This window comes from Streptomyces sp. LARHCF249 (assembly GCF_052871255.1).
Genome location: NZ_JBIXJQ010000018.1, coordinates 1 through 56,495, shown reverse-complemented (window position 1 = coordinate 56,495; position 56,495 = coordinate 1). Strand labels below are relative to the sequence as shown.

Genomic DNA, 56,495 nt, shown 5'->3' with positions numbered 1-56,495 from the left:
GCGCGTCTCCGCCTACGGCTGGCTGGACGACAGCCTGGCCTTCTGTCGGTCCTGGGGGTTCGATCCCGCATCGATCCCCGGCCGGGTCCTGCTCTGGCGCGGTGGCGAGGACGCCTTCTCACCCCTGGGACATTTCCGCTGGCTCAGCCGGCACATCCCGAACCGCACCGCCGTACTCAAGCCGGGGGCGGGCCACTTCGCGGCTCAGTACGCGCTGCCGGAAACCCTGGACTGGCTTCTGTGACCGGCGGCTCCTCTTCCACGGGCGCCACCACCGATTCCCGAGCGCCCTTGAGGCAGTCGATGATGCGCTCGTGCGTGTCCCCTACGCCGTCCGTGACCCGGATGCGCATGTAGAGGGCCCGCACCTCGCCGATGAACCGCTTCGAGAACACCCCCACCGGGATGACCTCGTGCGAGCCGGTCGACACCATCGGGTACCCCACCCCGAAGTACATGATCCGGAAGTCGACGGGGGCCCGTAGACCCGCGTCGGCCAACTGCTCACCGAGGGCGGTCAGGCCCGTCCACTCCACTCTGGAGCCCGGTACGTCGACCGGCCCCCCGGCCAGGACCAGGTGGTAGTCCACATGTTCCAGGACCGCGTTGTTCTGGCCGCCGTTGAGGATGCCCACCTGCCAGGCCTTTCCGGAGCCCGGGAGGAGCCCGGCCTCGAATTCGGACCGCCACCCGAGCACAGGGCGGACCGCCCGCGCGTACTGGGCCCGTGCCAGGACGGCCCCGGCCGCAACGGCCAGCAGGCTCGCCAGCGGTTCTGCGCTCATCAGCTGGAGCCGCCACGGCCAGTGGGTGCGGCCCGCCTCGGATATGTTCCCGCGCACGACCTCCCAGACCAGGACGGCGGCCAGGACGCACAGCAGCACCAGGGGTGCCGTGAAGAGCCAGCGGTTGCGCCGGATGCGCCGCTGGGTGTCGGAGAACGGGCCTCCCGGCCCGGAAGGTGCACTGGTCATGCGCGTCTGTCCCCCAAAAGCGAACCCCCGCCCGGCAGTTCGGGCGGGGGTTCACGATTGTGCCGCAGGCCGGGCGGGTCTCCTACCCGCCGGCGGGTCAGTACACGCTGACCCCGTAGGCGTTGAGGGCCTCGACCACGGGCTGGAAGAAGGTGGTGCCGCCCGAGGAGCAGTTGCCGCTGCCGCCGGAGGTGAGGCCGACCGCGCGGGTGCCCGAGTAGAGCGGGCCGCCGCTGTCGCCGGGCTCGGCGCAGACGTTGGTCCTGATCATGCCGTAGACGATGTCGCCGCCGCCGTAGTTGACGGTGGCGTTGAGACCGGTCACCGAACCGCTGTGGGTGCCGGTGGTCGAGCCGCGCCGCTTCACCGACATGCCGACGGTGGCATTGACGGCGCTGGTGATGTCCTGGCTGCCGACGGTGCCCGGCGGGACCGGCGAGTTGCTGGCGTACTTGATCAGGCCGTAGTCGTTGGTCGGGAAGCTGGAGCCGACGGTGGAGCCGACGACCGTGGTGCGGCCGGAGTTGCTCCACCAGGTGCCGGCGCCGTCGGTGCAGTGCCCGGCGGTCAGGGCGTAGTAGGTGCTGCCGCTGCGCACGTTGAAGCCGAGCGAGCAGCGCCAGCTCGACGCGTAGATCGCGTCGCCGCCGGAGACCAGCTTGGTGAGCTTGCCCGGGGTGCGCTCGATGCGCAGCGCCCCGGCGTCGGCCCCGGCCTCGCGCTTGATTCTCGCGAGGTCGGCGGCGGAGACGGTGGAGTCGGCGGTGACCACGAGGGTCCCGGTGGCGGTGTCGGTGTGCCAGGCGGTGCCCGCGACGTCGGCGCGCAGGACGGATGCGCCGGCCGAGGCCAGTCGCGCGGCGCTGAATCCGCCGTCCTGTGGGTCCGCGTTCGCCACGGTGGGGGCGGCGAGTGCTGCGACGGCGGCCAGGCCGGTGGCCACCGCGAGCAGCCTGGTACGGGTGATGCTCTTGATCCTCACTTCTCGTCCTCCGAGAGGGTCGGGGGCCCGGCGGTCGTGGGGGTGCCGGAGCCCGTGAGGCGCAGTCAGGACACGCGGAGCGCTTGGTTTTGTGCCGTGCCCCTGACAACACTGTCGGGAGTGTGGTGGCGTCGGTTACCGGTCGGCAAGGGCGCCTTTCAGCCGCCGCTCCCCCGCGGCCGTCCCGGTCCTCGCCGTACGGGCGACCTCACCGGTGAAGGGCTCGCCGTCGAGGTGAACGGAGTCCTCCGGAGCCGCGGCCGGCACCACTGAGGCCTCGGCCGTGCGCCAGAACCCCGGAACGGCCGGAATTCGACCTTCGGGTGACCGGCGAGCCGGTAAGCACCGGTTGGCGCGAGGGGCCCGTACGGGGCGGAGACGGCCGCCACCCGTCGCTCGTGCCCATTCCGCCAGTCGGCGGGCGCATCGTCTGCGTCATCGCTCATGCCGCTCAACCCTTCCACGCGGGTCCGGCCGGGAACCGCGGGGTACCCCGTCCGGACCTGCACGCCGCGAAAGGGCCTCAGCCCGACAAGGACTCAGCAGCCGTCGCAGGGACAGCAGCAGCAGTCGCCGCAGCCGCAGTCACAGTTGCAGTTGCCGCAGTCGCAGTTGTTGCACCAGGGCTCCTTCTTCTCCCTGGACCACGGCCCGTCGTGCTCGGTGCAGCAGAGCTGGCAGGTACAGAACAGCCCGAGGGCGACCGCGCACCCGGCGAGCAGCCCGCGCCGCGGCTTCTGCGGAGGCCGGCCGCCGCCACCGCCGCCGCCACCGGGCCCCATGGGCGGCGGGGGCATTCCCGGCCCGCCCGGGGCGTGGGGGGCGCCCGGGGCGTAGGGATTGCCGCCGTAGGGGTTCCCGTTCCCGTACGGGCTGCTCGCGTACGGGCCGTTCGCGTGCGGTGCGGCCGCGTACGGTCCGCCCGGGTACGGGTTGCCCGGGTACGGGTTGCCGCCCTGCCCGGTGGAGGCGGTCGCCGTGTGCCCGCAGCTGCTGGTTCCGAAGGCTCGGTCCACCGAGGTGCGCAGCTCGTGCACCAGCAGCCGGTGGGCGAGCCCGGCGTCCGCGAACTCGACCTCGCGCAGCGCGAGCCGGATGCCCTTCAGGGCGTCGTCGCACAGCCGCCGGGCCTCGGTCAGCGAGGTGCCGGTGGCGGTCAGCGGGTTCCAGGCGCCGGCCGAGGCGTCGGCCGCCTGGTCCTCCACGGCGTCCAGCAGGTGCGCGAGCCGCCCGAAGTACCGGCCGGCCTCGGCGAGCGCGGGGGCGTTGCCTGGCCGTCCGGCGAGCTGCGCGGTATGCGCGAAGGCGGCGGCCGTCGCGGTCTCCGTCGGCTCGGTCACCACGAGCACCGGCGTGCCGGGCCCGGCCAGCGTCTCGATGCCGGCCTGCCGGTCCACGGCGTCGACGAGCACCGCCGTGTCGAAGCCGAGCGAGGCGCCGGTGCGGGCGCCGGCCCGGTCCCAGCCGCGGGCCACCTTGCGGGCGGCCGCGGCTATGGGGGCGCGGGCCAACAGCCCGTCCCGGTCGGCCACGTGGTCCCGCACCTTCGCGGAGGCCAGTACGAGCGAGACGGCGGCGGCGAGCCGCGCGCCCTCGCCGTTGGCCACCGGGGCGGTGCGCATCCCCCGCAGCGGACAGGGTCCGGCGGTGCGCCGGGCGGCGGAAGCGGGCCCCGACTGAGCCTCCGTCAGAACGGAGACGAGCAGCCCGTCGTAGTTGGTGACGATCCTGGCGAACTGCCCGTGGTCACCGCGAAGTGCCAGGCAGAGCCCGCACAGATGAGCCATCCACTCCGCTTTGAACCGCTCGCCCAGCCTGTGGGTGCAAGGTCTGACGATGCCGAACAACTGCTTCCCCCGTGTGTCGTACGCGTGCCTGCCGGGCATCGTATCGACCCGCGTCCTTCACCCGTACGTCCGCACCGGCCACCCGTACGGAGGCACCGGTCGTATTTTCACTCAGTCAGCAGTGGTAGCTGCCAGGAACCTTGGCCGTGCAACGGATGTTCTGCACCAGTACCGTCACGAAACCCCTGCGCGGCGGCTATCCACTTGGCGCGTTGTCAGCATCATGGACGACCATAGGGGCAGCGGAGAGAAGACAGACTGACCACGGTGAAAGGAGGCGTCCATGGGTTCGGTGCGCAAGGCGAGTGCCTGGCTGGGTCTCGTGGAGGACAGCGACGACGAGCGTTACTACGACGACGACTACGCGGAGGCGGCCCAGGGTTCGGTGGCCGGTCCCGGCGAGCAGTGGGTCACCGACCCCCGCGTCAGAGTGGCCTCCGAGTCCGCCGTCGAGCAGGGCCGGCGCATCGCGACGGTCACCCCCGACGGGTTCCGTGACGCGCGGGGGATCGGCGAGCTGTTCCGCGAGGGCGTCCCGGTGATCGTGAACCTGTCGTCGATGGACCCGGGCGACGCGAAGCGCGTGGTCGACTTCGCGGCCGGCCTGACCTTCGGGCTGCGCGGTTCGATCGAGCGGGTGGCGACCAGGGTCTTCCTGCTGACCCCGGCCGACACCCAGATCGTGAGCGGCGAGCCCGGCGGCCGCTCGCGCGACTTCTTCAACCAGAGCTAGGCAGGGCCCTCACCGGAAGGCATCGAGCCCGGTGAGCGCCTTGCCCAGCACCAGTTGGTGCATCTCGACGGTGCCCTCGTAGGTGAGGACCGATTCGAGGTTGGTGGCGTGCCGCATGACGGGGTATTCGAGCGAGATCCCGTTGGCACCGAGGATGGTCCGCGCGGTGCGACAGATCTCGATGGCCTCGCGGACGTTGTTGAGCTTGCCGAAGCTGATCTGCTCCGGCCGCAGGGTGCCCGCGTCCATCCGCCGGCCCAGGTGGTGGGCGAGCAGGATGCCCTTGTGGAGTTCGAGGGCCATGTCCGCGAGTTTGGCCTGGGTGAGCTGGAAGCCGCCGATCGGCTTCCCGAACTGCTCCCGCGTCTTCGCGTAGTTCAGCGCCGACTCGAAGCTGGCGCGTGCCGCGCCCATCGAGCCCCAGATGATCCCGTACCGCGCGTGGCTGAGGCAGCCGAGCGGCCCCTTGAGACCGGTGACGCCCGGCAGCACCGCGTCCGCGGGCAGCCGCACCTCGTCCATGACCAGCTCACTGGTCACCGAGGCCCGCAGCGACCACTTGTGCTTGATCTCGGGTGCCGTGAACCCCGACGTGTCGGTGGGGACGGCGAAGCCCCTGATCCCCTCGTCGGTCTGCGCCCACACCACGGCGACCGCGGCGACGGACCCGTTGGTGATCCACATCTTGCGCCCGGTCAGCACCCAGTCGGTGCCGTCGCGCTTGGCGCGGGTCCGCATCGCGGCGGGGTCCGATCCCACATCGGGCTCGGTCAGCCCGAAGCAGCCGATCAGCTCACCGGCCGCCATACCGGGCAGCCAGCGCTGCTTCTGCTCCTCGGAGCCGTACTTCCAGATGGCGTACATGGCGAGCGAGCCCTGTACGGAGACCAGCGAGCGGATGCCCGAGTCGGCCGCCTCCAGCTCCAGGCAGGCGAGCCCGTACTGCACGGCGCTGGCCCCCGCGCACCCGTACCCCTCCAGCGACATCCCGAGCGCGCCGATCGATCCGAGCTCACGGGCCAGCTCGCGGATCCCGGGGAGCTCGCCGCTCTCGTACCAGCCGGCGATGTGGGGCAGCACCCGGTCGGCGGCCCAGTCACGGACGGTGTCCCGGACGGCGAGGTCCTCGGGCCCGAGGAGCTCGTCGATCCCGAGCGGATCAAGGGGCAGGAACGCGGACACTGGGCCTCCCGGCGGCCTGAGTACAGAACCTAGCAGCGCAAGTTTTACGCCGCGCCGCTGACGCTAGCCACCGCCGCCGGGCAAATCCAGCCCCGACCCCGTCACCCCCAGGGGCTCAGCCCGCGCGCCCCGACACGCGGCCCACCGCCGGGTCCGGCTCCGCAGGGGCCGGGATCTTCACGGCGGACGGCGCAGCCGGCTCCGCGGAGGCCTGCGCCGGCAACCGCACGACCTCGCCCCCGCCGGCCTCGGCACCGCAGTCCATCACTCGCGGCAGCTTCAGCGCCATCACTGCCCCGGCGATCAAGAACCCCGCGCTGACCAGCAGGGTCACGTGGAGGCCCTGCACGAACGAGTTGCGCGCCGCCGCGTGCAGCGCCTCCCCCGCCGGCCCGCCGAGCTGCGCGGCGATCTGGTAGGCCTCGCCCAGCGAGTGCGCGGCACCGGCCGAGTCCGCGGCCGAAACCCCCGGCACCCCCGCCAGCCCCGGCGCGTACGCGGCGTTCATCACGCTGCCCAGCAGCGCGATGCCCATGCCCGCGCCCAGCTGGTACGAGGTCTCGCCGATCGAGGCCGCGCCGCCCGCGGCGGCCGCCGGGGCCTCGTTCAGCATGGACTCGTACGCCGCGAACAGCGTGGTCTGGAGCCCGAACCCGAGCAGGATGAAGCCGACCGTCAGCAGGACGGGACGGTCGTGGTGTCCCATGAAGGTGAGCAGGACCACTGCGAACGCCGTGAGCAGGAAGCCGAGCGAGACCATGGTGCGCGGGCCGATCCGGGCCAGGGTGTAGGACCCGGTGGCCCCGGCGGCCATGGCGGCGAAGGTCAGCGGCAGCAGCCGCAGGCCGGTCTCCAGCGGGCTGAGGTGCAGCACCAGCTGGAGGTACTGGACGGCGATCAGCTCCAGGCCGACCAGGGCCAGCATGGCGAGCACGATGCAGCCCACGGAGGTCGAGAAGGCGGCGCGGGAGAACATCCGCATGTCGATCAGCGGGTGCGGGCGCCGCTTCTGCCGCCGCACGAACACGACGAGCAGCGCCACCCCGATCACCAGCGGTATCAGCGCCTCGAGGTCGAGGAGGTCGCGCTCCGCGCCGAACCGCTTGATGCCGAGCACCGAACCGAGCACGCCGGCGGCGGCCATCAGCGCGCCGGTCACGTCCCACGGCCCGTCGGAGGAGCCCTTCGACTCGGGGAGCAGCCAGCGCCCCAGCGGCAGGATCAGTGCCATCAGCGGGATGTTGATGAGGAAGACGGAGCCCCACCAGAAGTGCTCGACGAGGAAGCCGCCGAGTACGGGGCCGCTCGCGGCGCCGACCGCCGCGACGGCGGTCCAGATGCCGATGGCGAGGGCCCGCTCGCGCCGGTCGGGGAAGACCTGGCGCAGGATCGACAGCGTGGCGGGCATGATCATCGCGCCGCCGATGCCGAGCAGGGCGCGGGCGGCGATGAGGACCTGGGCGTTCTCGGCGAGGGCCGCCATGGCAGAGGCCACGCCGAAGAGCCCGTAGCCGAGCAGGAGTATGCGGCGGCGGCCGACCCGGTCGCCGAGGGTGCCGAAGAGGATCAGCAGCGCGGCGCAGACCAGCGGGTAGGCGTCGACGATCCACAGGAGCTCGATGGAGCCGGGGCGCAGGTCCTCGGTGAGGGAGGGGACGGCGACGTGCAGGATCGTCGCATCGAGGGCGACGAGGACCAGGCTGACGCACAGCACCGCCAGGACGACCCAGCGATTGCCCCCGCCGGAGGCCGCGCGGAGCCGCTGCCAGGAGCCAGTGGTCCGGACTCCGGCCGCGTTCGTCCCCGACATGCATGTACCTCCCAGGTGATCCCTCGCGCTCGGCGGACCAGCGTCTTGCGGAGCCACGGGGGGTGGTGCGCTGTGCGGCGTCCAACGGGGTCCGGCATCGACACGCGAGTGAACGGTCAGCGTACGCGAGTTCGCCTGTCCCACACGTGGTCAAGCTCTCATCCCGGCGGAGGCCGCGCTGTGGTGTGCGCCACTCCCCCGCCCCGCCCCTTCCGCCGCGTGCGCGCGCGCTCACGGCCCGTGGTCCCGGTCGGCGCCCGGATGCGCGCCACCGATAATCATGCCCGTGAAAGATCTTGGATTCCGCCGGCCCGCGCCCGCGCTCGCCGTCGCGGCGCCGGCGCTCGCGGTGTTCGCGGCGGTCCGCCTGCTGGGGCTCGCCGTGCTCGCGGTGTGGAGTGCGGCGGCCGGCAGCAGCCCGCACACGCTGCTGTCGGCGCGCTGGGACTCGCTCTGGTACGCCCGCATCGCCGCGGAGGGGTACGGGTACGAGGTGGTCCTGCCGAACGGGGACGTCCACTCGAACCTGGCATTCTTCCCGCTGCTGCCCTGGCTGGAGCGGCTGGTGTCGGCGGCGACCGGACTGGCGTACGGCTCCGCGGGCCTGGTGGTCTCGGCGCTGGCGGGGCTCGCCGCGGCCTGGGGGATCTTCGCGGTGGCGGACCTGCTGCACGGCCGACGGGCCGGGGTGCTCGCCGTCGCCGTCTGGGCGGCGCTGCCCGTCGGGGTCGTGCAGTCCATGGCGTACAGCGAGTCGCTGTTCACCGCGCTGGCCGCCTGGGCGCTGTACGGGGCCCTGCGCGGCCGGTGGCTCACGGCCGGCCTGCTCGCGGCGGGGGCGGGGCTGACCCGCCCGGTCGGCGCCGCGGTGGTCGCGGGGGTGTGGGTGGCCCTCGTACTGGCCTGGCGCGGCGGTGAGCGGTCCTGGCGGATGGCCGCAGGTGCGCTGCTGGCTCCGCTGGGTGCCGGGGCGTACGTGCTGTGGGTCGGCGCGCGCACCGGCGGGGGGCTGCTCGGGTACCTGGACGTACAGGGCGGCTGGGGCAACGGCTTCGACGGCGGCTGGGCCTTCGCCCGGTTCATCGGGGCGAAGCTCGCCTCGCCCGCCTTCGCGGCCGGGCTCGGGCTGATCGCGGGGGTCGTTCTGGTGCTCTGGCTGTACGGGCGGTGCGTGCGGCAGCGGCAGCCGCTGCCGCTGCTCGTGTACGGCGGGATCGTGGTGGCGCTCGCGCTGTGCGCGTCCGGGTACTTCGGCTCCAAGCCGCGGCTCCTGCTGCCGGCCTTCCCGCTGGTGCTGCCGGTGGCGGTGGCGGTGGCCCGGTGGCGGACCCGGCGGGCGGCCCTGGTCCTGGGTGCGGCGGCGCTGGCCTCGGCGGTCTACGGGGCGTTCTGGCTGAACGGCTCGGGCCCGCCATAACGGAATGGATCATTCCGTTCCATCGTTCGGCAAAGGAAACGCGTCGCTGCAATAGAGTCCGGGTAAGTGTGCGAAACAATTGCCAGGGCGGTTGATCAAGAACGCTCCAACCATTGCCGAAATACTGGGAATTAAGTCCCGCGTGAGACCAACTCCACATCACATGGTCATCACAAAGCCCGCGATTCGCCCGGGCCGACCAGCCGCGCGCGGTAACGTCGATTGAGTGCGTACCGATCAAATCCTGACCCGTCTGGAGCGGGTGTTCGCCCGCCTGGACCGGGAACCAGAGCGACCGGCTCATCTGCAAACCCCGCAGATGAGCCGGCACCGCGTCGTGCTCCTCGGATCGACCCTCGCCTTCTATCTCGCGATCGTGGTGGCCGTACTGACCACGTCCTGGCTCGTCCGCCTGGACTGGCAGGTCATGTTCTTCCGGCCGTACGAGCAGTGGCCGCAGCTGCACGCCTTCCTCGACTACCTCGTCGTACTCGGCCAGCGCGGACCCACCGCGGTCATGGTCGCCGCATGGCTCGGCTGGCGCTCCTGGCGCCAGCACACCCTCCGCCCGCTGATCACGCTCGGCGTGGCGCTGCTCCTGCTGAACGTCACCGTCGGGTCGGTCAAGCTCGGCCTCGGCCGGCTCGGCCCGCACTACGCCACCGAGATCGGTTCGGCCGAACTCTTCGCGGGCGGCGATATATTCCCTTCCGGCCACACCGCCAACGCCGTCGTGACCTGGGGGATCCTCGCCTACCTGGCGTCGACCGTGGTCACCCGGCGGGTGCTGTCCGTGGTGTCCGCCGTCGTCTCGCTGAGCGTCGGCGCCACCACCGTCTACCTCGGCACGCACTGGGTCAGCGACGTGCTGCTCGGCTGGTCCGCGGGACTGCTGATCCTGCTGGCCCTGCCCTGGTTCGAGCCGCTCATCGCCCGGACCGAGGCCTACGTCTTCGAGCTGCGCGAGCTGCTGCGCCGCCGCGCGGAGACCGGCCGGATGCCCGCCCCGGTCGTGTCCGCGCTCACCCCGCTGCTCTCCGCGGGCGGCAAGTGGCGGCTCCAGCCCGCCGTCGCCGCGGAGACCGCCGGGGAGCCCGCCACGACGGCCCCGGCGCACGCCGCCGCGGCCGTGCACACCCCGGCGGCCCGGCCGGCGCCCCTGCTCACCGCCCGGCCGCACCTGATCCGCTCCGAGCGGACCCCGGTCACCCCGGTCGGCAGCCGCCGGCCGGCCCACGGCGAGCGGGCCGCCGCCCGGAGCACCGCGGCCCGCCCGGTCGCCGGGGGCTGAACCACCGCGGGGCCGGTACGCACCACCGCACCCCGCGATATGAAGGCGGGCCGGGTCTCTGACCCGGCCCGCCTTCGTCGTTCGTCAGCGCCACGCCGACACGTTCGTCCGTCCCGGGTCACGCTTGTGTCACAGAATATCGACAACTGCCAATTGCTTTCCGGCCCGCGACACGCCCGCCGTTCAGGTGCATTGGAATTTCTTCCGAAACCCCCTGCCGAACCTCTGGAATTCCGGTAGGAGATTGTCACTGGACCGGTGGACCAGACCAGGTGAATCCCCCTCAGGTCCGCCACATTTCCTTCACCTCGGCGGCTCCACCGCCCGCCCCAGCAGATCCCTCGCCGCCCTGATCCGATCCGTCAGCTCCGGCGGCTCGACCACTTCGAACTCACAGCCGAGCAGCATGATGTGAATCACCAGGACGTCCAGGCTGACCGCCCCGGTGCGCAGCAGGCAGCTCTGCCCGTCGACCGGTTCCAGGGCCCCGTCGCTCGGCCCGATGATCCGGGCCGCCTCCTCGGCGGAAACCTTCAGCCGCACCACCGCCCGGGCCGCGTACGCCCGCTGCGACACGCCCTGGGAGACGTACGCGGCGAGGTCCGCGGCGGGCGGCTCGCGCGGCGTGAACCGCGGTCCGTGGGGCGGTGCCGGCTCGATCCGGTCCGCCCGGAACGTCCGCCAGTCCCCGCGTTCCAGGTCCCAGGCGACCAGGTACCAGCGCCGCTCGGTGCACACCAGCCGGTGCGGCTCGACGGTGCGGCGGGTGACGTTGCCCCCGTGGTCGCGGTACCCGAAGCGCAGCCGCTCGGTGTCGCGGCACACCGCGGCCAGCTCGGTCAGCACCGAGGGGTCCACGCTGGACCGCTCGGCCCCGCGCAGCATCGGCACGGTGAACTCGTTGAGCGCGGACACCCTGCGCCGCAGCCGCGCCGGCAGCACCTGCTCCAGCTTGGCGAGGGCCCGTACGGATGCCTCCCCGATCCCCTCGACCCCGTTCCCGGCGGCCGTCCGCAGCCCGACCGCGACGGCCACGGCCTCGTCGTCGTCCAGCAGCAGCGGCGGCAGCTCGGCCCCGGCCCCGAGTTGGTAGCCGCCGCCGGTCCCGGGACTGGCGTTGACCGGATAGCCCAGCTCCCGCAGCCGGTCCACGTCCCGCCGTACCGTCCGCGGCGTCACCCCGAGCCGGTCGGCGAGGTCCGCCCCGGTCCATTCGCGGTGGGCCTGCAACAGGGACAACAGGCGCAGCAGCCGTGCGGAGGTCTCGAGCATGGCCGCAGTCTGCCAGCGTCTGCCGGGCCGCTCAGGGCCGGTACGGCAGCAGCGGCCGAGGGGACGGGGGAGCGGCCGGCGGGACGGGGGCCGGACCGGCCGGAGCCGCCGGTACCACCGGACCCGGCGGCCGGGCCGGTGCCCGCTCCGGAATGACCAGCAGCGTGCCCACCACGAGCGCCCCGGGCCTGGCCCCGACCACCTCCCGGTTCGCCGCGTACAGCGCCCGCCACCCGCCCCGCACCCGGTGCTTCCGCGCGATCGAGTCCAGGGTGTCCCCGCTCCGCACCACGTGCATCCGCCCGGCCAGGCCGTACCGCTTCGAGCACGTCGGCCAGGCGTCCCAGCCCCGCGCGCCGAGCACGTCCTCCGCCACCCGGATCTGCTGGACCCGGCTCGCCAGGTCGGCGCGCGGCGCGAACACCAGCCCCCCGTACTCCTCCCACGTCGGCTGCCGGAACTGCAGCCCGCCGTAGAAGCCGTTGCCGGTGTTGATCGCCCACCGCCCGCTGCTCTCGCAGTCGGCGACGCAGTCCCAGGGCCACTCCCTGCCCGGCCCGCAGTCCCCCGGCCCGGTTCCGATCACCCCCGGCGAGCCGGGGTGCGCCGCCCCCGCCGGCCCGGGCGCGGGCGGCGGCGGGGCGAGGGCCGCCGCCGCACCGGCAGGGAGTACGAGAGCCAGCGCGGCGGCGACGGCAGCGGCGCCGAGACGGGCCCTGGCCCGCCGGCGACGCCGGATCCGGAGGTGGGGCATCGCGTCACGCTACGCAGCGCCCGCGGCCCTCCCGGCCCGGCGCGCCGTGCGCGCCCCGCACCCCACCCGCTCGGCCGACCGGCCATCCCTCCCCCAAACGGCCAATCACGGCCATCAACTGCGCACAATCAGAAAACAGTTGGCATGAATCGAAGGCCCCGCCGGGGCGTTCACTCGTACGGGGGCCCGGTTCGATTCCGTTCCCTCCAATGGCGTGACCCCGGCCGCCGCTCCCCCGTTGAGCCCGGCGAGCCGGGAACCACCCGGCCCCTGCACCTATGCCGAGGAGCCACCCCGTGCCGCGCATGCTCGACGTCAGTGATGAGGTACGTGCCGAGATCGGTGACGAAGAAGCCGACAGGCTGCTCGTCGGCGAGGACGCGCCGCGCAGTTACGACTGCACCTCCTGCCGCACCCCGGGCGACCCCGAGAACGACCGCACCAGCACGGTGCTGTTCGTCGGCGAGGAGACGGCCGTCCTTGCCTTCGCCCATGCCACCTGCATCCCCTCGCAGGTGGTGACCGTGTCCGAGGAGCAGCTCCAGGGCGCCGTCGCCAGCATCACCGGTGACAGCCCGGCGGCGCCCGCCGCCGGCGAGGCCCCGCAGAACGTGCCCGGCGGCCAGGCCGTCCTCGGCATCACCAGCGGCCTGGTGCTGATCGGCGGGGAGCTGCACCCCGCCCTGGTGGTCGAGCCGACCGCGCCGATCGCCCGCCCCGGCAGCGACGGCCCCGGCGACGACTTCCTCCCGCTCCTCATCGAGCAGGGCTTCATCCCGGTCATGGACACCGCCCAGCTCCCCACCGCGCTGAGCGGCTGGTCCGTCCTGCTCGCCGGCGGCCAGCTGCACGCCGTCCTGCAGCCGGGCGCCGACGGCGGCCGCCCGGTCGCCTGGTGGCAGGCGCACCAGGCGCTGTCGGTCACCGAGGGCTGGCGCAACGCCGTCAACAAGACCCAGCGCGTGCTCATCTACGCCGCCCCGGTCGGGTCCATCGGCCAGCAGCCCCGTGAGGACCTGCTGCGCGACGCCCTGGACAAGGCCGCCGCCGCGGGCAAGCTCGTGGCCGCCTCGATGCCCCTGGCCGGTACGCCGGGCGCCTGATCCACGGCACCAGAGCACGGCAGTCACGGATCGCCGCCGGGGTCGACCCCGGCGGCGATCCGCGTTTTCCGCCCGTCACCCCGCATCCGCAGGGCGCCGGTTTCGTTGGCTGATACGTGCATCCATACGACTCCTCCCGCGCCCCGTCCCGTACGAGCCCCGTCTCGCACACCCCGATCTACGACGCCCTGTACTCGGAGTACCTGCGCGCCTTCCGGGCGCTGCCGGGCGACCGTACGGGCGAGGAGGACCTCGGGTTCACGGCCTTCTCGTACGGGGGCGGGTACACCGGCACGGGCAGCTCGTACGACAGCGGCTGGAGCGGTTCCCCGTGGCAGCGGGCCGACGGCTGGCAGCCCACGTACGTGGCGCAGCCGCAGCCGACGCCCGCCTACTCGTACGCCGGCGGCGCCGGATACACCGACGGGCGGCAGCGCCAGACCGGGATGACGCCCATCCCGGCGGCCCTGCCGCCCGCTCCGCGCCGGGGCTACTGACCCCGGGGCGGCTACTTCTTCTTCTTGTACTGGGCGCCGCGCTTCTCGCGCACCCGCACCGAGATGTGGATCGGGGTGCCCTCGAAGCCGAACTCCTCGCGCAGCCGGCGCTCGATGAAGCGCCGGTAGCCGTGCTCCAGGAAGCCGGAGGCGAAGAGGACGAACCGCGGCGGCTTGCTGCCCGCCTGGGTACCGAACAGGATGCGGGGCTGCTTGCCGCCGCGGATCGGGTGCGGGTGGGCCGCGACGACCTCGCCGAGGAAGGCGTTCAGCCGGCCGGTGGGGACGCGCGTCTCCCAACCCGCGAGGGCGGTCTCGATCGCCGGGACCAGCTTCTCCATGTGGCGGCCGGTGAGCGCCGAGACGTTCACGCGGGGCGCCCAGGAGACCTGCTGCATCTCGGTCTCGATCTCGCGCTCGAGGTAGTAGCGGCGCTCCTCGTCGAGCTCGTCCCACTTGTTGTACGCGATCACGATCGCGCGGCCCGCTTCGACGGCCATGGTGATGATGCGCTGGTCCTGGACGCTGATCGTCTCGGTGGTGTCGATCAGGATGACCGCCACCTCCGCCTTCTCGACGGCGGCGGCCGTGCGCAGCGAGGCGTAGTAGTCGGCGCCCTGCTGGAGGTGGACCTTCTTGCGGATGCCCGCGGTGTCCACGAACTTCCAGGTGATGCCGCCGAGCTCGATCAGCTCGTCGACCGGGTCGCGGGTGGTGCCGGCCAGCTCGTTGACGACGACACGGTCCTCCTTCGCGACCTTGTTGAGCAGCGAGGACTTGCCGACGTTCGGGCGGCCGATGAGCGCGATGCGGCGCGGGCCGCCGGGGGCGGCGCCCCCGAAGGTCTGCTCGGGGGCCTCGGGCAGGGCCTCGAGGACGGCGTCCAGCATGTCGCCGGTGCCGCGGCCGTGCAGCGAGGAGACGGGGTGCGGCATGCCGAGGCCCAGGGACCACAGCGAGGCCGCGTCGGACTCGCCGCTCTGGCCGTCGACCTTGTTGGCGCACAGCACGACGGGCTTCTTGGCCTTGCGCAGCAGGCGGACCACGGCCTCGTCGGTGTCGGTGGCGCCGACCTTGGCGTCGACGACGAAGACGACCGCGTCGGCGGCCTCGATGGCGTACTCGGCCTGGGCGGCGACGGAGGCGTCGATGCCGAGGACGTCCTGCTCCCAGCCGCCGGTGTCGACGACCTTGAAGCGGCGGCCGGCCCACTCGGCCTCGTACGTGACGCGGTCGCGGGTGACGCCGGGCTTGTCCTCGACGACCGCCTCGCGGCGGCCGATGATGCGGTTCACCAGGGTCGACTTGCCGACGTTCGGCCGGCCGACGACGGCGAGGACGGGGAGGGGACCGGCCGCGGCCGCCTCGATCGCGCCTTCGACGTCCTCGATGTCGAAGCCCTCTTCCGCGGCGAGCTCCATGAACTCCGCGTACTCGGCGTCGCCAAGTGCTCCGTGGTCGTGCTGGTCGTTCATGAAGTCCGTTCCTCGTCGTTCGTGGTGATCGGTGGTACCCGCGCAGCGCGGTTCCACTACTAGGTCAAGTCTCGCTCAGCGCCCGGTGAGGCGCTTGGCGTCGGCCAGGTGGGCGGTCAGCCGGTCCTGGATGCGTACGGTGGCCTCGTCCAGCGCGGTGCGGGTACGGCGGCCACTGCCGTCCCCGGCGTCGAAGGCCGAGCCGAAGACGACGTCGACCCGGCTCTTGAAGGCGGGCAGCCCCTTGACGAGCCGGCCCTGGGTGTCGCCGCTGCCGAGCACGGCCACCGGCACGATGGGCGCGCCGCTGCGGACCGCGAAGTACGCGAGACCGGCGCGCAGCGAGGCGAAGTCGCCCTCGCCCCGGGTTCCCTCGGGGAAGATGCCGAGGGCACCTCCATTGTCGAGCACGCCGAGGGCGCGGGTTATCGCCGTCCGGTCGGTGCCGCTGCGGTCGACCTTGACCTGCCCGATCCCGTCGAGGAAGGGGCCGAGCGGGCCGACGTACGCTTCCTTCTTGATCAGGAAGTGCAGGGGTCGGGGCGCGGTGCCCATGACCATCGGGCCGTCGATGTTGTGCGAGTGGTTCACGGCGAGGATGACGGGGCCGGAGGCGGGCACCTTCCAGGCGCCGAGCACGCGGGGCTTCCAGAGCCCGTACATGAGCCCGATGCCGATGCGCCTGCCGACCGCCGCACCCTTGGGGGAGGGCGTATCGCTCACTTGCGGCCCGCCCGCTTCTCCTCGACGAGGGTCACGACGCACTCGATGACCTGGTCGAGGGTGAGCTCGGTGGTGTCGACCTCGACGGCGTCGCCGGCCTTGGCCAGCGGCGAGGTCTTGCGGCCGGAGTCCGCGGCGTCGCGCTTGATCAGCGCCGCCTTGGTGGCCGCGAGGTCGGCGGCCTCCTTGCCGCGGAGCTCACCGCTGCGCCGGGCGGCGCGCGCCTCGGGCGAGGCGGTCAGGAAGATCTTGAGGTCGGCGTCGGGCAGCACGGTGGTGCCGATGTCGCGGCCCTCGACGACGATGCCGTCGGCCTCCGCGGCCGCCTCGGCGGCGATGGACCTCTGCAGCTCGGTGATGAGGGTGCGCACCTCGGGGACGGCGCTGACGGCGCTGACCTTGGAGGTGACCTCCTGGGTGCGGATGGGGCCGGAGGCGTCCAGGCCGTCCACGGTGATGGCGGGCGCGGCCGGGTCGGTGCCGGAGACGATCGACGGCTTGCCCGCGGCGACGGCGATGGCCTGCGGGTCGTCGGTGTCGACGCCGTTGCTGATCATCCACCAGGTGATGGCCCGGTACTGGGCGCCGGTGTCGAGGTAGCGCAGCCCGAGCTTGGCGGCCACGGCCTTGGAGGTGCTGGACTTGCCCGTGCCGGAGGGACCGTCGATGGCGACGATCACGGCTGCCGGAGCTGCGGTTTCCACGGTGCGGGCACCTTCCTGGTTGCGCGTACGTGTCTGGGCGCGCGAAAACGCCCCTGCTCCAGGTTACCGGGCCCCGGGACCCCCCGACCCCGCCCGTCCGGGCCACCGCGCATCCGGCCACGCCGGGGCCGGGGCGCGGGGCTACTGCTGCCGCAGCGCCCAGCCGCGCTCGCGCAGCTCGGCCGTCAGGCCGGCCACGGCGCGCGGCTCGACCATCAGCTGCACGAGACCGGCCTGCTGCCCCGTCGCGTGCTCGATCCGCACGTCCTCGATGTTGACCCCGGCCCGCCCCGCATCCGCGAAGATCCGCGCCAGCTCCCCCGGCTGGTCGGAGATGAGCACGGCCACCGTCTCGTACACGGTCGGCGCCGCGCCGTGCTTGCCGGGCACCCGGACCCGCCCCGCGTTCCCGCGCCGCAGCACGTCCTCGATCCCGGCGGCGCCGCCCCGCCGCTTCTCCAGGTCGGCCGACTGGAGACTCCGCAGCGCCTCCACGGTCTCCTCCAGGTCGGCCGCGATCCCGGCCAGGACGTCGGCGACCGGGCCCGGGTTCGCCGACAGGATCTCCACCCACATCCGCGGGTCGGAGGCCGCGATCCGGGTGACGTCCCGTATGCCCTGCCCGCACAGCCGGACGGCCGTCTCGTCGGCCTCCTCCAGCCGCGCGGCGACCATGCTCGACACCAGCTGCGGGGTGTGGGAGACGAGCGCCACGGCCCGGTCGTGCGCGTCCGCGTCCATGACCACCGGTACGGCCCGGCACAGGGACACCAGCTCCAGGGCGAGGTTCAGCACCTCGTGGTCCGTGTCCCGGGTGGGGGTCAGCACCCAGGGGCGGCCCTCGAAGAGGTCCGCGGTGGCGGCCAGCGGTCCCGACCGCTCCTTGCCCGCCATCGGGTGCGTGCCGATGTACTCCGTGACGTCGACGCCGAGCGCCTCCAGCTCCCGGCGCGGTCCGCCCTTGACGCTGGCCACGTCCACGTAGGCGCGGGCCGCCCCGCGGCCGATCGCATCGGCGAGCGTCGCCGCCACGTGGGCCGGGGGCACGGCGACGATCGCGAGGTCGACCCTGCCCTCGGGGGCCTCGTCCGTACCGGCCCCGAGGGCGGCCGCGGTGTGCGCCTGGGCCGGGTCGTGGTCGACGAGGTGGACGGTGATCCCGCGGGCGGTCAGCGCGAGCGCCGCGGAGGTGCCGATCAGTCCGGTTCCGATGACGACGGCGGTTCTCACGGGGCACTCCAGGGTTGCGTTCGGCGAGGTGACGGGCTGTCGGGCCAGGGTAGCCAGCCCGGACGGCGCGAGGGCCCGGCGCCCGCCCAGTGGGACGGCGGCCGGGCCCCGGCGGGAAACCGCGTCAGAGCTTCTGGGCCTTGATGATGTCCTCGAGCGAACCCGACGGCACCGAGCCGTTCGGCGTCAGCTTGTCGACCGCGCCCGGCAGCACCTGCGCGATCTGGTCGGCGGCCTGGTCCGTGGAGACGCCCGCCTGTTCGGCGACATTCCGGAGCGTGTCGCCCGGCAGCGCCTCCTTGATCTGGTCGGCGCTGACCGGCTGGTTCGGGCCGGTACCGACCCAGGACTGCGCCTGGTCGATGAGGCCGGACCTGGTGAGCATCTCCAGCAGGCCGCCGAGCGGGTTGGCCGCGCCGCCTCCGGCCGCCTGCGCGCCGCCCGCTCCGCCGCCGCCCATGAGCGAGCCGAGCAGAGAGCCGAGAATGTTGCCTCCTCCGCCGGCGGCGCCGCCCTGGCCGCCGCCGAGGAGGCCGCCGAGAAGGGAGCCGAGGTCGTTACCCGCCATGGTCCTGCCTTTCGCAGAGGGACCGGGCCGCACGACAGCGGCGTACCCGGCTTCGAGACACGGACAATGTCACCCGAACCAGACAGTGCCGCCACTTGGCGCACGTACCCCCGACCCCTGCGGTAGAACGATCGGCATGATCTTCCACCTCGTCCCGCTCGCCGACTGGACCGCCGCGCCCGGGCGGCCGTACGCCCCGCCCTCGCTCGACTCGGAGGGTTTCGTGCACTGTTCGGCGGACCGGCCCACGGCGCTCGCGATCGCCGACGCGCACTACCGCTCGGTACCGGGGATCCTGCTCGCGGTGGAGCTCGACGAGGACGCCCTGACCGCCGAGGTCCGCCGCGAGGGTGAAACCGGCGGCCGGTACCCGCACGTCCACGGCCCGTTGAACCGGGAGGCCGTGATCCGCGTGTGGGAGGTCGTACGCCCATCCGGCAGCCCTGCCTCACTGGCACCTTGGGAGCCGGGCCACCGAAACGGCGCGGCAGGCTTCTCCTGAGGCCCGCCGCAGGCCAGGATGCTGCACGCCATCCGGTCACGAAGCGAGGAGACACCATGAGCGACCCCACGCGCACCGCCCGGCGCACGGTACTGACGGCCGGCGCGGCCGCCCTGGCAGGCGGCGCGCTGACGGCGTGCGGCGATGGCGGCGGGAAGACGCCCGCGAGCGAGTCCGCCCCCAACGCACCCGCGGCGAAGGCCATCGCCAAGGCGGCCGACGTACCGGTCGGCGGCGGCACGGTCCTGAAGGACGAGAAGCTGGTGGTCACCCAGCCCACCGCCGGGTCCTTCCGCTGCTTCTCGGCGGTCTGCACGCATCAGGGCTGCCTCGTGAGCAAGGTGGAGAACGGCACCATCGAATGCTCCTGCCACATGAGCAAGTTCAAGGACACGGACGGCGCGGTGACCAAGGGTCCGGCCACCCGCCCGCTGGAGGAGAAGAAGATCGCGGTCGCGGCGGACGGCAGTATCTCGCTCGCTTAGCGGCGGGCCCCGTGCCTAGGCTCCCCGAATGGACGAACTGACACTGGTACGGGACCACACGGTCTACCAGTGCGTGATGGGCTCCCGGGCGTTCGGGCTGGCGACGGAGGCGAGCGACACCGACCGGCGCGGTGTCTACCTCGCGCCGACGCCGCTGTTCTGGCGGTTCGAGAAGCCCCCCGCGCACGTGGAGGGCCCGCGGGACGAGGAGTTCTCGTGGGAGCTGGAGCGCTTCTGCGAACTGGCCCTGCGCGCCAACCCGAACATCCTGGAGTGCCTCCACTCCCCCTTGGTGGAACGGCTGACCCCGGTCGGCGAGGAACTGCTCTCGCTCCGCGAGGCCTTCCTCTCCCGCCGGGCCCACACCAGCTTCAGCCGGTACGCGGCCTCACAGCGCGGCAAACTCCTCGCGGACGTGCGTATCCACGGGGCCCCGCGCTGGAAGCACGCCATGCACCTGCTGCGCCTGCTCCTGTCCTGCCGCGACCTCCTGCGCACGGGCCGCCTGACGATCGACGCGGGCCCGCACCGTGAGCGCCTCCTCGCGGTCCGCCGCGGCGAGCTCACCTGGGACGAGGTCGACGCGTGGATGTCCCGCCTCACCTCCGAGACGGAGTCGGCCCTGACCACCACCCGCCTCCCGGAGGACCCCGACCACGCGCGCGTGGCCGACTTCCTCCTGCGCACCCGCCGGGCTTCGACCTAGGCGTCCCAGAGGGCGCCGAAGGCGAGGAGTTCGTCGCGGTACTCGATGCGGCCCTCCCAGTCGCGGGGCCAGGCGTCCGCGCCGAGGTGGGCGCCCGCGAAGGCGCCCGCCAGGCAGGCGAGGGAGTCCGAGTCGCCCGCCGTGCAGGCGGCGCGGCGCAGGGCCGTCAGGGGGTCCTGCGGGAAGAGCAGGAAGCACTGCAGGGCCGTGGCCAGGGCCTCCTCCGCGATCCAGCCCTCCCCCGTGGTCAGGCAGGGGTCCGTCTCGGGGGACGGGGTGCGCAGGGCGGCCGCCAGCCGGTCCAGGACTGCCAGGCAGTCGTCCCAGCCGCGCGCGATGTAGGACTCCGGGGAGGCGTCGCAGGCCGTCCGCATCCAGAGGTCGCCGAGCCACCGCTCGTGGTAGCGGGTGCGGTTCTCCAGGGCGTACGAGCGCAGCCGCCCGACCAGGCCCGTCACCTCGGTGCCCTGCGCGAGCAGGTACACGGCCCGCGCGGTCAGGTCGGAGGCGGCCAGCGCGGTGGGGTGACCGTGGGTCAGGGCCGACTGGAGCTGGGCGGCGCCCGCCCGTTCCTCCTCGGTCCAGCCGGGGACCAGCCCCACCGGGACCACCCGCATGTTCGCGCCGCAGCCCTTGGAGCCCGTCTGGCTGGCATCGCGCCAGTCCCGCTCCGGGTCGTCCAGCAGGTCGCAGGCCGTCAGGCAGGTGTTGCCCGGGGCCCGGTTGTTCTCCGGGGAGTGGTACCAGGCGACGTACTCCTCCCGGACCGGCCGGGCGAGGCCCAGCGGGCCGATCGGGCCGCGCTCCAGAGCGGTCCGTATGCCCCGCGCCAGAGCGAGCGTCATCTGGGTGTCGTCGGTGACGATCGCCGGCCGGGGCAGCCTCATCTCGCGCCACGGGCCGGTCTTGGCGAGGATCGACGGCACGTCGTTGAACTCGGTGGGGAAGCCCAGGGCGTCCCCCAGGGCGAGGCCGATCATGGCGCCGGTCGCCGCGCGCTTCGGGGTCGTCGTCATCGTGTGCGTCCTTCCGAGGGGCGGAGCAGGGGCGGGTGCAGGGCGGTCGCCGGTCCCGGCCGGTACAGCGCGGCCGGTTTGCCGCGGCCTCCGGTCAGCCGGGCGGCTCCCGGTACGGCCTCGACGAAGCCGGGCGTGGCCAGGACCTTGCGGCGGAAGTTGGGGCGGTCCAGGGCGGTGTCCCAGACCGTCTCGTAGACGGACTGGAGTTCCCCGAGGGTGAACTCGGGCGGGCAGAAGGCGGTCGCCAGGCAGGTGTACTCGAGCTTCGAGCCGACCCGTTCCCGCGCGTCCGCCAGGATCACGGCGTGGTCGAAGGCGAGCGAAGCGAGATCGGCGTCCTCCCGGCCGGAGGCCGGGTGAGGCCCGATCTCGCCGACGGGCACCCAGCGGGCGTGGGCCGCGTCCCCGCCGCCCTGGGCCGCCGGTTCCGGCAGGTCCGCGACCAGGGCCGTGAAGGCCACCGAGACCACCCGCATCCGGGGGTCCCGGTCCGGCTCGCTGTACGTGCGCAGCTGCTCCAGGTGCAGGGCCGCCACCACGTTCTCCGGGAGGCCGGTCTCCTCGGCCAGCTCACGGCGGGCGGCCGTCTCCGCGGACTCCCGGGGCGTGACGAATCCGCCGGGGAGCGCCCAGGCCCCCTCGTACGGCTGCTGGCCGCGCCTGATCAGCAGTACGTGCAGGCGCCCGCCGCGCACGGTGAAGACGGCGAGGTCGACGGTCACCGCGAACGGCACGAAGGCGGCCGGGTCGTATCCGGCGGTCATCGGACCTCCGGGTAGCCGGCGCACCGGTCGGGCCGGGCACCCCCACCGCCCCCGCCGCGCCCAGGGCTTCGGCGGTTCCCGGTCCACCCCCGTGGGTCCAGGGCCGCCGGCCGTGCGCGGCGGGGGCGGTGAAGACGATCTGCGGCGCATCCGGGTACCCCGGTCCGGCTGGTGTTCACGACGACCCCCTTAATAGTCATGCTGACTATAAACAGTCGAGGGGTCGCCGGGCAAGCGAAAAGCCCGCAGCGCCAAGGGCACTGCGGGCTCTTCGACCCGGGATCGGGCGGTACTGCTGCGGTCCTACAGACCGACCTCGCGCATCAGCATGCCGACCTCGGTGTTGGTCAGGCGGCGCAGCCAGCCGGACTTCTGGTCGCCGAGCTCGATCGGCCCGAACGAGGTCCGGACGAGCTTCTCGACCGGGAAGCCGGCCTCCGCCATCATGCGGCGGACGATGTGCTTGCGGCCCTCGTGGAGGGTGACCTCCACCAGGTAGTTCTTGCCGACCTGGTCGACGACGCGGAAGTGGTCGGCGCGGGCGTACCCGTCCTCCAGCTCGATGCCGTCCTTGAGCCGCTTGCCGATCTCGCGGGGCAGCGGGCCGGTGATGGCGGCGACGTAGGTCTTCTTCACGCCGTACTTCGGGTGCGTGAGGCGGTGGGCCAGCTCACCGTGGTTGGTGAGCAGGATGATGCCCTCGGTCTCGGTGTCGAGCCGACCGACGTGGAAGAGACGCGTCTCACGGTTGGTGACGTAGTCGCCCAGGCACTGGCGCCCGTCCGGGTCCTCCATGGTGGAGACGACGCCGGCCGGCTTGTTCAGCGCGAAGAACAGGTACGACTGGGTGGCGACGGTCAGGCCGTCCACCTTGATCTCGTCCTTCGGCAGGACGCGCTTGCCCTGCTCCAGCACGATCTCGCCGTTGACCTCGACGCGGGCCTGCTCGATGAGCTCCTCGCAGGCGCGGCGCGAACCCATGCCGGCGCGGGCGAGCACCTTCTGCAGGCGCTCACCCTCCTCCTCGGCACCCGGGAAGGTCTTCGGCGTCTTGATCACGGGCTTGTCGGCGTACCGGTCGCGCACGCGCTCCTCGATCCGCGCGTCCAGCTCCCGCGGGCGGGACTGGCCGCTGCGGCTGCCGGGGCCGCTGCGCGGGCCGCCGGCCCCGCCGATACCGGGGGTCCTGGAGGTCTTCGGGCCGCCCTTGGCGCCACCGCGCGCGGCCGCGCCACGGGCACCGCCGCCGCCGGCCTTGGGGCCCGAGCGACCGCTGCGCTCGCCCTCGGGGCCCACGTCGTAGCGGCGCTCCTCGGGGCGGGGGTTGCGGGGGCGCTGGGGTGCCTGGTCGCGGTCGCGGTCACGGTCGCGCGAGCCGGAGCCGCCGCCCTGGTAACCGCCGCCGGAAGAGCCGCCGCGGTAGCCGCCCCCACCGGAAGAGCCGCCGCCGCGGTAGCCGCCCCCACCGGAGGAGCTGCCGCCAGAGGAGCCGCCGCGGTAGCCGCCCCCACCAGAGGAGCTGCCGCCGGAGGACCCGCCGCGGTAGCCGCCCCCACCGGAGGAGCTGCCGCCAGAGGACCCGCCGCGGTAGCCGCCCCCACCAGAGGAGCTGCCGCCGGAGGACCCGCCGCGGTAGCCGCCCCCACCGGAGGAGCTGCCGCCGCGGTAGCCACCGCCGCCGGAGGAGCTGCCGCCGCGGGAGTCACCGCGTCCGCCACCACCGCCGCCGCCGCTGTTCCTGTTGCCGCCGCCGTTGCCGTTGCTTCGCATCAAATGTCCGTCGTCTTGTCGTCGTCTTCATCAGTGTCCGGTGCGTCCGGATCGAACGACGGCACACCTTCTTGCGTCTCGGCTTCGATCGCGTCCGCCTCGGGGAGGAAGGGCGCGAGCTCCGGGAGCTCGTCCAGGCCGCGCAGGCCCATCCGCTCCAAAAAGTGGTTCGTCGTCCTGTACAGGATCGCACCTGTTTCGGGTTCCGTCCCCGCCTCCTCCACCAGACCCCGCTGGAGGAGGGTGCGCATGACCCCGTCGCAGTTGACTCCGCGGACCGCCGAGACCCTCGACCGGCTCACCGGCTGGCGGTACGCGACGACCGCCAGGGTCTCCAGCGCCGCCTGGGTGAGACGGGCCTGCTGGCCGTCCAGTACGAAGCCCTCGACGGCCGGCGCGAACTCCGCCCGGGTGTAGAACCGCCACCCGCCGGCGACCAGGCGCAGCTCGAAGCCGCGTCCCTGGAGCGCGTACTCGTCGGCGAGCTCGCGCAGCGCGTCCGCGACCTCCCGCGGGGTGCGCTCCAGCACCTTGGCGAGGTGCGCCTCCGTCGCGGGCTCGTCCACGACCATGAGTACGGCCTCCAGCGCGGGCTTCAGCGCCAGCGCGGCCACGTCGCTGCTCATTCCTTGGCCTCCACGATCTGGTCGAACTCGTCGGTCACGGTCGGCATGCCGTCGCCGTCGCCGCCGCTCCAGCGGACGGTGAGGGTCTTCAGGGCCTCTTCCTGGTCCAGGACCACCGCCTTCTCGCGGTAGAGCTCGAGGAGCGCCAGGAAGCGCGCGACGACGGTGAGGGTGTCCGCGGCGTCCTCGGTGAGCTCCTGGAAGGTGGCCTCGCCGCGGGCCTTCAGCATCCGTACGACGAGACCGGCCTGCTCGCGCACGCTGACCAGCGGCGCGTGGATGTGGTCCACGTAGACCTGGGGCTTGGCCTTGGGCTGCATGGCCTTGACGGCGAGGCGGGCGAAGCCCTCCGGGCCGATGGTGATGACGACCTCGGGCAGCAGGTCGGCGTGGTGCGGCTCGAGGCCGACGGTCCGCGGGTAGCGCCGGCCCTCGGCCTCCGCGCGCTCCTCGAAGATCGCGGCGATCTGTTTGTACGCCCGGTACTGGAGGAGGCGGGCGAAGAGCAGGTCGCGGGCCTCCAGCAGGGCGAGGTCGGCCTCGTCCTCGACCTCGGCGGCCGGCAGCAGCCGGGCGGCCTTCAGGTCGAGCAGGGTGGCGGCGACGACGAGGAACTCGGTGGTCTGGTCGAGGTCCCAGTCGGGGCCCATGGCCCGGATGTGGGCCATGAACTCGTCGGTGACCTTGGACAGCGCGACCTCGGTGACGTCGAGCTTGTGCCGGGAGATCAGCTGGAGCAGGAGGTCGAAGGGCCCTTCGAAGTTGGCGAGCCGCAGCGTGAACCGCCCGTCGCCTCCGGCGGGGCTCGCGGCCGGTTCAGGCTCGCCCGGCCGGGCGGGACCTTCCTGGGCCGGGGCGGATCCGTCGGGGGCCCTGGGGCCGTCCTCGGGCCGCGGCCCGGCATCGGGCGGGCCGGTCCGGGCGTCCCCCGCAGGGGCCGCGGGCGCCTCGGCATCGGCCCGAGCCGGACCGGGGGGCCCGTCCACGGGCTCGGGGGCCCGCTGGGGCTCCGCCCCGCCCTCGGCCGGTGCGGGGCGCTCAGCGGGCGCTTCAGGCCCCGCTGGGGCCTCTCCCGGCGCGCCTGGGCCGCGGCCCAGGAGGCGGCGGGGCGGGCGTCCGGGTTCGGCGGGGAGGGGCATCGGGGTCCAGGGTGGTGCGAAGGGGGCGGTGTACGCGCAGCCTAGTGCGGCGGCCGGGGGCGGCCGGGGCGCGGCGTCCGGTGCGGCGCATCGCACGGCGCAGGAACCGCGGCTCGTACCGGGCGTGCACGCGCGGTCCGGGGCCTGGGACGCGCCGCACATCACGTTCTGCGTCCCGGGCATCACCCCGGCCCCCGGCCCGTCCCCCGGCCGCGGCGGCCGTGCCGCCGGAGCGGTCCGGGCGGAACGGGCGTGATGGACCCGGCCCTGCGGGCGCGAGGCGCTGGGCGTCGACGGCGCAGGCGCGCCGCAGCGGTCAGCGGCCGCGGAGTCTGCGGACGAGGATGCTCGCGTCGCCGCGGGATTCGAGGTCGGCGAGGACGACCGCCACCGCCTCGCGGACGATGCGGCCGCGGTCGACCGCCAGGCCGTGCTCACCGCGCAGCACCAGCCGCGCGTGTTCCAGGTCCATCAGCTCCTCGGCGGAGACGTAGACCGTGATCTTCTCGTCGTGCCGCTCGCGGCCGCTCGGCCGCCGGTTCGCGCCCCGGCCCTGGCCCTTGCCGCGTCCGCCCGCCCCGGGGGCCGCGGAGGCTCCGTTGACAGAACCTTCCTGCGGCCGCCGGGGTGCTCCCACCACGGCTTCCGTGCCGGCCTCGGCCTCCCGGCTCCGGCCCTCCCCCGCCGCGCCCTCGGCCGAGGAGGCCGCGTGCTCGGCGGCGGGCGCGTCGTCGGCGCCCCGCCTCGGCGAGGAGGACTGGAGCGCCATCCCGCCGGTCGTACGGAACAGTTCGTCGGCTCCGGGCAGACTCACTCGGCGTGACACCGGGCGAGCACCTCCCTGGCGAGCTGGCGATAGGCGGCGGCGCCGACGGAGTTGGAGGCGTACGTCGTGATCGGCTCACCGGCGACCGTGGTCTCCGGGAAGCGCACCGTGCGGCCGATGACCGTGTGGTAGACGTGGTCGTCGAAGGCCTCGACGACGCGCGCCAGCACCTCGCGGCTGTGCACCGTACGGGAGTCGTACATCGTGGCGAGGATGCCGTCGAGCTCCAGGTCGGGGTTGAGCCGCTCCTGCACCTTCTCGATGGTCTCCGTCAGCAGGGCCACGCCGCGCAGTGCGAAGAACTCGCATTCCAGCGGGACGATGACCTTGTGAGCCGCCGTCAGGGCGTTCACGGTCAGCAGACCGAGCGAGGGCTGACAGTCGATCACGATGTAGTCGTAGTCGGCCATCAGGGGCTTCAGCGCCCGCTGCAGGGTGGACTCGCGCGCGACCTCGCTGACCAACTGCACTTCGGCAGCGGACAGGTCGATGTTGCTCGGCAGCAGGTCCATGTTGGGGACCGCGGTCTTGAGCAGGACCTCGTCGGCCGACATGCCCCGCTCCATGAGCAGGTTGTAGACCGTCAGGTCGAGTTCCATCGGGTTCACGCCGAGACCCACGGACAGCGCGCCCTGCGGGTCGAAGTCGACGAGCAGCACGCGGCGCCCGTACTCGGCGAGCGCGGCACCCAGGTTGATGGTCGACGTGGTCTTGCCCACGCCGCCCTTCTGGTTGCACATCGCGATGATCTTCGCCGGACCGTGGTCGGTCAGCGGACCCGGGATCGGGAAGTACGGGAGCGGGCGTCCGGTCGGGCCGATCCGCTCACGGCGCTGACGGGCAGCGTCGGGGGCGAGGGTGGCCGCGTACTCGGGGTCCGGTTCGTACTCCGCGTCGGGGTCGTAGAAGTGCCCTTCGGGCACGTTGTCGTAGTCGGCGAAACCAGTGGGCTTTTCGCCGCTCAGGTCGCCGGCCCTGGAGTTCACGTCTAGGCCGTCCATGCTCTTTTGGGGCGTCGTCATGTGCTGGTGGTTTGCGAAGGTGCGGACTGCGACGGAGCCGACAGCCTCGAGCCCGGCGGGGTTCTGGCCCCGCTCCGGCGCGCCTGCTCGACCACCCCCAGGAGCAAATGTCGACTCATTCACAAGTCGTCTTACCTCCTCGGACGTGACCAGGACACTTATCGATAGGTCAGCGTGGCACCATGCCGACGGTTGGCGACTCTATGGCGTGTCACCGCTCAGCGGCAACACAATCCGCCGGACCCGGCACGATGTGTCGGCAACCGAACACCACTCTGTCAAGGGCGCACGAGCTGTCGCCGCGAAGTTTCGCGGGTGTGCGAAAGGGTTAAAGGGTTACGTTCGAGGCGAGTTGAACGGCTCTCCGGCGCACCCGGCAAACGCGTCCGGCCGGACCTTGCGGGCAAGGTCCGGCCGGATACGTGAGATTGACGTCAGTCGTTGACGTTTCAGCCGAGCAGCGTGCTCAGCTCGAGGGTCTCGAGGCCGTGGGCCTCGGCGACCGGACCGTAAACGACCTGGCCGTCATGGGTGTTGAGGCCCAGCGCGAGCGCGGGGTCACGACGCAGCGCCTCGACCCAGCCGAGGTTCGCGAGCTGCACGATGTAGGGCAGCGTGGCGTTGGTCAGCGCGTAGGTGGAGGTGTTCGGCACGGCGCCGGGCATGTTCGCGACACAGTAGAAGACCGAGTTGTGGACCTGGAAGGTCGGCTCGGCGTGGGTGGTCGGACGGGAGTCCTCGAAGCAGCCGCCCTGGTCGATCGCAATGTCGACAAGGACACTTCCGGGCTTCATCTTGGCGACGAGCTCGTTGGTGACCAGCTTCGGGGCCTTCGCACCCGGGATCAGCACCGCGCCGATGACGAGGTCGGCCTCGACGACGGCCTTCTCCAGCTCGAAGGCGTTGGAGACGATCGTCTTGATCTTCGTACCGAAGATCTTGTCGGCCTCGCGGAGCTTGTTGATGTCGCGGTCGAGCAGGGTCACGTGGAAGCCCATGCCGATGGCGATCTGCGCGGCGTTCCAGCCGGAGACGCCGCCGCCGATGACCACGCACTCGCCGGCGTGGGTGCCGGGGACACCGCCCGGGAGGACGCCGCGGCCGCCGGCCGAGCGCATCAGGTGGTAGGCGCCGACCTGCGGGGCCAGGCGGCCCGCGACCTCGGACATCGGGGCGAGCAGCGGCAGCGCGCGGTTGGCGAGCTCGACCGTCTCGTACGCGATGGCGGTGGTGCCGGACTCCAGCAGGGCGTCCGTGCACTCGCGGGAGGCCGCCAGGTGCAGGTAGGTGAAGAGGGTCTGGTCCTTGCGGAGGCGGTGGTACTCCTCCGCGATCGGCTCCTTGACCTTCAGCAGCAGGTCGGCGGTGGCCCAGACCTCGTCGGCGGTGCCGAGGATCTCGGCGCCGGCCGAGACGTACTCGGCGTCCGTGATCGAGGAGCCCACACCGGCGTTCTGCTCGATGAAGACCTGGTGGCCGTTGCGGACCAGCTCATGCACGCCGGCGGGCGTGATGGCGACCCGGAACTCGTTGTTCTTGACCTCGCGGGGGATGCCGACCTTCATCGTCGATCACGGTCCTTGGCTCAGGGGAAATTACGGGGCACTTCCATACATACCCGCCCACAAGAACGCGCAACGGGATGCACCACGAGATGACGTGGTGAAGCCAGTTTAATGAAGGATGAACTCGTGTCTAGCCTTGCAAACAAATAATCTCAGTCGGATCCACTACGGATTTCGCAGGCTGCGGGGTCGTCGCCCAGCAATCTGTCGGCCGCGGACCGGTGCAGCCTGGCGGCCGCCGGATCCCCCAGCCGGTCGAGCGTGTCGGCCAGCCGCACCTGGAGCGCGGCCTGCAGCCGCTGGTCCCCGGCGCGGCGCGCCAGCTCCACCGCCTCCCGGCAGGTGTGCAGCGATTCCTCGGGTCGGCCGGCGTACTCCTGGACCCGGGCCATCTCGCTCAACGCCTTTGCCTGACCCGGCACATCGGCCAGCCGCCGGTACCCCGCGGCGGCCGCCCGCCAGCTGCGCAGCGCGTCCCCGTACCGGCCCGCGTACGTGTGGACGTTTCCGAGCCGCCCGTACAGCCGGGCCTCGTCAGCGCGCTCCCCGCGCGCGAGGGCCTGGGCGAGCGCCCGGCCGAACCAGTCGGAGGCCCGGTGCCAGTCCGCCAGCTCCTGGTAGGCACCCCCTACGGATTCCATCGCGCGGCCGGTCGCGTACGGGTCGTTCGCGGCCCGTCCGGCGTCCAGCGCGGCCCGGTAGCGGTCCAGCGCTTCCTGGGTCCGGCCGGTCTCGGCGTCCAGGTCGGCCAGGTTCAGCAGCGCGGCGGCCTGCTCCCGGTGCAGGCCGCGCCGCTCGGCCACGTCCAGGACCAGCCGGTGCAGCCCGTACAGCTCCGGGGCGGCCCCGGCGGTGCCGCGGTGTTCCGCGAGGGCCCGTACGAGGGCGGCGATCAGCCGGCGGGCCAGGGTGTCCAGCTCCCCGTCGGCCACGGCCAGGGAGGCGGCCGCGGAGAGCGCGGGGAGCCGGGTGCCCAGCCAGGTGGCGGCGGCCCGGCGGTCGGGGAAGCGCAGGGCGCGCGGCACGCCGTCCAGCTTCTCCCGCAGGCCGACCCCCTCGTCCTCGTCCGATGCGGCCATGGCCCGGCACGAGTGCAGCAGCCGTACGGTGCGCTCCAGCATCCGGGCCCGGGCGAGCTGGACCTCGGCGGGCCGCTCCCTGGCCTCGAGCAGGGCTTGGAGCAGCGGCGCGAGGCAGCCGGGCAGCAGGAACAGGCCGTCGGGGGCGTGGCGCAGCAGGCCCAGCCCGGCGAAGTCGTCCAGCGTGGACTGGGCCGCGGCCACCGAGCAGCCGGCGAGGGCGGAGGCGGTGTGCGAGTCGATGATCCCGGCGGGGGCCAGCGGCAGCAGCCGCAGGGTCCGCTGGGCGGGCTGCGGGAGGGACTCGTACACGAGCCGGAAGCCGCGGGCCAGCGGGCCGCCGACACCGGCGGGCATGTCGTGCAGCTGCTTGGCGACGTCGGCGACGGAGGCCTTGGGGTGGGCGGCCAGCCAGCCGCCGACGAGGGCGAGTGCGGCGGGCTGGCCGCCGCACTCCTCGGCGAGGGATTCGGCGGCCCGGGGATCGGCGGTGACGCGGATGTCGCCGATGCGCTGCACCAGCATCTCCACGGCCGAGGGCGTGTCGAGTCCGCCGAGGGTGCACGGGCGGACGTCCGGAATCCCGGTGAGCGGTCCCTCCGCGGTGACCACGACGAGGCATTCGGGGGTGTCCGGCAGCAGGGCGTCGACCTGGTACGGATCGGCGGCGTCGTCGACCAGGATGACCACGCGGCGGCCGTCGAGCGCGGTGCGCAGGGTTGAGCTGAGCTCGTCCTCGCCCGCGCCGGGCGGGGTGGACTGCCCCAGCGCTTCCAGCAGGCCGCGGACGGCCCGCTCGGTGGCCAGGGTCTCCCCGCCGGGTGCGGTGAGCCGGGTCCGGAGCACCCCGTCGGGGTACTGCTCGGCGACCTCGCGCACGAACGCCTCGGCCAGCGCGGTCCGGCCGGAGCCCGGGCGCCCGGCGACCAGCAGCACGCGGGCGCGGGGTGCCTTGGCCTTGCGGCCCGAGAGGGTGTCGAGCCCGGTCCGTGCGATGTCCTCGCGCAGCTCCTTGAGCTCACGCCGCCGCCCGACGAAATCCGTCACGGATCCGCTCCTCTCCCTGCCTTCGGATTGCGAGCGTAGTTCACGCAGAGCGACGGGCCGGGTGGAGCGCGGCGGGCATATCCCCTGATCGGATCAGCGGATGGTCCGTTTTTTCCTCCGCCGCGCGCACGGCCCCGCCCCGGTGGGCCGAAGGCACGCCCGGCAGCGCAGCCCAGCCCGAAACCAGCCCCGCCGGCGATTGAGGCGCCGCCGGAGGCGCTTCCCGTCGCGCCGGGGTCCCGGTCGGCTACGCCTCGTACGGGCGGGCCGGCCAGGGGGCCGAGGCCGGGCGGAGGGAGTCGAGGCCGTCCTCGGAAGCCAGGGCGGCGGACAGGGCGAGGACCCCCGTCACCAGCCCCGGGTTGCCCAGCTCGCCCGCCAGCACGCCCCGGACCAGTTCCGCCAGCGGAACCCACGCCAGCTCCATGTCCGCCTCCTCCGAGCCGGATTCCGCGTACCGCTCGCCCTCGGCGTCGCAGACGCCCCGCGCGAGGAAGACCCGGATCGCCTCGTCCGACCCGCCCGGCGAGGCGTAGAAGTCGACCAGCACCCGCCAGTCCTCGGCCTTGACGTGCGCCTCCTCGTACAGCTCCCGCTCCGCGCCGAGCAGCGGGTTCTCCCCCGGTACGTCGAGCAGCCCGGCCGGCAGCTCCCACAGGCGGCGCCGCACCGGGTGCCGGTACTGGCTCAGGACCAGCACCCGCCCCGCCTCGTCCAGCGCGAGCACGCACACCGAGCCCGGGTGCACCTGGTAGTCGCGGCGGGCCGTGGACCCGTCCGGCATCCGGACCTCGTCGGAGTTCACCGCCGTCTTCGCGCCCTGGAACGGCCGCTGCGTCGACAGCATCTCCCAGGATTCCGGCGTGTCCTCGATGTTCATTCCCCGACCCTCCGCAACGCACGACAGCCGGGGTACGGAACTCCGTACCCCGGCTGTCTACGTTACCGAGCGTCAGGCCTGCTGCTGGCGCTCCACGGCCGCCTTGACCAGACCCGCGAACAGCGGGTGCGGCCGCGTCGGGCGGGACCGGAGCTCCGGGTGGGCCTGGGTGGCCACCAGGTAGGGGTGGACCTCGCGCGGGTACTCGACGTACTCGACGAGCTTGTTGTCCGGGGAGGTGCCGGAGAAGACGAGGCCCGCCTTCTTCTCCAGCTCGCCGCGGTAGGCGTTGTTGACCTCGTAGCGGTGGCGGTGGCGCTCGTCCACGTACGCCTGGTCGCCGTAGACCTCGCGCACGATGGAGCCCTCGGCGAGCTTCGCCGGGTACATGCCCAGCCGCATGGTGCCGCCCAGGTCGCCCGCGCCCTCGACGAAGGCCAGCTGCTCCTCCATGGTCGAGATGACCGGGTGCGGGGTGGAGGCGTCGAACTCGGTGGAGTTGGCGTCCTCGATGCCCGCGAGGTTGCGCGCGGCCTCGATGACCACGCACTGCAGGCCCAGGCACAGGCCGAGCAGCGGGATCTTGTTCTCGCGGGCGTAGGTGATCGCGCCGACCTTGCCGTTGACGCCGCGGTCGCCGAAGCCGCCGGGCACGCAGATCGCGTCCACGTCGGACAGCTGCGCCGCCGCGCCCGCAGGGGTCTTGCAGTCGTCGGAGGTGACCCACTTGATCTGGACGCGGGCCTTGTTGGCGAACCCGCCGGCGCGCAGCGCCTCGGTCACCGACAGGTAGGCGTCGGGCAGGTCGATGTACTTGCCGACGAGCGCGACCTTGACCTCGTGGTCGGGGTTGTGGACCCGGTCCAGCAGGTCCTCCCAGACGGTCCAGTCCACGTCGCGGAAGGGCAGGTCGAGCTTGCGCACGACGTACGCGTCCAGGCCCTCGGTGTGCAGCACCTTCGGGATGTCGTAGATCGACTTGGCGTCGATCGCCGCGACCACGGCCGCCTCGTCCACGTCGCACATCAGCGAGATCTTGCGCTTGATGGAGGTGGGGACGTCGCGGTCGGCGCGCAGCACGATCGCGTCGGGCTGGATGCCGATGTTGCGCAGGGCGGCGACCGAGTGCTGGGTGGGCTTGGTCTTCAGCTCGCCGGAGGGGCCGATGTAGGGCAGCAGCGAGATGTGCACGACGAAGACGTTGTCGCGGCCGACCTCGTGGCGGACCTGGCGGACGGTCTCCAGGAACGGCAGCGACTCGATGTCGCCGACCGTGCCGCCGACCTCGGTGATGACGACGTCCACGTCCTCGGTCGCCATGCGGCGGATGCGGTGCTTGATCTCGTTGGTGATGTGCGGGATGACCTGCACGGTGTCACCGAGGTACTCGCCGCGGCGCTCCTTGGCGATGACCGTGTTGTAGACCTGGCCGGTGGTGACGTTGGCCGAGCCGTCGAGGTCGACGTCGAGGAAGCGCTCGTAGTGGCCGATGTCCAGGTCGGTCTCGGCGCCGTCGTTGGTGACGAACACCTCACCGTGCTGGAACGGGTTCATCGTGCCGGGGTCGACGTTCAGGTACGGGTCGAGCTTCTGCATGGTGACCCGCAGGCCGCGCGCCTTCAGCAGCGCACCCAGGCTGGAGGCCGTCAGTCCCTTGCCGAGGGACGAAGCGACACCCCCGGTGACGAAGATGTGCTTGGTCGTCATGGCTGTGCTGTTTCGAAAAGCAGCGGGCGGCATAGCCAAGAGGGGGCTCCCGTGGTCGCGAGGTGAGGTGCGTCCGGCGCCGGCCACCGTCGATCCGGAAGGGTCTCAGGGGGCGCCGAAGCTGCGGTTTCGGGGCTCCTGATTCGCACAGGCAGACCACCGGTCCACGGGGTACCAGCCTATCAGCGCCCGGGCCCGTCCGCCTCCGGCCACGCGGCGCGGGCCTCCCGTACGGGGGTGCGGGAGGGGCGGCGCGGCGACGTACCGGCAGGTCACCCGATTGGAGCAGTCGCATTCTTCCGCGGCTTAAGGGGATCACTAGGGTGCCGTCATATCCTGCTCGGATATTGCACACATCGCCGCCGAGCAGTCCGTCACACGGCCGCACCGAGCCGACATACGGAATCATGGGCTCAACGCGGAGATCCCCACCCACAGGAGACCGCGCAACCGCGCAATGCAAGCGCCCTTCGGGGCGGACGTGGCCGTTCGACTGGAGATGCACGTGTCCGGGCGCATCGAGGATTACGCACTGATCGGGGACATGCAGACCGCCGCGTTGGTCTGCCGGGACGGGGCAGTGGACTGGTTGTGTCTGCCACGTTTCGACTCCCATGCCGTGTTCGCGAGCATTCTCGGCACCGAGGATCACGGGTTCTGGCGGATCGGCCCGGCCTTCCCGGCCGACGCCGAGCCGCCGCGGGCGACCCGCCGCCGCTACCGCGGTGACTCGCTGGTGCTGGAGTCGGAGTGGGAGACCCCGCGCGGGACCGTCCGCGTGATCGACTTCATGCCGCCCCGCGAGGGCCACGCGCCCCAGCTGATCCGGATCGTCGAGGGGGTCAGCGGGCGCGTCAAGATGCACTCCGCGCTGCGCATGCGCTTCAGCTACGGGCGGGTCGTGCCCTGGGTGCACAAGGTCGACGGGCGCACGGTCGCCGTCGCCGGCCCCGACTCCGTGTGGCTGGACACCGACGCGCAGACCTACGGCAAGGACCTGACCACGTACTCCGACTTCACCGTCGGGCCGGGCGACCGGATGGCCTTCAGCATCAGCTGGCAGCCCTCGCACCGCGGCGCGCCGGAGGCCCCCGACGCGGAGGCGGCGCTGGACTCCACCGCCGAGTTCTGGCGCGACTGGGTCGAGCAGTGCACGTACCACGGGCCCTACCGGGAGGCGGTGGTCCGCTCCCTGATCACCCTCAAGGCCCTGACCTACGGACCCACGGGCGGCATCGTCGCCGCGCCGACCACCTCCCTGCCGGAGGAGATCGGCGGGGTCCGCAACTGGGACTACCGCTACACCTGGCTGCGCGACGCCGCCATCACCCTGTCATCGCTGCTGCGGACGGGCTACCGGGAGGAAGCCCGCGCCTGGCGCGAGTGGCTGCTGCGCGCGGTGGCCGGCGACCCCGAGAACCTTCAGATCATGTACGGGATCGCGGGCGAGCGGGAGCTCGGCGAGACCGAGCTGGACTGGCTGCCGGGCTACGAGAACTCCCGCCCGGTCCGCGTCGGCAACGGCGCCGCCGGGCAGCTCCAGCTCGATGTCTACGGCGAGGTCACCGAGGCCCTGCACCTGGGCCACATGACCGGCCTGGCCCGCAGTGACTACGCCTCGCTGCTCCAGCTCAAGCTGATCCGCTACCTGGAGACCCACTGGGACCAGCCCGACGAGGGCATCTGGGAGGTGCGCGGCCCCCGCCGGCACTTCGTGCACTCGAAGGTGATGGCCTGGGTGGCCGTGGACCGCACGATCAAGCTGATCGAGAGCGGTGACGCGGACGGCCCGCTGGAGCGCTGGCGCGAGCTGCGCGACGAGATCCACCAGGACGTGTGCGAGAAGGGCTACGACAAGGAGCGCAACACCTTCACCCAGTCGTACGGGTCGAAGGAGCTGGACGCCTCCCTGCTGCTGATCCCGCAGATGGGTTTCCTGCCGCCGGACGACAAGCGGGTCATCGGCACCATCGAGGCGATCCAGCGCGAGCTGTCCACGTCCGACGGTTTCATCCTGCGCTATCCGACGGCGGGCGAGGAGGCCGGCGTGGACGGCCTGGAGGGCGACGAGGGGGCCTTCCTCGCGTGCTCGTTCTGGATGGCCGACGACCTGGCGATGATCGGGCGGGTGGACGAGGCGCGCCGGCTCTTCGAGAAGCTGCTGTCGCTGCGCAACGACCTCGGGCTGCTGGCCGAGGAGTGGGACCCGCGGCTCCAGCGGCAGGTGGGGAACTTCCCGCAGGCCTTCAGCCACGTTCCGCTGATCGACACGGCGCTGCGGCTGACTGCGAGCGGGGCGTACGGGGGTTAGCGGCCAGGGGCACGGTGAGGGCTCCCGCCGTGCCCCCGTGATCGCCTCCGCCTACCCTGGAGAGGTCCTATGCCCTTCTCGGAAGGGGGAGGCCATGGTGCCCCTGTCGAAGGCGGGCACGGCGCTCGCCGCGCTCCGCGAGGATCTGGCCGGTGACGTCTTCGTCCCGGACGATCCGGGCTATGACGAGGCCCGGACGGTCTTCAACGCGATGGTCGACCGCAGTCCCGCCGTCATCGCGCAGTGCGCGAGCCCGGCCGACGTGGTCACCGCCGTACGGTTCGCCCGGGACCTGGACCTGAAGATCGCGGTGCGCGGCGGCGGGCACAGCGTCGCCGGGATGTCCCTCAACGACGGCGGCCTGGTCGTGGACCTGCGGCGGATGCACGAGGTGACGGTGCATCCGGCGGCGAAGGCCGCCCACATCGGGGGCGGGGCCACGATGAGCCACCTGGACCGGGCCTGCGAGCCGTACGGCCTGGCGACCACCGGCGGACGGGCTTCGACGACCGGCGTCGGCGGCTTCGTGCTGGGTGGCGGCTCCGGCTGGCTGGACCGGAAGTTCGGCCTGGCGGTGGACAACCTGCTGGGCGCGGAACTGGTCACCGCCGAGGGCGAGCTGCTCCAGGTGACGGCGGAGGACCATCCCGAGCTGTTCTGGGGGCTGCACGGCGGCGGCGGGAACTTCGGCATCGCCACCTCGCTGACGCTGCGGCTGCACGAACTGCCGGTCATGTCGATCGCGTTCGTGCTGTACCTGCCGGAGCGCGGGCCCGAGGTGGTCCGTGCGTACCGGGACGTCATCGAGGCGGGACCGCCCGAGGCCTCCGGCGCCGCCCTCTACGTGACGGGCCCGCCCGAGGAGTTCGTCCCGCCGCACCTGGTGGGCCTGCTGCTGGCGGGCGCGCTGCTGACGTACGCGGGCCCCGAGGAGGAGATGCGCAAGCTCGCCGCGCCGCTGCTGGCGATCCCGCACGAGGCAGAGATCGTCACGGCGATCCCGTACGCCGACCTGCAGTGCATGATCGACGACCCGCCGGGGATGCGGAACTACTGGTCGGCGGAGTACCTCACCGGGGTGCCCGACGCGTTCGTGGACGTGTTCTGCGCCCGCGCCGACTCGATGCCGGTGCCGACGGGGACCCAGCACGTGGTCTGGCCGCAGGGCGGCGCGGTCGCCTCGGGGCCCGGCGACTACCCCGTGCCGTTCCGCGACGCGCCCTGGGCGGTGCACCCGTTCGGGATCTGGGAGGACCCGGCCGACGACGAGCGGTGCCGCCAGTGGGTGAAGGACGTCCGCGCCGACGTCCAGCCGTGGAGCACCGGCGCGGTCTACCTCAACTTCACCGGGGACGAGGGCCGCGACCGGGTGGTCGCGGGCCTCGGTGCCGAGAACATGCAGCGGCTGGGTGCCCTGAAGCGGCAGTACGACCCGGACAACGTGTTCCGCTTCAACCACAACGTCCGGCCCACGTGAGGATCACGCCAGGGCGGCGATCACCTCGCGGGCCGCGCGCTCGCCCTCGGTGGCGCCGCCCTCCATGAAGCCCTGGAAGTCGTAGCTGCAGTGTTCGCCGCCGATGTGGATGTTGCCCTGGGCGGTCCCCTCGTACTGTGCGTAGCGGTGCAGGTAGCCGGTGGGCCAGTACGAGTAGGCCCCCAGGGCGTAGGGGTTGCGGTGCCACGCGGAGAGCTGGGCCCGCCCGTTCCAGACCGCCTTGGTGCCCGGGAAGAAGGAGTCGACGCCGGTCAGCATGCGGCCCGCCAGGTCGCGTACGTACGGGTCGGCCTCGGTGGCGAAGGGGGTCGCGGGGGTGAGCGCCCCGGCCAGGGTGCCGCCGCCGTACTGGAGCAGTATCCCGCCGGTGCCGGGCTGGACCTTGGTGGTGTCCCAGGTCTGCTGGACGTCCAGGTCGGTGAAGCAGTCGCCCGCCGTGACGCCCGGCCAGGGTCCCGTACCGCGCCAGGGGCGGGCGGTGAACTGCATGTTGAGCTTGGTGCAGTAGCCCATCCGGGCGTCCCTGAGGAGGTTCAGCATCAGCGGGTCGAAGCCGGCCTGCGAGGTGTCGATGCGCTGGAGGATCGGCAGCGGCAGGCACAGGACGGTGTGGTCGGCGACGACGGTCCGGGTGGCGCCCGAGTCGTTGAAGGTCAGGGTCTGGGTGCCGTCGGCGTTGGCCCGTACGGCGACCAGCTCGCGGCCCATCACGAGGGACCCGGCGGGCAGGGCCGCGGCGATGGCGTTCGGCAGCCGGTCGTTGCCGCCGGTGATGTGGTAGCGCTCGTTGGACAGGCCCCAGACGTTGAAGTTGCCCGGGTTGGGCTGGTAGCCCATCAGGAGGACCAGGGCGAGGGCGGACTGCCGGTCGGTGTCGGCCCCGTACTCGACGTTGTAGGCCACGTCGATGAAGCGGCCGAGCTGCGAGCCGTGGCCGCCGGGGATCCGGGTCTCGATCCACTCGTACAGGGTCATGTTGTCGAGGGCCGTGCCGGCCGGGGTCGTGGAGTTCCAGGCGACCTCGCCGGCCTCCTGGAGGTCGCGGTGCAGCGTCTGGTAGACGGCCTTGAAGTCCTCGTCGGCCTGGGTGCGGGAGTAGTACTCGCCGTTGAACCAGAGCACTTCCTCGGCCCCGTTGGGTCCGCCGCCGAGGAAGTCCTCGACGGGCAGGCCGAAGCGGCGGCAGAGCTCCAGGATCTTCTTGTGGCTGGTGTCGATCAGCTCGCCGCCGATCTCGGAGCTCTGGCCGTACGCCCAGTGGTCGCGCTGGGTCCACATGCGCCCGCCGACGCGGCTCGGGTTGGCCTCGTAGAGGGTGCAGTTCACCCCGGCGTCCTTCAGGGTGAGGGCGGCGGTCAGGCCGGAGATGCCCGCGCCGACCACGGCGACCCGGGCGGGGCCGACGGGCTTCTTGTCGGCGGCGGGCCCGGCGGCGTAGGCGACGCCGGACGAGGCGAGGGCGGTGCCGAGGCCGAGGGCGGCGGCCCGGCCGAGGAGTTCGCGGCGGGTGGAGCCGCGGACGTCGGCGACGGGCAGGTCGAGGCTGCGGGCGGCGGCGTGCTCGGCGGCGAGCCGGCGCAGGGCGTGCATCAGGGGCGTACGGGCCATGGCGGCGCTCCTCAGACGTTCGCGGCGGCGGTGGAGGGGGACGGGGCGTCGGGGCGTTCGGCGGCGTCCTCCAGGACGATCCGGCCGATGATCTCGTAGCGCTCGGGGGCCTTCGCCTTGAGCCAGAAGCCGAGGCCGAGACCGCCGAGGAACACGCCGCCGACGATCCACGGGATCAGCGTGAAGAAGAGGGACCCGGCCGCGCTCCCCGCCGCGGTCTCCATGTTGACGACCAGCAGGACGACGACGGCCGTCATGCCGACCCCGCCGAGCAGCGGGGCGGTCATGGTCTTGAACCAGTGCCGGTCCTCCGGGTGGTTCTTGCGGAAGTACCCGATGACCGCGAAGGAGCAGAGCGTCTGGACGATCAGGATCGCCATGGTGCCGAGGATCGCGAGCAGCGTGTACAGGTGCAGGTACGGGTCCTGCCCGGTGAGCCAGAACCCGGCGACGAGCGCGGTGGCGATGGCGGTCTGCACCAGCGAGGCCACGTAGGGGGATCCGTGCTTGACGTGGGTGCGGCCGAGCTCGGGAGACAGGAAGCCCTCGCGGCCGATGGCGTAGAGGTAGCGGGCGGCGCACTGGTGGAAGGCCATGCCGCAGGCGAAGGAGCCGGTGAGCAGCAGCCACTGGAAGGCGTCGACGGCCCAGGCGCCGATGAAGCCCTGGGTGGGGGCGAAGAACAGGTCGAGGGGGCTGGTGGAGGCGGACAGCTCGACGGACTTGGCCAGGCCGTTGCCCGCGATGGTCATCCAGGAGACGTAGATGTAGAAGAGGCCGACGCCGACCACGGAGATGAGGGTGGCCTTGGGGATGACCCGCTTGGGGTCGCGGGACTCCTCGCCGTACATGGCGGTGGACTCGAAGCCGACCCACGACCAGAAGGCGAAGAACAGGCCGAGGCCGGCGGAGGTCCCGGTGAAGGCGTTCTTCGGGTTGACGGGCTCCAGCGGGATGCCGTCCGGTCCGCCCCCGGCGACCAGCACGGCGGTGGCGACGGCGAACAGCACGGCGATCTCGGCGATCAGCATCACGCCGAGGGCCTTGGCGGTGAGGTTGATGTCGAAGTGGGCGAGGGCGGCGGTGACGGCGAGCATGGCGGCCGCGTAGAGCACCCACGGCAGGTCGACGCCGAGCTGGTCGTGGACGGTGGTCTTCGCGAAGTAGGAGAACACCCCGACGATCGAGGCCTCGAAGACGATGTAGGCGAGGACGGCGAGCATCCCGGACGCCATGCCGGCGATCCGGCCGAGGCCGTGCGAGATGTACCCGTAGAACGCTCCCGCGGCGGTGATCCGCTTGGCCATGGCCACGTATCCGACCGCGAAGACGGTGAGCACGAGGGTCGCGAAGAGATATCCGGCCGGGGCTCCGACACCGTTGCCGAAGCCGACCGCGATGGGGAGGTTGCCGGTCATGGCGGTGATCGGCGCGGCGGTGGCCACCGCCATGAACACCACGCCGACCAGCCCGACGGAGTTGGCCTTCAGCCGCTGGACCTGCGGGGTTGCGGGGGTCTGTGGCGACCCGCCCGTGATGTCTTTGCTCATTGCGTCCTCTTCCGTGTGGAGGGCGCCCACTCTCGCCCCGCGTGACGCACACCACAATCGGCACGTGGTCCGATAATCTCCTTGCCGGGGCGACGAGTTGTCGGGCCGGATGGGCGGCAGCGCACCACTTGTAACCGGCGGGTGATGTGATCGGAACAGGTCGGCCGGTACCGTCCCGCGATATGGACGATCAAGGCGGGATCACGGTTCAGCGGGCGCTGGAGCTGCCGGGGCTGCGCAGCGGACTGCCGGAGGTGCTGGCCTGCGCCGACCGCCTGGGCCGCACCGTCCGCTGGGTGCACGCGGGCGAGGTGCCGAACATCGCCTCACTGCTCAAGGGCGGCGAACTGCTGCTGACCACGGGTCTCGGCCTCGGCACCCGGCCCGCCGAGCAGCGTGCCTTCGTACGCCGCCTCGCGGACCGGGGGATCGCCGCGCTGGTCGTCGAGCTGGGCCCGCGCTTCACCCGGCTTCCGGCGACGCTCGTGGAGACCGCCCGCACGGCGGGCCTCCCCCTCGTCCAGCTCCACCGGGAGGTGCCCTTCGTCACCGTCACGGAGGAGGTCCACACCGAGATCGTCAACCACCACTACGCGCTGCTCCAGCGGGCCGAGGAGGTCCACCGGCGCTGTACGGAGGCCCTGTTGGGGGGCGGTGGCATCCCGCAGGTGCTGCGGATCCTGGCCGACTTCACGGGCAACCCGGTCTTCCTGGAGACCCCGGACGGGCAGCTGCTGTACGCGGCCGGCAGTTCGGGCGCGGACGCGGGCGCCGACCCGCTCCAGGTGTGGGAGGGCCTGCGGGGCCAGCGCGAGGCCGAACCGTCGGCGAACACGGTGGTGGTCGACGTACCGGGCGGGGGCCACGGCACGGGCACGGTCCGGGCCCGGGTAGTCCTGGTCGGGGTCTCGGCCCCGCTGCAGCCGGTCCACCGGATGGCCGCGGAACGCACGGCGGGGGTCCTGGCCGTCGTCCTCATGCAGGCGCGGCAGGAGGAGGAACTGGCGGCGCGCGGCCGGGGCGACTTCCTGACCGACCTCGCCGAGGGCCGCATCTCGGCCGAGGACGCCCCGGCGCAGGCCCGCGTCCTGGGCTTCAAGCCGGGCGCGGGACCGCTGCTGCCGATCGTGATGCGCCTGTCGTCGGACCTGGGCCCGTCGGGGAACTGGGCGGTCCTGGCCCGCGCGGTGCTGGAGGAGCTGTCGTCGGTCGGGGTCCCGGTGCTGCTGGGGGTCCGCCCGGTGGAGGGCCGGGTGCCCCTGCTGGTGTCGCTGCGCGCGGAGTCGGAGCGTACGGCGGTGGCGGACCGGGTGGCGGCCGCGCTGCGGGCGGGCGTGGAGCGGGCCGGGCTGGACCGCGCCTCCGCCCCGCCGGCGGTGGTCGTCGGCGTCGCGGGCGGCTGGGCGGCGGCCTCGGCGGGGCTGCGGCACGCCGCGGAGACCGCGACGGCGGCCCACGGCCTGCCGGCCCGGCCCTGGTACGACGCCCGCCGGCTGGACATCGACCTCCTCCTCTGGAGGCTGCGCGAACACCCCGACCTGGCGGCCTTCGTGGACCGCGCGATCGGGCCGCTGCGCACCCACGACACCACGTCCCGCCCGCCGCTCCTGCCCACCCTGGAGACGTACCTGGCCCACGCGGGCCGCAAGGCGGAAACGGCCCGCGAGCTCCACCTGAACCGCCAGACGCTGTACAACCGGCTGGCCCGCATCTCGGAACTCCTGGGCACGGACCTGGACGACCCCGAAACGGTGCTCTCCCTCAGCCTGGCCCTGCGCGCCCGCCGCCACACGATTCCTTCCTGACGCCCCGCTCGCACCACCTGCGGGCGGCAGCGGGCGGACCCGGCACTAGCGCCGCCCGCGCTCCGTCAGCTCGTCGTACACCGACAGGACCTGCGCGACCGTGTCGTCCTCGGACGGCCACGTCGCGGCCTGCGCGCGCCCCGCGGCGACCAGTTCGGCCCGGCGCGCCGGATCCGCGAGCAGGCCCGTCACGGCCGTGGCGAGGACGCCCGGGTCCCCGTACGGGACGAGCACCGCCCCCTCCCCCACCAGCTCCGGCACGCCCCCCACCGCCGTCGCCACCAACGGCACCCCCACCCGCAGCGCCTCCTGCGCCAGCAGGGCCCGCTCCTCCCACCGGCTCGGCAGCACCGCCAGGTCCGCCGCCGCCAGCAGGTGCGCCGCGTCCCGCCGACGCCCCAGCAGCCGTACCGGCAGCCCCTCCTCCGTGATCCGCCGGGACAGTTCGGCCCGCAGCGGCCCCTCCCCCGCGATGACCAGCAGCGGCAGGGGTTCCAGCGTCCGCCACGCCCGCGCCGCGTCGAGCAGCACGGAGTACCCGCGGTGCGGCACCAGGCTTCCGACCGCGATCAGCAACGGCCGGTCCACCGCCCCGAGTTCCGCCCGCACCTTCCCCGGATCGGCCCCCGGCGCGGCCGCGGGCACGGCAACCGGTGCCAGCCGCGCGTCCCGCGCACCCCGCAGCCGGGCCCGGTCCACCAGGTCCGAGGAGGCCCCCAGCACCACCGCCGCGGCCCGCGCCACGTGCCGTTCCAGGATCCGGCTCAGCCGCCCGAGCGCGGCACCGGCCGCACCGGCGGCGGCCGGGCCGTCTCCGTGCCAGCTCACGACCAGCGGCACCCGCCGCCCCCGCAGGGCCAGCGCGGCCCGCATCCCGGCCCGCACCCCGTGCGCGTGCACGACGTCGGCCCCGGCGCAGGCGGCCCGCAGCGCGTTCACCGCGTCGGGCGCGAACTGCGCCCCTGCTCCCGTGAAGTCGTACTCGCCCTCCGCCTCGACGGGCGCGCACACCGTGACCCGTACCCCGCGCGCGGCGAGCCCGGTCGTGAGCGACCGTACGTGCGTGCTGCTGCCCGCGCCCGCACCGCCGCCGAGCACTTGGACGGTTCGCAGCGGCGGCCGCCCGTAGGGCTGTGCCGGGACGGGCGGGGAGACCGGGGAGCTGCTCACGGGCCGAAGCTCCAGGGTGAGGGAGTCAGAGACGTCGCCCAGGATGCCAGTCCGCACGCGCGTTCCGGGACCATACGGGTGCGGATCCCGTGAGAGATACCGCAGTACGCCCCCCAGCCTCACCCACACGGGCTAGTGCGCCGTCAACCCCGACCGCTGTCCGCCCGCGCCGCCGCGAGGAGTTCCTCGGCATGCGCCCGCGCCGAGACGGAGTCCTCGTGGCCCGCCAGCATGCGCGACAGCTCGCGCACCCGGTCCTCGCCCTCCAGGATGGTGACACCGCTCCTGGTCACCGATCCGTCGTTGGTCTTCTCGACGAGCAGCTGCCGGTCCGCGAACGCCGCCACCTGCGGCAGGTGGGTGACGACGACCACCTGTGCCGACTTGGCGAGCTTCGCCAGCCGCCGGCCCACCTCGACGGCGGCCTTCCCGCCGACTCCCGCGTCGACCTCGTCGAAGAGGTAGGTGGGCACCGGGTCGGAGCCCGCGAAGACGACCTCCACGGCCAGCATCACCCGGGACAGCTCACCGCCGGAGGCGCCCTTGGCGATCGGCCGCGGCTGGGCCCCGGGGTGCGGGGCCAGCAGCAGTTCCACCTCGTCGGCGCCGGAGGGTCCGCAGGCGACCGGGCGGCCGTCCACGTCCACCCCGTCGGGGTCCTCGGTCTGCCGGATGTCGATGGTCACCCGGGCGTGCGGCATCGCCAGCGAGGCCAGCTCCTCCGTCACGGCCGAGGCGAACCGGGTCGCCGCCTCCACCCGCGCGTCCGTCAGCGCCTGGGCCAGCGCCGACAGTTCGGACCGCAGCCCGTCCCGCTCGGCGGTCAGCTCGGTGATCCGCTCGTCGTCGCCGTCCAGCTCCAGCAGCCGGGCGGCGCCCTGCTCCGCCCACTCCAGCACCGAGTCCACGGTGCCTTCGGAGCCGTACTTGCGGGTCAGCTGGGTCAGGGCCGCCCGCCGCTCCTCCACGGCGGCCAGCCGCAGCGGGTCGGCGTCCAGGTCGTCGGCGTAGCCCGCCAGCTCCCCGGCCACGTCGGCCAGCAGGATGCCCAGTTCACCGATCCGCTCGGCGAGCGCGCCGAGCGCCGGGTCGTGCGACCGTACGGACTCCAGGGCCCGGTGGGCGCCCGCGACGAGCGTGTTGGCGTCGATGCCCTCCGGGTCCTCCGGATTGCCGGCCAGCGCGCCGTGCGCCTGCTGCGCGGCCGAGGCCAGCGATTCGGCGTGCCCGAGCCGCTCGGCCTCCGCCGCCAGCTCGGTGTCCTCGCCGGCGACCGGTTCCACGGCCGCGATCTCGTCCAGGCCGAAGCGCAGCAGGTCGGCCTCCTGGGCCCGTTCCCGGGCCCGGGTGGTGATCTCCTCGAGCTCGGCGGCGACCGCGCGCAGCCTGCGGTAGGCGGAGCCGTACTTCTCCAGCGGGACCGCGACGGCGTCCCCGGCGTACCGGTCGAGCGCCTGGCGCTGGCGCGCGGGCCGCAGCAGGCCCTGCTGGTCGGTCTGCCCGTGTACGGCGACGAGGTCGTCGGCGAGCTCGCCGAGCAGGCCGACGGGCACGGAGCGGCCGCCGACGTGGGCGCGCGAGCGCCCCTCGGCGGACACGGTCCGGCTGATCAGCAGGGCGCCGTCGTCGAGCTCGGCTCCCGCTTCCTCGGCGCGTACGGCGGCGGGCGCGTCCGGGCGCATGACGATGCGGCCCTCGACGACCGCGGCCTTGGCCCCGATCCGCACCAGGGCCGGGTCGGCGCGACCGCCGAGCAGCAGCCCGAGGCTCGTGACGACCATCGTCTTGCCCGCGCCGGTCTCGCCGGTCACCGCGGTGAAACCGGGCGACAGCTCGACCACCGCGTCGTCGATGACCCCGAGCGACCGTATCCGCATCTCCTCAAGCACGGGACGACGATACCGAGGTTTCACCGGTGCCATGTGACCTCACCCGCTCGAAGTTCTCCGAACGGACGTGCTATTTAGAGGGGCGGGCGGGGCCGGGGCCCGGATCAGTGGGGCCTCCCGCGCCACCCCGACACCGGCAGCGCGAACTTCGCGACGAGCCGGTCCGTGAACGAGGCGTGGTGCAGCCGGGCGAGCCGCACCGGCACCTCCCCCCGCCGGACCTCCACGCGGGCCCCGGCCGGCAGCTCCAGCGTCCGCCGCCCGTCGCACCACAGCACCCCGTGCGGGGTACCGCTCTGCACCTCGACCGCCAGCACCGAGTTCGGTGAGGTCACCAGCGGCTTCGCGAACAGCGCGTGCGCGCTGATCGGCACCATGAGCAGCGCCTCCACCTCCGGCCAGACCACCGGCCCGCCCGCGGAGAAGGCGTACGCCGTGGAGCCCGTCGGAGTCGCGCACACGATCCCGTCACAGCCGAAGCCGGTCACCGGACGCCCGTCGATCTCCAGGACCACCTCGAGCATCCGCTCCGGGGACACCTTCTGGACCGCGGCCTCGTTCAGCGCCCAGTCCTGGTGCACGACGTCGCCGTTCGTGCGCACGATCACATCGAGGGTCATCCGCTCCTCGACCTCGTACTCGCGCGTCACCACCCGGTCGACGACCTTGTCCAGGTCGTCGCGCTCCGCCTCGGCGAGGAACCCCACCCGTCCGAGGTTGACGCCGAGCATCGGCACGCCCGAGGCGCGCGCGAACTCCGCGCCGCGCAGCAGGGTCCCGTCGCCGCCCAGCACGATCAGCAGCTCGCAGCCGTCGAGCACCCCCGGGGTGGACTCGGTGACCAGCTCCACCTCGCGCGGCAGCGGCAGGTCCGCCGCCTCGTGCGCGAAGACCCGTACGCCCAGCCCGCAGCGCAGCAGACCCTTCACGACCAGCTCGGCGCTCCGGATGGCCGCCGGCCGGCCGGTGTGCGCGAGCAGGAAGACGGTCCGGCCCGTCGCCGAACCCGACCCTGAACCTGAACCAGAACCCGCTGAATCTGTCACTGCGGCCCCTCCGCCACTGCACGGTCAACATCCGCCGGGTCGAGTGCCGGAGCCCCCGCCCGCAGCCACAGAAAGTACTCGACGTTCCCCGACGGCCCCGGCAGCGGACTGGCGGTCACCCCGAGCACGCCCAGCCCCAGCTTCGCCGCCTGCGCCGCGACGTCGCGCACGGCCTCCGCCCGCAGCTCGGGGCTGCGCACCACACCGCCGCTCCCCAGCCGGTCCTTGCCGACCTCGAACTGCGGCTTGACCATCAGCACCAGGTCCGCGTCCGGCGCGCAGCACCGGACGAGCGCGGGCAGCACCAGCCCGATCGAGATGAAGGACAGGTCACCGACGACCAGGTCGACCGGGACCCCGTCGATCAGCTCCACCGTCAGTTCGCGGACGTTCGTACGGTCCTTGACCGTGACCCGGTCGTCGCTCTGCAGGGACCAGGCGAGCTGTCCGTAGCCGACGTCGACGGCCATCACGTGGGCGACACCCGCCCGCAGCAGCACATCGGTGAAGCCACCGGTCGACGCCCCGGCGTCCAGCGCCCTGCGCCCCTCGACCCGCAGCCCCTGCGGCTGGAACGCCGCGAGCGCGCCCGCGAGCTTGTGTCCGCCGCGCGACACGTAGTCGGGATCGCTGTCGTCCTTGAGGACGACCAGCGCCGCGCTCGTCTCGACCTGGGTGGCGGCCTTGGTCGCGGTGGTACCGCCCACGGTCACCCGGCCCGCGGCGATCAGCTGCGCGGCGTGCTCCCGCGAGCGGGCCATGCTGCGGCGCACCAGTTCGGCGTCCAGGCGGCGGCGTGCCACTCCTGCCACGTTCGGTTCAGCTCCTGTTTTCGTACGGTCCGGGGACGGGCGGTGCGTCCAGCGCGGTCAGCGCCTCGCGCAGCCCCCGGTGGACATCCTCGTACACCGCGAGGTGTCCGTCCGCCGGGAGGTGGTCGGCGTCCGCCAGCCGCGCCAGGTGCGCGTCCACCGCGTCGTGCCCGGTGGGCGTGCGTACGATGCCCAGCGCCACGGGCCCGGCGGCGGTGTCGGCCGTGGGCTCGGCAGCTTCGTCGGTCATGCCCCGACGCTACCCCGAAGCGCCCCGCGACCACGCAACGGCTCTGCGGTACGGTCGTGATCACGATGGCTACGATTCAGGAGTGCCGAGGCGCACTCGACCGACTCTCCGACAACCTCGCCGGCGCGGACGGCGGCGTGCGCGGCGCGGCCGCGCTCGACCGCTCGCTGAGCTGCCACATCACGGACCTGGACCAGACCTTCACGGGCCGCCTCGACGGCGGCCGCATCCGGGTGGAGTCGATCGCCCCGGGCCCGCCCGCGTCGAAGGCCGAGATCCGCCTCGCGATGAGCGGAGACGACCTGGTCGCCCTGGTCGCGGGCGACCTGAAGTTCGCCAAGGCCTGGGCCTCCGGCCGAGTCCGCCTGGAAGCCGGCTTCCGCGACCTCCTCCGCCTCAAGAGCCTGCTCTAGCCGAACCCCCCACAGCCCGGTCCAGCCACAATCCAGCCCCGCCGGCGTTTGAGGGGTGGCGGTCCCCCCGGACGGACCTGGGAAGGGCCCGGGGCGGAGCCCCCGCAACGGCGCCGCACCGACTACCCGGCGAGAGCCCCCGCACGGGACTTCCGCGCCGCCGGAATCACGAGCGGCGTCCCCGTCTCCGGGTCGGAGATGACCTGACACCGCAGCCCGAACACCCGCTCCACCAGCTCGGCGGTGACCACCGCCCCCGGCGGCCCCTCGGCCACGACCTCCCCGCCCCGCATCGCGATCAGATGCGTCGCGTACCGGGCCGCGTGGTTCAGATCGTGCAGCACCGCCACCAGCGTCCGCCCCTGGTTCTCGTGCAGCTCCGCGCACAGGTCGAGCACGTCGATCTGGTGCTGGATGTCCAGATAGGTCGTCGGCTCGTCGAGCAGCAGCAGCGGGGTCTGCTGCGCCAGCGCCATGGCGATCCACACGCGCTGCCGCTGACCGCCCGACAGCTCGTCCACGGCCCGGTCCGCGAGTTCGGCGACCCCGGTCGAGGCCATCGACTCCGCGACGATCCGCTCGTCCTCCGGCGACCACTGCCGCAGCAGGCCCTGGTGCGGGTACCGCCCGCGCGAGACCAGGTCGGCCACCGTGATGCCGTCCGGGGCGATCGAGGACTGCGGGAGCAGTCCCAGGGTCTTGGCGACCTTCTTCGCCGGCATCGACCCGATGGCCTGCCCGTCCAGCAGCACCCGTCCGGCAGACGGCTTCAGCATCCGCGACAGGGCCCGCAGCAGAGTGGACTTGCCGCAGGCGTTGGGGCCGACGATCACCGTGAACGAGTGGTCGGGGATCTCCACCGACAGGTTCTCGGCGATGACCCGCTGGTCGTAGCCGAGCGTCACGTTCTCTGCGGTCAGCCGCTGCACTTCGCCACTCCTGAGGTTCATATACGTCCCGCCTTGCGCTCGGTGACGAGCAGCCAGAGCAGATAGACACCGCCGACGAGCCCGGTCACCACGCCCACCGGCAGCTGGTCGGAGCCGAACGCCCGCTGCGAGGCCCAGTCGGACACCAGCAGCAGCACCGAGCCCATGAGCGCGGCGGTCAGCAGGTTCGCGCCGGGCGAGCGGGTCAGCCGCCGCGCCAGCTGCGGTGCGGCCAGCGCGACGAAGGAGATCGGCCCGGCCGCGGCGCTCGCCGCCGTGGTCAGCAGGATCGCCGCGAGCATCAGCAGCAGCCGCGTGCGTTCCACCCGTACCCCGAGGGCGTACGCGGCGTCGTCGCCCATCTCCATCATCCGAAGGGCCCGGCCCTGCCCGAGGACCACCGGGAAGAGCACCGCACAGACCGCGAGCAGCGGCCACACCTGCGCCCAGTCCCGGCCGGCCAGCGAGCCGGTCAGCCAGACCATCGCCCGGGTGGCCTCGATCATCTGGGCCTTCGTGATCAGGTACTGGATCGCGGCGATCAGCATGGCGGAGGCGCCGATACCGACCAGCACCAGCCGGTATCCATGGATCCCCTGCTTGTAGGCCAGCAGGTACACGGCCAGGCCGGCCAGCAGCCCGCCGAGCAGCGCGCCGACGGCCACCTCGGCGGCGCCGCCCTTGAACAGGATGATCACGACGAGCGCGCCCACCGCCGAGCCGTACCCGAAGCCGAGCAGGTCGGGCGAGCCGAGCGGGTTGCGGGAGACGGACTGGAAGACGGCCCCGGCCATCCCGAGGGCCGCGCCGACCAGCACGGCGACCAGGACCCGCGGCAATCGCAGGTCGTTGACGATGAAGTCGTTGGCGGGGGTGCCGTTGCCCAGCAGGGTCTGTACGACGTCCCCGGGCGCGATCTGGAAGTCGCCGGTGCCGATGAGCAGGACGGCCAGCGCGAGCGCGGCGACGGTGAGCAGCACCCCGGCGGCCAGGGCCCGCCGCTCGACCCGCAGCGAGATCCCGCCGGGGAGGTTCAGCCGGCGGGCTTTGGCGGTCGCGGTCACAGCTGGGCCATCCTCTTGCGCCGGACCAGGTAGATGAAGACGGGGCCGCCGATCAGCGCGGTGACGATGCCGACCTGCAGCTCGGCGGGCCGGGTCACGACCCGGCCGACGACGTCGGCGCCGAGCAGCAGCACGGGGGACAGGACGGCCGAGTACGCGAGCACCCAGCGCATGTCGGGTCCGGTGAACGCCCGCACCAGGTGCGGGATCATCAGCCCGATGAAGACGATGGGCCCGCAGGCGGCGGTGGCCGCACCGCAGAGCAGGGTGATGGCGAGCATCGCGCCGATCCGGGTCCGCGTCAGGTGCGCGCCGAGCGCCCGGGCGGTGTCGTCGCCCATGGCCATCGCGTTGAGCGGCCGGCCCAGCGACAGCGCGAGCACCGCGCCCACCACGAGGAAGGGGGCGACCTGGCGGACGGTGTCCATGTTGGCGGAGGCCAGCGACCCCACCGTCCAGAAGCGCAGCTTGTCCAGCGCCTTGCTGTCCATCAGCTGCACGGCGTTGATGTAGCCGACCAGGGCCGCGCTGGCCGCCGTACCCGCGAGCGCGAGGCGCACCGGAGTGGCGCTGCGGCTGCCGCCGAGTACGTAGACGATGACGGAGACGGCGGCGGCGCCGAGGAAGGCCCACCACACGAACTCGTTCAGGGAGCTCGCGCCCAGGAAGCTGATCGCGGAGACGACGGCGGCCGCGGCCCCGGCGTTGACGCCCAGGATGCCGGGTTCCGCCAGCGGGTTGCGCGTCAGGGCCTGCATGACCGCCCCGGACAGGCCGAGCCCGAGCCCGACCATCAGCCCGAGCAGGGTGCGCGGCACCCGCAGGTCCCGCACCACCACGTCGGAGGGGGTCCCCGAGTAGTGGAACAGGCCGTGCCAGACCTCGTCGAGGGGCATCTGCTTCGCACCGACGGCGATGCTCACCACCGCGATCAGCGCCAGCACCGCGAGGGCGCCCAGCAGACCGGCGGCACGCGCGCCGTGGCGTGAACGGGCAGCGGCGACCGGCGCCGCGCTCTGTTCGGGGGGACTCTCGGGACTCTCGACCAACACGGAGGTTAGGTTAGCCTACCCTGCGCCTGTGCCGATCACCCGAACGGCCTACAACCCCAGCCGGGCCAGGGCCTTCTCGGCATCCAGCGCACAGACCCCGTCCCCCGCCGCCGTCCAGGCCGCCGCGCACAGCGCCCGCAGCCCGTCGACCGGATCCCCGCCCTCGCCGCGCAGTTCCAGTACGCCGTCCAGCGCGACCGCGCTCCACCCCCCGCAGCGGAACCCGGCAGCGTCCGCCGCCACCTCCGGCTGCCCCGTCAGCAGCCCGCGCAGGTCCCGGTCCACGTACGTCGGCCGGTGCCTGGGCTCGGCCCGCACCAACTGCTCCGCGTCCGTCACCCCCGTCAGCACCAGCAGCGAGTCCACCTCACCGTTGAAGGCGCCCTCGATGTCGGTGTCGAGCCGGTCCCCGACCACCAGCGGCCGCTTCGCCCCGGTCCGCAGCACGGTCTCCCGGTGCATCGGGGGCAGCGGCTTGCCCGCCACCTGCGGCTCGGCGCCCGTCGCGATCCGCACGACCTCCACCGCGGCCCCGTTGCCCGGCGCGATCCCGCGCGCCCCCGGAATCGTCAGGTCGGTGTTGGACGCGTACCACGGCACCCCCCGGTTGATCGCGTACGAGGCCTCCGCGAACCGCCCCCACGCCAGATCCGGGCCCCCGTACCCCTGCACGACCGCCGCGAGCCCCTCCTCCTCGGCCGACTCCACCGGCACCAGCCCTCGCTCGCGCAGCGCGACCCGCAGCCCGTCCCCGCCGATCACCAGCACCTTCGACCCCGGCGCCACCTGCTCCGCGATCAGCCGGGCCACCGCCTGCGCCGAGGTGATCACCTCGGCCGGCTCGGTCGGGATGCCCAGCTCCCCCAAGTGCTCGGCGACGGCGTCCGGGGTCCGCAGCGCGTTGTTCGTGACGTACGCGAGGTGCATCCCGTCGGCCCGGGCCGCGGCGAGGGACTCCACCGCGTGCGCGATGGCCTCCCCGCCCGCGTAGACCACTCCGTCGAGGTCCAGCAGAGCCGTGTCGTAAGCCCGGTGGAGGCTCTGCTCGCTCGACGCGGGGCTGGTCCTGCTCTGCCGGGTCATCTGTCCGCTCCTCATACGATTTCCCACGACCGATCTTGTCCGGATCCGCACTCCCCCGATCATCCCGCATCCCGAGACGGGTCTTACCATGCAGCAATGACCACATCTGGTACCGCGGACCGAGGGCTGCGCCTGATCCCGTTCCACGGCCTGCGCTACGTCCCGGAGCGTGTCGGCAGCCTCGCCGCCGTCACTTCACCGCCGTACGACGTGGTCGTGCGCCCCGACGGAGTCGACCACCTCGAATCCGCCGACCCGCACAACATCGTCCGCCTGATCCTTCCGCAGGCCGGCACGCCCGCCGCGCGCAACGAGCAGGCCGCGCGCACCCTGCACGACTGGCTGGCCGAGGGCATCCTCAGCGCCGACCCCGAGCCCGCGCTCTACGTGTACGAACAGCGCCGGGCCGGCCTGCTCCAGCGCGGCATCATCGGCGCCCTCGCCCTGTCCACCGCCGACGCCGGCATCGTCCTGCCCCACGAGGACGTCATGCCCGACGTGGTCACCGACCGGGCCGGCCTGATGCGTGCCACCTCGGCCAATCTGGAACCCCTCCTCCTCACCTACCAGGGCGACGACCCCGGCGGGGCCGCGGCGGCGGTCGTCGAGCGGACCGCACGACGCGCGCCCCTCCTGTCGACCACCACCGAGGACGGCTTCCAGCACCGCCTGTGGGCCATAACGGACCCGGCCGAGCTGGCGGCCGTCACCGCCGACCTCAGCCACCGCCAGGCCCTCATCGCCGACGGCCACCACCGCTGGGCGACGTACCTGCGCCTGCAGGAGGAACACGGATCCCCGACCCCCTGGGACTTCGGCCTGGTCCTCCTCGTGGACACGGTCCGCTACCCGCTCCAGGTCCGCGCCATCCACCGGATGCTGCGCCGCCTCCCGGTCCGGGACGCCCTTGCCGCCCTGCAGGGCCACTTCCGGGTCCGCCCGGTCGAGGGGCCGCTCCCGCTGGCCCTGGAGGCCCTCGCGGACGCCGCGGAACGCGGCAACGCCTTCCTCCTCACCGGAGACGGCAAGTTCCACCTGGTCACGGACCCCGACCTGAACCTCCTCGACCGCACGGTCCGCCGCGACCGCCCCGAGGCCTGGCGCCGGCTGGACGCCACGGTCCTGCACGCGACCCTGCTCGACGCCCTGTGGAACATCCCGGACGCCCCGGACCAGATCACGTACATCCACGACGCCGCGGCCACCATGGAGCTGGCGGAGCGCCACGGGGGCACCGCGGTCCTGCTGCACCCCGTACGGGAGGAAGTCGTACGCGACCTGGCCCGCCAGGGCGTCACCATGCCCCGGAAGTCCACTTCCTTCGGCCCGAAGCCGGCCACCGGCCTGGTGTTGCGCGGACTGGGCTGACGCACCCCGGACATGGCGAAGGGCGGTACCCCGACCGGGGTACCGCCCTTCGTCATGTCACTGCTCAGGCCTTGTCGAGGCCCGCGTCCCGCTCGTCGTCCTCGACCACGACGACCTCGTCGGTGACGTCGAAGTCGGCCTCGGACTCCTCCTGCGGCTCGTACTCCTCGTCGTCCTCGTCGTAGTACTCGGCAACGTCGGAGGCACGCTCGGCCCGGGCGACCTCGGCCGGGTCCTGGTCGTCCTCGACCTCGTCCTCATCCTCGTCCTCGTCGTCCTCGACCAGGTCGTCGGCGAGGTCCACCGAGGCGTCGACGAACTCGACGCCGTCCAGCTCGGCGAGACGGTCCGAGGCGTCGGTGGCCCCGTCCTTGTCCGCCTCGAGGGTCTTGGCGAACCACTCGCGCGCCTCGTCCTCACGGCCGGCCGCCAGCAGGGCGTCGGCGTAGGCGTACCGCAGGCGCGCGGTCCAGGGCTGGACCGAGTTGGAGGCCAGCTCCGGGCTCTGCAGGGTCACGATGGCGGCCTCGAGCTGCCCCTGGTCCCGCCGGGCACCGGCGGCCACCAGCCGCATCTCGACCTGACCGGCCTTGTCCAGCTTCTGCACCTCGGGCTCACCGGCCATGGCCAGCGCCCGCTCCGGGCGGCCGAGGCCGCGCTCGCAGTCGGCCATGACGGGCCACAGCTCGACGGAACCGGTCATGCGCTTGGCAGCGCGGAACTCCGCGAGCGCCTCGCTGTACTTCTGCGTGGCGTACGCGGCGAAGCCGGCGGCCTCGCGGACGGCGGCGACACGGGAGGCCAGTCGCAGGGCGATGCGCGAGTACGCGTACGCCTGCTCGGGGTCCTCGTCGATCAGCCGCGCGACCATGACCAGGTTCTTGGAGACTTCCTCGGCCAGGCCCTTGGGCAGGCTCAGCAGCTCCTGACGCACGTCGGCGTCGATCTCCTGGCCGGTGACGTCCTCGTCGATCGGAAGCCGCTTGACCGGGTCCCGGTCGCGGTCGCCGCGGTAGTCGCGGTCGCCGCCGCGGTCATCGCGACCGCGGTAGCCACCACGGTCACCACCGCGATCGTCACGGCCACCACGGAACCCGCCGCGGTCGCCGCCCCGGTCGTCACGACGGGGGTAGCTGGGACGGTCGCCCCGGTCGCCCCGGTCATCGCGACGCGGGTAGGACGGACGGTCGCCGCCACGGTCGTCACGGCCGCCGCGGAACCCTCCGCGGTCGTCCTCACGACGCGGGTACGAAGGGCGCCCGCCGCGGTCGTCCTCACGGCGCGGGTAGGACGGACGGTCACCCCGGTCGTCACGACGCGGGAAGGACGGACGGTCCCCGCCCCGGTCATCGCGACGCGGGTAAGACGGACGGTCCCCACCACGGTCGTCACGGCCACCGCGGAACCCACCGCGGTCGTCCTCACGACGCGGGTAGGACGGACGGTCACCCCGGTCGTCACGACGCGGGAAGGACGGACGGTCCCCGCCCCGGTCATCGCGACGCGGGTAAGACGGACGGTCGCCACCACGGTCGTCACGACCGCCGCGGAACCCACCGCGGTCGTCCTCACGGCGCGGGAAGGACGGACGGTCACCCCGGTCGTCACGACGGAACGGCGGACGGTCCCCACCACGGTCGTCACGACGCGGGTACGACGGACGGTCGCCACCGCGGTCGTCACGGCGGAAGCCGCCGCCACCGCCCGAGGGACGGTCGCCACGGTCGTCGCGGCGGAACGGGGGACGGTCCCCACCACGGTCGTCACGACGCGGGAAGGACGGACGGTCCCCACCACGGTCGTCACGGCGCGGGAAGCTGGGACGGTCGCCGCCACGGTCGTCACGACCGCCGCGGAACCCACCGCGGTCGTCCTCACGACGCGGGTAGCTCGGCCGGTCGCCACCGCGGTCGTCACGGCGGAAGCCGCCACCGCCACCAGCGGGACGCTCGCCACGGTCATCACGGCGGAACGGGGGACGGTCGCCACCCCGGTCGTCACGACGCGGGAAGCTGGGCCGGTCGCCACCGCGGTCGTCACGGCGGAAGCCGCCGCCACCGCCACCGGCGGGACGCTCGCCACGGTCATCACGGCGGAACGGGGGACGGTCCCCGCCCCGGTCGTCACGACGCGGGAAGCTGGGCCGGTCGCCACCACGGTCGTCACGGCGGAAGCCGCCGCCACCGCCACCGGCGGGACGGTCGCCACGGTCATCACGGCGCGGGTACGACGGGCGGTCGCCGCCACGGTCGTCACGGCGGAAGCCGCCACCAGCGCCGCCACCACCGGCGGGACGACCGCCGCGGTCGTCGCGCCGGAAGCCGCCACCAGCACCGCCGCCGCCGGCCGGGCGGCCGCCGCGGTCGTCACGACGGAACGGGGGACGGTCGCCGCCACGGTCGTCACGGCCCCCGCGGTAGCCGCCCCTGTCACCGCCGTCGTTGCGCCGAGGCTCGCGCTCCGGACGATCGTCGGGAGAGTTGGACATGGGTGTGACTCCTGTCTTCGGGGTACCGCTAGTCATTCTCGCGCAACCAACCCATGGCCGCGCTTCGGCGTAAAGAGATACAAAACAAAAAGGACCCTTGGTCCAGCGTTGAACGCTGGACCAAGGGTCCTTTGAAAGATTGTTCGGCGGCGTCCTACTCTCCCACAGGGTCCCCCCTGCAGTACCATCGGCGCTGAAAGGCTTAGCTTCCGGGTTCGGAATGTAACCGGGCGTTTCCCTAACGCTATGACCACCGAAACCCTATCGGTTTCGAGCGAACAAGCACACTTTGTAGTTATGTTCTAGCTCTAGAAACCAGCAACTGTTCGTTGCTTCAGAACTAACACAGTGGACGCGAGCAACTGAGGACAAGCCCTCGGCCTATTAGTACCAGTCAGCTTCACCCGTTACCGGGCTTCCACATCTGGCCTATCAACCCAGTCGTCTACTGGGAGCCTTA

Annotated in this window: 49 protein-coding genes, 2 rRNA genes and 1 pseudogene (1 of these 52 running past the window's edge); 14 read left to right on the top strand and 38 right to left on the bottom strand. The window is 72.9% G+C overall.

Annotation, left to right across the window (positions count from 1 at the left end):
* Nucleotides 1–244, top strand: the 3' end of a protein-coding gene (locus tag ACIPUC_RS34445) for an alpha/beta fold hydrolase (RefSeq protein WP_446594311.1). 617 nt of this gene lie to the left of the window's left edge; 244 of the gene's 861 nt are visible here — the last part of the coding sequence; the start codon falls outside the window, past its left edge; it ends in the stop codon at nt 242–244.
* On the opposite strand, the gene ACIPUC_RS34440 is transcribed toward ACIPUC_RS34445, so the two are convergent.
* From ACIPUC_RS34440 to ACIPUC_RS34430, 3 genes are all read right to left on the bottom strand, one after another.
* The gene (locus tag ACIPUC_RS34440) at nt 177–974 is read right to left on the bottom strand and encodes a hypothetical protein (RefSeq protein ID WP_446594310.1); all 798 of its coding nucleotides are present in this window, start codon (nt 972–974) and stop codon (nt 177–179) included. The two genes, ACIPUC_RS34445 and ACIPUC_RS34440, sit on opposite strands and share 68 nt — an antisense overlap.
* 97 nt (nt 975–1,071) lie before the next feature.
* Nucleotides 1,072–1,956: a S1 family peptidase gene (locus ACIPUC_RS34435; RefSeq protein WP_446594309.1), complete on the bottom strand. Its 885-nt coding sequence runs from the start codon at nt 1,954–1,956 to the stop codon at nt 1,072–1,074.
* Between the two features lie 539 nt (nt 1,957–2,495).
* The gene (locus ACIPUC_RS34430) at nt 2,496–3,803 is read right to left on the bottom strand and encodes a DUF5685 family protein (protein ID WP_446594376.1); all 1,308 of its coding nucleotides are present in this window, start codon (nt 3,801–3,803) and stop codon (nt 2,496–2,498) included.
* Between the two features lie 283 nt (nt 3,804–4,086).
* Here ACIPUC_RS34430 and ACIPUC_RS34425 point away from each other — a divergent pair, with 283 nt between their 5' ends.
* Nucleotides 4,087–4,536: a cell division protein SepF gene (locus ACIPUC_RS34425; protein WP_069919643.1), complete on the top strand. Its 450-nt coding sequence runs from the start codon at nt 4,087–4,089 to the stop codon at nt 4,534–4,536.
* Between the two features lie 9 nt (nt 4,537–4,545).
* On the opposite strand, the gene ACIPUC_RS34420 is transcribed toward ACIPUC_RS34425, so the two are convergent.
* The gene (locus ACIPUC_RS34420; RefSeq protein ID WP_446594308.1) at nt 4,546–5,718 is read right to left on the bottom strand and encodes an acyl-CoA dehydrogenase family protein; all 1,173 of its coding nucleotides are present in this window, start codon (nt 5,716–5,718) and stop codon (nt 4,546–4,548) included.
* A 115-nt stretch (nt 5,719–5,833) separates the two neighbouring features.
* Nucleotides 5,834–7,528: an MFS transporter gene (locus ACIPUC_RS34415; RefSeq protein ID WP_446594307.1), complete on the bottom strand. Its 1,695-nt coding sequence runs from the start codon at nt 7,526–7,528 to the stop codon at nt 5,834–5,836.
* Nucleotides 7,529–7,808: 280 nt separating this feature from the next.
* Here ACIPUC_RS34415 and ACIPUC_RS34410 point away from each other — a divergent pair, with 280 nt between their 5' ends.
* Both ACIPUC_RS34410 and ACIPUC_RS34405 read left to right on the top strand, forming a co-directional pair.
* Nucleotides 7,809–8,945 (top strand): hypothetical protein, encoded by a 1,137-nt coding sequence (locus ACIPUC_RS34410; RefSeq protein WP_446594306.1) that lies wholly within the window; start codon nt 7,809–7,811, stop codon nt 8,943–8,945.
* Nucleotides 8,946–9,171: 226 nt separating this feature from the next.
* A complete protein-coding gene (locus ACIPUC_RS34405; protein WP_446594305.1) occupies nt 9,172–10,236 on the top strand; it encodes a phosphatase PAP2 family protein in 1,065 nt (354 codons plus the stop codon).
* 303 nt (nt 10,237–10,539) lie between these two features.
* Here the strand turns inward: ACIPUC_RS34405 and ACIPUC_RS34400 are convergent, their stop codons facing one another.
* Nucleotides 10,540–11,508 (bottom strand): helix-turn-helix transcriptional regulator, encoded by a 969-nt coding sequence (locus ACIPUC_RS34400; protein ID WP_446594304.1) that lies wholly within the window; start codon nt 11,506–11,508, stop codon nt 10,540–10,542.
* 31 nt (nt 11,509–11,539) lie between these two features.
* On the bottom strand, nt 11,540–12,262 hold the full coding sequence (locus ACIPUC_RS34395; protein ID WP_446594303.1) for a LysM peptidoglycan-binding domain-containing protein: 723 nt from the start codon (nt 12,260–12,262) through the stop codon (nt 11,540–11,542).
* Nucleotides 12,263–12,558: 296 nt separating this feature from the next.
* Between ACIPUC_RS34395 and ACIPUC_RS34390 the strand changes: the two genes are divergently transcribed.
* Together ACIPUC_RS34390 and ACIPUC_RS34385 are read left to right on the top strand one after the other, a co-directional pair.
* Nucleotides 12,559–13,365 carry a hypothetical protein gene (locus ACIPUC_RS34390; RefSeq protein WP_446594302.1) on the top strand — a complete coding sequence of 269 codons (807 nt, stop codon included), beginning with the start codon at nt 12,559–12,561 and terminating at the stop codon, nt 13,363–13,365.
* Between the two features lie 116 nt (nt 13,366–13,481).
* Nucleotides 13,482–13,862 (top strand): hypothetical protein, encoded by a 381-nt coding sequence (locus ACIPUC_RS34385; RefSeq protein WP_446594301.1) that lies wholly within the window; start codon nt 13,482–13,484, stop codon nt 13,860–13,862.
* A gap of 11 nt (nt 13,863–13,873) precedes the next feature.
* On the opposite strand, the gene der is transcribed toward ACIPUC_RS34385, so the two are convergent.
* The 5 genes from der to ACIPUC_RS34360 form a co-directional block, all read right to left on the bottom strand.
* Nucleotides 13,874–15,337, bottom strand: coding sequence for a ribosome biogenesis GTPase Der (der, locus tag ACIPUC_RS34380; protein ID WP_446594300.1), 1,464 nt, complete (start codon nt 15,335–15,337; stop codon nt 13,874–13,876).
* Nucleotides 15,338–15,412: 75 nt separating this feature from the next.
* Complete coding sequence (locus ACIPUC_RS34375; RefSeq protein ID WP_446594299.1) at nt 15,413–16,060, bottom strand: lysophospholipid acyltransferase family protein; 648 nt, start codon at nt 16,058–16,060, stop codon at nt 15,413–15,415.
* Entirely contained in the window at nt 16,057–16,764 is a 708-nt protein-coding gene (cmk, locus tag ACIPUC_RS34370; RefSeq protein WP_446594298.1) for a (d)CMP kinase, read from the bottom strand. Before cmk ends, ACIPUC_RS34375 begins: the two co-directional genes overlap by 4 nt.
* A 141-nt stretch (nt 16,765–16,905) precedes the next feature.
* Nucleotides 16,906–18,006 carry a prephenate dehydrogenase gene (locus tag ACIPUC_RS34365; protein WP_446594375.1) on the bottom strand — a complete coding sequence of 367 codons (1,101 nt, stop codon included), beginning with the start codon at nt 18,004–18,006 and terminating at the stop codon, nt 16,906–16,908.
* A 112-nt stretch (nt 18,007–18,118) separates the two neighbouring features.
* The gene (locus tag ACIPUC_RS34360) at nt 18,119–18,562 is read right to left on the bottom strand and encodes a YidB family protein (RefSeq protein WP_446594297.1); all 444 of its coding nucleotides are present in this window, start codon (nt 18,560–18,562) and stop codon (nt 18,119–18,121) included.
* A gap of 136 nt (nt 18,563–18,698) precedes the next feature.
* Here ACIPUC_RS34360 and ACIPUC_RS34355 point away from each other — a divergent pair, with 136 nt between their 5' ends.
* Genes ACIPUC_RS34355 through ACIPUC_RS34345 form a run of 3 tightly spaced genes read left to right on the top strand, consistent with a single transcriptional unit; the run spans nt 18,699 to nt 20,255 of the window.
* On the top strand, nt 18,699–19,064 hold the full coding sequence (locus tag ACIPUC_RS34355; protein ID WP_446594296.1) for a DUF952 domain-containing protein: 366 nt from the start codon (nt 18,699–18,701) through the stop codon (nt 19,062–19,064).
* A gap of 56 nt (nt 19,065–19,120) precedes the next feature.
* Nucleotides 19,121–19,549, top strand: coding sequence for a Rieske (2Fe-2S) protein (locus tag ACIPUC_RS34350; protein ID WP_446594295.1), 429 nt, complete (start codon nt 19,121–19,123; stop codon nt 19,547–19,549).
* Nucleotides 19,550–19,577: 28 nt separating this feature from the next.
* Nucleotides 19,578–20,255: a nucleotidyltransferase domain-containing protein gene (locus tag ACIPUC_RS34345; RefSeq protein ID WP_446594294.1), complete on the top strand. Its 678-nt coding sequence runs from the start codon at nt 19,578–19,580 to the stop codon at nt 20,253–20,255.
* Here ACIPUC_RS34345 and ACIPUC_RS34340 read toward each other — a convergent pair.
* The 11 genes from ACIPUC_RS34340 to ACIPUC_RS34290 all read right to left on the bottom strand — a co-directional run bounded on the left by ACIPUC_RS34340 (nt 20,252) and on the right by ACIPUC_RS34290 (nt 33,732).
* A complete protein-coding gene (locus ACIPUC_RS34340) occupies nt 20,252–21,271 on the bottom strand; it encodes an ADP-ribosylglycohydrolase family protein (RefSeq protein WP_446594293.1) in 1,020 nt (339 codons plus the stop codon). The genes ACIPUC_RS34345 and ACIPUC_RS34340 overlap by 4 nt on opposite strands.
* Nucleotides 21,268–22,038, bottom strand: a complete 771-nt coding sequence (locus ACIPUC_RS34335) for an NUDIX hydrolase (RefSeq protein ID WP_446594292.1) — start codon at nt 22,036–22,038, stop codon at nt 21,268–21,270. The genes ACIPUC_RS34340 and ACIPUC_RS34335 overlap by 4 nt, the downstream gene beginning before the upstream one ends.
* A gap of 303 nt (nt 22,039–22,341) precedes the next feature.
* Nucleotides 22,342–23,808, bottom strand: coding sequence for a pseudouridine synthase (locus tag ACIPUC_RS34330; RefSeq protein WP_446594291.1), 1,467 nt, complete (start codon nt 23,806–23,808; stop codon nt 22,342–22,344).
* A complete protein-coding gene (gene scpB, locus ACIPUC_RS34325; RefSeq protein ID WP_446594290.1) occupies nt 23,808–24,434 on the bottom strand; it encodes an SMC-Scp complex subunit ScpB in 627 nt (208 codons plus the stop codon). Before scpB ends, ACIPUC_RS34330 begins: the two co-directional genes overlap by 1 nt.
* Nucleotides 24,431–25,573 carry a segregation/condensation protein A gene (locus ACIPUC_RS34320; RefSeq protein WP_446594289.1) on the bottom strand — a complete coding sequence of 381 codons (1,143 nt, stop codon included), beginning with the start codon at nt 25,571–25,573 and terminating at the stop codon, nt 24,431–24,433. The genes scpB and ACIPUC_RS34320 overlap by 4 nt, the downstream gene beginning before the upstream one ends.
* 316 nt (nt 25,574–25,889) lie before the next feature.
* Nucleotides 25,890–26,399 (bottom strand): hypothetical protein, encoded by a 510-nt coding sequence (locus ACIPUC_RS34315; protein ID WP_446594288.1) that lies wholly within the window; start codon nt 26,397–26,399, stop codon nt 25,890–25,892.
* Nucleotides 26,384–27,421 carry a ParA family protein gene (locus ACIPUC_RS34310; RefSeq protein ID WP_446594287.1) on the bottom strand — a complete coding sequence of 346 codons (1,038 nt, stop codon included), beginning with the start codon at nt 27,419–27,421 and terminating at the stop codon, nt 26,384–26,386. The genes ACIPUC_RS34315 and ACIPUC_RS34310 overlap by 16 nt, the downstream gene beginning before the upstream one ends.
* Nucleotides 27,422–27,870: 449 nt before the next feature.
* Nucleotides 27,871–28,986 (bottom strand): alanine dehydrogenase, encoded by a 1,116-nt coding sequence (gene ald, locus ACIPUC_RS34305; protein ID WP_030720084.1) that lies wholly within the window; start codon nt 28,984–28,986, stop codon nt 27,871–27,873.
* A gap of 152 nt (nt 28,987–29,138) precedes the next feature.
* Nucleotides 29,139–31,112: a tetratricopeptide repeat protein gene (locus tag ACIPUC_RS34300; protein WP_446594286.1), complete on the bottom strand. Its 1,974-nt coding sequence runs from the start codon at nt 31,110–31,112 to the stop codon at nt 29,139–29,141.
* 247 nt (nt 31,113–31,359) lie between these two features.
* Nucleotides 31,360–31,992 (bottom strand): NUDIX domain-containing protein, encoded by a 633-nt coding sequence (locus tag ACIPUC_RS34295; RefSeq protein WP_446594285.1) that lies wholly within the window; start codon nt 31,990–31,992, stop codon nt 31,360–31,362.
* 72 nt (nt 31,993–32,064) lie between these two features.
* Nucleotides 32,065–33,732: a CTP synthase gene (locus tag ACIPUC_RS34290; protein WP_446594374.1), complete on the bottom strand. Its 1,668-nt coding sequence runs from the start codon at nt 33,730–33,732 to the stop codon at nt 32,065–32,067.
* Nucleotides 33,733–34,198: 466 nt separating this feature from the next.
* Here ACIPUC_RS34290 and ACIPUC_RS34285 point away from each other — a divergent pair, with 466 nt between their 5' ends.
* The gene (locus ACIPUC_RS34285; protein ID WP_446594373.1) at nt 34,199–36,010 is read left to right on the top strand and encodes a glycoside hydrolase family 15 protein; all 1,812 of its coding nucleotides are present in this window, start codon (nt 34,199–34,201) and stop codon (nt 36,008–36,010) included.
* A 94-nt stretch (nt 36,011–36,104) separates the two neighbouring features.
* Nucleotides 36,105–37,487 (top strand): FAD-binding oxidoreductase, encoded by a 1,383-nt coding sequence (locus ACIPUC_RS34280; protein WP_446594284.1) that lies wholly within the window; start codon nt 36,105–36,107, stop codon nt 37,485–37,487.
* Nucleotides 37,488–37,490: 3 nt separating this feature from the next.
* Here ACIPUC_RS34280 and ACIPUC_RS34275 read toward each other — a convergent pair whose 3' ends face one another.
* Nucleotides 37,491–39,116 (bottom strand): flavin monoamine oxidase family protein, encoded by a 1,626-nt coding sequence (locus ACIPUC_RS34275; protein WP_446594283.1) that lies wholly within the window; start codon nt 39,114–39,116, stop codon nt 37,491–37,493.
* 11 nt (nt 39,117–39,127) lie between these two features.
* Nucleotides 39,128–40,666 (bottom strand): APC family permease, encoded by a 1,539-nt coding sequence (locus ACIPUC_RS34270; protein ID WP_446594282.1) that lies wholly within the window; start codon nt 40,664–40,666, stop codon nt 39,128–39,130.
* A gap of 182 nt (nt 40,667–40,848) precedes the next feature.
* Here ACIPUC_RS34270 and ACIPUC_RS34265 point away from each other — a divergent pair, with 182 nt between their 5' ends.
* Complete coding sequence (locus ACIPUC_RS34265; protein WP_446594281.1) at nt 40,849–42,471, top strand: PucR family transcriptional regulator; 1,623 nt, start codon at nt 40,849–40,851, stop codon at nt 42,469–42,471.
* A gap of 45 nt (nt 42,472–42,516) precedes the next feature.
* Here ACIPUC_RS34265 and ACIPUC_RS34260 read toward each other — a convergent pair whose 3' ends face one another.
* From ACIPUC_RS34260 to ACIPUC_RS34240, 5 genes are all read right to left on the bottom strand, one after another.
* A complete protein-coding gene (locus ACIPUC_RS34260; RefSeq protein WP_446594280.1) occupies nt 42,517–43,641 on the bottom strand; it encodes a glycosyltransferase family 4 protein in 1,125 nt (374 codons plus the stop codon).
* 143 nt (nt 43,642–43,784) lie between these two features.
* Nucleotides 43,785–45,518 (bottom strand): DNA repair protein RecN, encoded by a 1,734-nt coding sequence (gene recN / locus ACIPUC_RS34255; RefSeq protein WP_446594372.1) that lies wholly within the window; start codon nt 45,516–45,518, stop codon nt 43,785–43,787.
* Between the two features lie 116 nt (nt 45,519–45,634).
* The gene (locus ACIPUC_RS34250; RefSeq protein ID WP_446594279.1) at nt 45,635–46,576 is read right to left on the bottom strand and encodes an NAD kinase; all 942 of its coding nucleotides are present in this window, start codon (nt 46,574–46,576) and stop codon (nt 45,635–45,637) included.
* Nucleotides 46,573–47,388 (bottom strand): TlyA family RNA methyltransferase, encoded by an 816-nt coding sequence (locus ACIPUC_RS34245; RefSeq protein ID WP_446594278.1) that lies wholly within the window; start codon nt 47,386–47,388, stop codon nt 46,573–46,575. Before ACIPUC_RS34245 ends, ACIPUC_RS34250 begins: the two co-directional genes overlap by 4 nt.
* 7 nt (nt 47,389–47,395) lie before the next feature.
* A complete protein-coding gene (locus ACIPUC_RS34240) occupies nt 47,396–47,638 on the bottom strand; it encodes a hypothetical protein (RefSeq protein ID WP_446594277.1) in 243 nt (80 codons plus the stop codon).
* Nucleotides 47,639–47,703: 65 nt separating this feature from the next.
* Here ACIPUC_RS34240 and ACIPUC_RS34235 point away from each other — a divergent pair, with 65 nt between their 5' ends.
* The gene (locus tag ACIPUC_RS34235; protein ID WP_446594276.1) at nt 47,704–48,051 is read left to right on the top strand and encodes an SCP2 sterol-binding domain-containing protein; all 348 of its coding nucleotides are present in this window, start codon (nt 47,704–47,706) and stop codon (nt 48,049–48,051) included.
* Nucleotides 48,052–48,173: 122 nt separating this feature from the next.
* On the opposite strand, the gene ACIPUC_RS34230 is transcribed toward ACIPUC_RS34235, so the two are convergent.
* Genes ACIPUC_RS34230 through ACIPUC_RS34215 form a run of 4 tightly spaced genes read right to left on the bottom strand, consistent with a single transcriptional unit; the run spans nt 48,174 to nt 52,179 of the window.
* A complete protein-coding gene (locus ACIPUC_RS34230) occupies nt 48,174–49,001 on the bottom strand; it encodes an ABC transporter ATP-binding protein (protein WP_446594275.1) in 828 nt (275 codons plus the stop codon).
* Nucleotides 48,998–50,044 (bottom strand): FecCD family ABC transporter permease, encoded by a 1,047-nt coding sequence (locus ACIPUC_RS34225; RefSeq protein ID WP_446594274.1) that lies wholly within the window; start codon nt 50,042–50,044, stop codon nt 48,998–49,000. Before ACIPUC_RS34225 ends, ACIPUC_RS34230 begins: the two co-directional genes overlap by 4 nt.
* Nucleotides 50,041–51,096: a FecCD family ABC transporter permease gene (locus ACIPUC_RS34220; protein WP_446594273.1), complete on the bottom strand. Its 1,056-nt coding sequence runs from the start codon at nt 51,094–51,096 to the stop codon at nt 50,041–50,043. The genes ACIPUC_RS34225 and ACIPUC_RS34220 overlap by 4 nt, the downstream gene beginning before the upstream one ends.
* Nucleotides 51,097–51,144: 48 nt before the next feature.
* A complete protein-coding gene (locus tag ACIPUC_RS34215; protein WP_446594272.1) occupies nt 51,145–52,179 on the bottom strand; it encodes an HAD-IIA family hydrolase in 1,035 nt (344 codons plus the stop codon).
* A 96-nt stretch (nt 52,180–52,275) separates the two neighbouring features.
* Between ACIPUC_RS34215 and ACIPUC_RS34210 the strand changes: the two genes are divergently transcribed.
* Nucleotides 52,276–53,547: a DUF1015 family protein gene (locus tag ACIPUC_RS34210; protein ID WP_446594271.1), complete on the top strand. Its 1,272-nt coding sequence runs from the start codon at nt 52,276–52,278 to the stop codon at nt 53,545–53,547.
* Nucleotides 53,548–53,611: 64 nt separating this feature from the next.
* Here the strand turns inward: ACIPUC_RS34210 and ACIPUC_RS34205 are convergent, their stop codons facing one another.
* The 4 genes and pseudogenes from ACIPUC_RS34205 to ACIPUC_RS34190 form a co-directional block, all read right to left on the bottom strand.
* Nucleotides 53,612–54,481, bottom strand: a complete 870-nt coding sequence (locus tag ACIPUC_RS34205) for a hypothetical protein (protein WP_446594371.1) — start codon at nt 54,479–54,481, stop codon at nt 53,612–53,614.
* 369 nt (nt 54,482–54,850) lie between these two features.
* Nucleotides 54,851–55,864: pseudogene (locus ACIPUC_RS34200) on the bottom strand (hypothetical protein); the annotation flags it as partial.
* 312 nt (nt 55,865–56,176) lie between these two features.
* A 5S ribosomal RNA gene (gene rrf, locus ACIPUC_RS34195) occupies nt 56,177–56,293 on the bottom strand.
* 106 nt (nt 56,294–56,399) lie between these two features.
* Nucleotides 56,400–56,495: ribosomal RNA gene (locus tag ACIPUC_RS34190) — 23S ribosomal RNA — on the bottom strand; the annotation flags it as partial.

Excerpts from the sequence above, each read along its gene's own strand:
- ACIPUC_RS34410 (WP_446594306.1), top strand. The coding sequence starts at position 7,809 with ATGCCCGTGAAAGATCTTGGATTCCGCCGGCCCGCGCCCGCGCTCGCC.
- ACIPUC_RS34320 (WP_446594289.1), bottom strand. The coding sequence starts at position 25,573 with ATGCCCCTCCCCGCCGAACCCGGACGCCCGCCCCGCCGCCTCCTGGGC.
- ACIPUC_RS34440 (WP_446594310.1), bottom strand. The coding sequence starts at position 974 with ATGACCAGTGCACCTTCCGGGCCGGGAGGCCCGTTCTCCGACACCCAG.
- ACIPUC_RS34295 (WP_446594285.1), bottom strand. The coding sequence starts at position 31,992 with ATGAACATCGAGGACACGCCGGAATCCTGGGAGATGCTGTCGACGCAG.
- der (WP_446594300.1), bottom strand. The coding sequence starts at position 15,337 with ATGAACGACCAGCACGACCACGGAGCACTTGGCGACGCCGAGTACGCG.
- ACIPUC_RS34270 (WP_446594282.1), bottom strand. The coding sequence starts at position 40,666 with ATGAGCAAAGACATCACGGGCGGGTCGCCACAGACCCCCGCAACCCCG.
- ACIPUC_RS34240 (WP_446594277.1), bottom strand. The coding sequence starts at position 47,638 with ATGACCGACGAAGCTGCCGAGCCCACGGCCGACACCGCCGCCGGGCCC.
- ACIPUC_RS34235 (WP_446594276.1), top strand. The coding sequence starts at position 47,704 with ATGGCTACGATTCAGGAGTGCCGAGGCGCACTCGACCGACTCTCCGAC.
- ACIPUC_RS34395 (WP_446594303.1), bottom strand. The coding sequence starts at position 12,262 with ATGCCCCACCTCCGGATCCGGCGTCGCCGGCGGGCCAGGGCCCGTCTC.
- ald (WP_030720084.1), bottom strand. The coding sequence starts at position 28,986 with ATGAAGGTCGGCATCCCCCGCGAGGTCAAGAACAACGAGTTCCGGGTC.
- ACIPUC_RS34350 (WP_446594295.1), top strand. The coding sequence starts at position 19,121 with ATGAGCGACCCCACGCGCACCGCCCGGCGCACGGTACTGACGGCCGGC.
- scpB (WP_446594290.1), bottom strand. The coding sequence starts at position 24,434 with ATGAGCAGCGACGTGGCCGCGCTGGCGCTGAAGCCCGCGCTGGAGGCC.
- ACIPUC_RS34425 (WP_069919643.1), top strand. The coding sequence starts at position 4,087 with ATGGGTTCGGTGCGCAAGGCGAGTGCCTGGCTGGGTCTCGTGGAGGAC.
- ACIPUC_RS34360 (WP_446594297.1), bottom strand. The coding sequence starts at position 18,562 with ATGGCGGGTAACGACCTCGGCTCCCTTCTCGGCGGCCTCCTCGGCGGC.
- ACIPUC_RS34415 (WP_446594307.1), bottom strand. The coding sequence starts at position 7,528 with ATGTCGGGGACGAACGCGGCCGGAGTCCGGACCACTGGCTCCTGGCAG.
- ACIPUC_RS34230 (WP_446594275.1), bottom strand. The coding sequence starts at position 49,001 with ATGAACCTCAGGAGTGGCGAAGTGCAGCGGCTGACCGCAGAGAACGTG.
- ACIPUC_RS34265 (WP_446594281.1), top strand. The coding sequence starts at position 40,849 with ATGGACGATCAAGGCGGGATCACGGTTCAGCGGGCGCTGGAGCTGCCG.
- ACIPUC_RS34355 (WP_446594296.1), top strand. The coding sequence starts at position 18,699 with ATGATCTTCCACCTCGTCCCGCTCGCCGACTGGACCGCCGCGCCCGGG.
- ACIPUC_RS34340 (WP_446594293.1), bottom strand. The coding sequence starts at position 21,271 with ATGACGACGACCCCGAAGCGCGCGGCGACCGGCGCCATGATCGGCCTC.
- ACIPUC_RS34330 (WP_446594291.1), bottom strand. The coding sequence starts at position 23,808 with ATGCGAAGCAACGGCAACGGCGGCGGCAACAGGAACAGCGGCGGCGGC.
- ACIPUC_RS34285 (WP_446594373.1), top strand. The coding sequence starts at position 34,199 with ATGCACGTGTCCGGGCGCATCGAGGATTACGCACTGATCGGGGACATG.
- ACIPUC_RS34215 (WP_446594272.1), bottom strand. The coding sequence starts at position 52,179 with ATGACCCGGCAGAGCAGGACCAGCCCCGCGTCGAGCGAGCAGAGCCTC.
- ACIPUC_RS34275 (WP_446594283.1), bottom strand. The coding sequence starts at position 39,116 with ATGGCCCGTACGCCCCTGATGCACGCCCTGCGCCGGCTCGCCGCCGAG.
- ACIPUC_RS34345 (WP_446594294.1), top strand. The coding sequence starts at position 19,578 with ATGGACGAACTGACACTGGTACGGGACCACACGGTCTACCAGTGCGTG.
- recN (WP_446594372.1), bottom strand. The coding sequence starts at position 45,518 with ATGCGGATACGGTCGCTCGGGGTCATCGACGACGCGGTGGTCGAGCTG.
- ACIPUC_RS34310 (WP_446594287.1), bottom strand. The coding sequence starts at position 27,421 with ATGACGACGCCCCAAAAGAGCATGGACGGCCTAGACGTGAACTCCAGG.
- ACIPUC_RS34290 (WP_446594374.1), bottom strand. The coding sequence starts at position 33,732 with ATGCCGCCCGCTGCTTTTCGAAACAGCACAGCCATGACGACCAAGCAC.
- ACIPUC_RS34280 (WP_446594284.1), top strand. The coding sequence starts at position 36,105 with ATGGTGCCCCTGTCGAAGGCGGGCACGGCGCTCGCCGCGCTCCGCGAG.
- ACIPUC_RS34210 (WP_446594271.1), top strand. The coding sequence starts at position 52,276 with ATGACCACATCTGGTACCGCGGACCGAGGGCTGCGCCTGATCCCGTTC.
- ACIPUC_RS34400 (WP_446594304.1), bottom strand. The coding sequence starts at position 11,508 with ATGCTCGAGACCTCCGCACGGCTGCTGCGCCTGTTGTCCCTGTTGCAG.
- ACIPUC_RS34335 (WP_446594292.1), bottom strand. The coding sequence starts at position 22,038 with ATGACCGCCGGATACGACCCGGCCGCCTTCGTGCCGTTCGCGGTGACC.